The organism is Streptomyces sp. AC555_RSS877 (assembly GCF_019049245.1).
Taxonomy (GTDB): Bacteria; Actinomycetota; Actinomycetes; order Streptomycetales; family Streptomycetaceae; genus Streptomyces.
This window is the reverse complement of record NZ_JAGMUK010000059.1, coordinates 127,819-183,559: the sequence shown is the minus strand read 5'-3', so window position 1 is coordinate 183,559 and position 55,741 is coordinate 127,819. Positions and strand designations below refer to the sequence as shown.

General features: G+C 70.7%; 56 protein-coding genes (2 of these 56 running past the window's edge). 29 read left to right on the top strand and 27 right to left on the bottom strand.

The features are described 5' to 3' along the window. Positions 1-13: the 3' portion of a carbohydrate ABC transporter permease gene (locus tag KUM49_RS26410; RefSeq protein WP_217239438.1), read on the top strand. It extends 830 nt beyond the left edge of the window; the window shows 13 of its 843 coding nt (coding positions 831-843); its start codon lies off the left edge, out of view; it ends in the stop codon at positions 11-13. Between the two features lie 7 nt (positions 14-20). Continuing rightward, complete coding sequence (locus tag KUM49_RS26405; RefSeq protein WP_217239437.1) at positions 21-1,541, top strand: glycoside hydrolase family 3 protein; 1,521 nt, start codon at positions 21-23, stop codon at positions 1,539-1,541. 382 nt (positions 1,542-1,923) lie between these two features. On the opposite strand, the gene nagB is transcribed toward KUM49_RS26405, so the two are convergent. Next, positions 1,924-2,709, bottom strand: a complete 786-nt coding sequence (nagB, locus tag KUM49_RS26400; RefSeq protein ID WP_217239436.1) for a glucosamine-6-phosphate deaminase — start codon at positions 2,707-2,709, stop codon at positions 1,924-1,926. A 182-nt stretch (positions 2,710-2,891) separates the two neighbouring features. Beyond that, positions 2,892-3,644: an SDR family oxidoreductase gene (locus KUM49_RS26395; RefSeq protein WP_217239435.1), complete on the bottom strand. Its 753-nt coding sequence runs from the start codon at positions 3,642-3,644 to the stop codon at positions 2,892-2,894. 96 nt (positions 3,645-3,740) lie between these two features. Here KUM49_RS26395 and KUM49_RS26390 point away from each other — a divergent pair, with 96 nt between their 5' ends. Both KUM49_RS26390 and KUM49_RS26385 read left to right on the top strand, forming a co-directional pair. Then, positions 3,741-4,373, top strand: a complete 633-nt coding sequence (locus KUM49_RS26390; RefSeq protein ID WP_217239434.1) for a TetR/AcrR family transcriptional regulator — start codon at positions 3,741-3,743, stop codon at positions 4,371-4,373. 375 nt (positions 4,374-4,748) lie between these two features. After that, positions 4,749-6,224: a sensor histidine kinase gene (locus tag KUM49_RS26385; RefSeq protein WP_217239433.1), complete on the top strand. Its 1,476-nt coding sequence runs from the start codon at positions 4,749-4,751 to the stop codon at positions 6,222-6,224. Positions 6,225-6,398: 174 nt separating this feature from the next. Here KUM49_RS26385 and KUM49_RS26380 read toward each other — a convergent pair whose 3' ends face one another. Together KUM49_RS26380 and KUM49_RS26375 are read right to left on the bottom strand one after the other, a co-directional pair. Next, positions 6,399-6,656, bottom strand: a complete 258-nt coding sequence (locus tag KUM49_RS26380) for a WhiB family transcriptional regulator (RefSeq protein WP_016639615.1) — start codon at positions 6,654-6,656, stop codon at positions 6,399-6,401. Positions 6,657-6,974: 318 nt separating this feature from the next. After that, positions 6,975-7,943, bottom strand: a complete 969-nt coding sequence (locus KUM49_RS26375) for a diacylglycerol kinase family protein (RefSeq protein ID WP_217239432.1) — start codon at positions 7,941-7,943, stop codon at positions 6,975-6,977. A 116-nt stretch (positions 7,944-8,059) separates the two neighbouring features. Between KUM49_RS26375 and KUM49_RS26370 the strand changes: the two genes are divergently transcribed. Next, the gene (locus tag KUM49_RS26370; protein WP_217239431.1) at positions 8,060-8,515 is read left to right on the top strand and encodes a hypothetical protein; all 456 of its coding nucleotides are present in this window, start codon (positions 8,060-8,062) and stop codon (positions 8,513-8,515) included. 39 nt (positions 8,516-8,554) lie between these two features. On the opposite strand, the gene KUM49_RS26365 is transcribed toward KUM49_RS26370, so the two are convergent. The 3 genes from KUM49_RS26365 to KUM49_RS26355 form a co-directional block, all read right to left on the bottom strand. Next, complete coding sequence (locus KUM49_RS26365; protein WP_217239430.1) at positions 8,555-9,664, bottom strand: RNA polymerase sigma factor SigF; 1,110 nt, start codon at positions 9,662-9,664, stop codon at positions 8,555-8,557. Continuing rightward, positions 9,661-10,074 carry an anti-sigma regulatory factor gene (locus KUM49_RS26360; RefSeq protein WP_019058277.1) on the bottom strand — a complete coding sequence of 138 codons (414 nt, stop codon included), beginning with the start codon at positions 10,072-10,074 and terminating at the stop codon, positions 9,661-9,663. The genes KUM49_RS26365 and KUM49_RS26360 overlap by 4 nt, the downstream gene beginning before the upstream one ends. A 251-nt stretch (positions 10,075-10,325) precedes the next feature. Beyond that, positions 10,326-10,586 carry a UBP-type zinc finger domain-containing protein gene (locus KUM49_RS26355; protein ID WP_217239429.1) on the bottom strand — a complete coding sequence of 87 codons (261 nt, stop codon included), beginning with the start codon at positions 10,584-10,586 and terminating at the stop codon, positions 10,326-10,328. An 86-nt stretch (positions 10,587-10,672) separates the two neighbouring features. Between KUM49_RS26355 and KUM49_RS26350 the strand changes: the two genes are divergently transcribed. Continuing rightward, positions 10,673-12,268, top strand: a complete 1,596-nt coding sequence (locus KUM49_RS26350) for a Na+/H+ antiporter (protein WP_217239428.1) — start codon at positions 10,673-10,675, stop codon at positions 12,266-12,268. 31 nt (positions 12,269-12,299) lie between these two features. On the opposite strand, the gene KUM49_RS26345 is transcribed toward KUM49_RS26350, so the two are convergent. Continuing rightward, positions 12,300-13,211, bottom strand: coding sequence for a 1-aminocyclopropane-1-carboxylate deaminase/D-cysteine desulfhydrase (locus KUM49_RS26345; protein WP_217239427.1), 912 nt, complete (start codon positions 13,209-13,211; stop codon positions 12,300-12,302). Between the two features lie 43 nt (positions 13,212-13,254). After that, the gene (locus tag KUM49_RS26340; RefSeq protein WP_217239426.1) at positions 13,255-13,845 is read right to left on the bottom strand and encodes an N-acetylmuramoyl-L-alanine amidase; all 591 of its coding nucleotides are present in this window, start codon (positions 13,843-13,845) and stop codon (positions 13,255-13,257) included. Positions 13,846-14,159: 314 nt separating this feature from the next. Here KUM49_RS26340 and KUM49_RS26335 point away from each other — a divergent pair, with 314 nt between their 5' ends. The 3 genes from KUM49_RS26335 (at position 14,160) to KUM49_RS26325 (ending at position 17,619) form a co-directional block, all read left to right on the top strand. Further along, positions 14,160-15,566, top strand: coding sequence for a family 2B encapsulin nanocompartment shell protein (locus KUM49_RS26335; RefSeq protein WP_217239425.1), 1,407 nt, complete (start codon positions 14,160-14,162; stop codon positions 15,564-15,566). A 105-nt stretch (positions 15,567-15,671) separates the two neighbouring features. Continuing rightward, positions 15,672-16,760, top strand: coding sequence for a family 2 encapsulin nanocompartment cargo protein polyprenyl transferase (locus KUM49_RS26330; RefSeq protein ID WP_217239424.1), 1,089 nt, complete (start codon positions 15,672-15,674; stop codon positions 16,758-16,760). Positions 16,761-17,013: 253 nt separating this feature from the next. After that, positions 17,014-17,619, top strand: a complete 606-nt coding sequence (locus tag KUM49_RS26325) for an N-acetyltransferase (protein WP_217239423.1) — start codon at positions 17,014-17,016, stop codon at positions 17,617-17,619. 218 nt (positions 17,620-17,837) lie between these two features. On the opposite strand, the gene KUM49_RS26320 is transcribed toward KUM49_RS26325, so the two are convergent. Beyond that, the gene (locus KUM49_RS26320; RefSeq protein ID WP_217239422.1) at positions 17,838-18,428 is read right to left on the bottom strand and encodes a TetR/AcrR family transcriptional regulator; all 591 of its coding nucleotides are present in this window, start codon (positions 18,426-18,428) and stop codon (positions 17,838-17,840) included. 123 nt (positions 18,429-18,551) lie between these two features. On the opposite strand from KUM49_RS26320, the gene KUM49_RS26315 reads away from it, so the two are divergent. From KUM49_RS26315 to KUM49_RS48615, 5 genes are all read left to right on the top strand, one after another. Further along, positions 18,552-19,136, top strand: coding sequence for a dihydrofolate reductase family protein (locus tag KUM49_RS26315; protein WP_217239421.1), 585 nt, complete (start codon positions 18,552-18,554; stop codon positions 19,134-19,136). A gap of 26 nt (positions 19,137-19,162) precedes the next feature. Next, positions 19,163-19,381, top strand: a complete 219-nt coding sequence (locus KUM49_RS26310; RefSeq protein WP_217239420.1) for a hypothetical protein — start codon at positions 19,163-19,165, stop codon at positions 19,379-19,381. 133 nt (positions 19,382-19,514) lie between these two features. Then, positions 19,515-19,931, top strand: coding sequence for a YciI family protein (locus tag KUM49_RS26305; RefSeq protein ID WP_217239419.1), 417 nt, complete (start codon positions 19,515-19,517; stop codon positions 19,929-19,931). Between the two features lie 7 nt (positions 19,932-19,938). Then, positions 19,939-21,165 carry a sigma-70 family RNA polymerase sigma factor gene (locus KUM49_RS26300; RefSeq protein ID WP_308406752.1) on the top strand — a complete coding sequence of 409 codons (1,227 nt, stop codon included), beginning with the start codon at positions 19,939-19,941 and terminating at the stop codon, positions 21,163-21,165. A gap of 9 nt (positions 21,166-21,174) precedes the next feature. Beyond that, positions 21,175-21,513, top strand: a complete 339-nt coding sequence (locus KUM49_RS48615; RefSeq protein ID WP_254401788.1) for a DUF952 domain-containing protein — start codon at positions 21,175-21,177, stop codon at positions 21,511-21,513. Here KUM49_RS48615 and KUM49_RS26295 read toward each other — a convergent pair. Then, positions 21,510-22,253, bottom strand: coding sequence for a VOC family protein (locus KUM49_RS26295; RefSeq protein ID WP_217239418.1), 744 nt, complete (start codon positions 22,251-22,253; stop codon positions 21,510-21,512). The two genes, KUM49_RS48615 and KUM49_RS26295, sit on opposite strands and share 4 nt — an antisense overlap. Positions 22,254-22,566: 313 nt before the next feature. Between KUM49_RS26295 and KUM49_RS26290 the strand changes: the two genes are divergently transcribed. Beyond that, positions 22,567-22,725 carry a hypothetical protein gene (locus KUM49_RS26290; RefSeq protein ID WP_217239417.1) on the top strand — a complete coding sequence of 53 codons (159 nt, stop codon included), beginning with the start codon at positions 22,567-22,569 and terminating at the stop codon, positions 22,723-22,725. A 181-nt stretch (positions 22,726-22,906) separates the two neighbouring features. Here KUM49_RS26290 and sodN read toward each other — a convergent pair whose 3' ends face one another. Then, complete coding sequence (gene sodN / locus KUM49_RS26285; protein ID WP_003992892.1) at positions 22,907-23,302, bottom strand: superoxide dismutase, Ni; 396 nt, start codon at positions 23,300-23,302, stop codon at positions 22,907-22,909. Between the two features lie 144 nt (positions 23,303-23,446). On the opposite strand from sodN, the gene sodX reads away from it, so the two are divergent. Beyond that, entirely contained in the window at positions 23,447-23,881 is a 435-nt protein-coding gene (gene sodX / locus KUM49_RS26280) for a nickel-type superoxide dismutase maturation protease (protein WP_217239513.1), read from the top strand. Here the strand turns inward: sodX and KUM49_RS26275 are convergent. Beyond that, the gene (locus KUM49_RS26275; protein ID WP_217239416.1) at positions 23,785-24,414 is read right to left on the bottom strand and encodes an ABATE domain-containing protein; all 630 of its coding nucleotides are present in this window, start codon (positions 24,412-24,414) and stop codon (positions 23,785-23,787) included. The genes sodX and KUM49_RS26275 overlap by 97 nt on opposite strands. A gap of 99 nt (positions 24,415-24,513) precedes the next feature. On the opposite strand from KUM49_RS26275, the gene KUM49_RS26270 reads away from it, so the two are divergent. Continuing rightward, entirely contained in the window at positions 24,514-25,284 is a 771-nt protein-coding gene (locus KUM49_RS26270; protein ID WP_217239415.1) for a trans-aconitate 2-methyltransferase, read from the top strand. A gap of 78 nt (positions 25,285-25,362) precedes the next feature. Here the strand turns inward: KUM49_RS26270 and KUM49_RS26265 are convergent, their stop codons facing one another. The 3 genes from KUM49_RS26265 to KUM49_RS26255 are packed head-to-tail and all read right to left on the bottom strand — an operon-like array spanning position 25,363 to position 28,065. After that, a complete protein-coding gene (locus KUM49_RS26265; RefSeq protein ID WP_302185481.1) occupies positions 25,363-26,124 on the bottom strand; it encodes an amino acid ABC transporter ATP-binding protein in 762 nt (253 codons plus the stop codon). Then, entirely contained in the window at positions 26,121-27,068 is a 948-nt protein-coding gene (locus tag KUM49_RS26260) for an amino acid ABC transporter permease (protein ID WP_217239414.1), read from the bottom strand. The genes KUM49_RS26265 and KUM49_RS26260 overlap by 4 nt, the downstream gene beginning before the upstream one ends. A gap of 34 nt (positions 27,069-27,102) precedes the next feature. Continuing rightward, on the bottom strand, positions 27,103-28,065 hold the full coding sequence (locus KUM49_RS26255) for an ABC transporter substrate-binding protein (RefSeq protein WP_217239413.1): 963 nt from the start codon (positions 28,063-28,065) through the stop codon (positions 27,103-27,105). 639 nt (positions 28,066-28,704) lie between these two features. Here KUM49_RS26255 and KUM49_RS26250 point away from each other — a divergent pair. From KUM49_RS26250 to KUM49_RS26235, 4 genes are all read left to right on the top strand, one after another. Continuing rightward, positions 28,705-29,928, top strand: coding sequence for an NADP-dependent malic enzyme (locus KUM49_RS26250; protein WP_217239412.1), 1,224 nt, complete (start codon positions 28,705-28,707; stop codon positions 29,926-29,928). A gap of 462 nt (positions 29,929-30,390) precedes the next feature. Continuing rightward, a complete protein-coding gene (locus KUM49_RS26245) occupies positions 30,391-31,356 on the top strand; it encodes a zinc-binding dehydrogenase (RefSeq protein ID WP_217239411.1) in 966 nt (321 codons plus the stop codon). 109 nt (positions 31,357-31,465) lie between these two features. After that, positions 31,466-31,675: a helix-turn-helix domain-containing protein gene (locus KUM49_RS26240; RefSeq protein ID WP_016437953.1), complete on the top strand. Its 210-nt coding sequence runs from the start codon at positions 31,466-31,468 to the stop codon at positions 31,673-31,675. Further along, positions 31,675-32,244 (top strand): Clp protease N-terminal domain-containing protein, encoded by a 570-nt coding sequence (locus tag KUM49_RS26235; RefSeq protein WP_217239410.1) that lies wholly within the window; start codon positions 31,675-31,677, stop codon positions 32,242-32,244. The genes KUM49_RS26240 and KUM49_RS26235 overlap by 1 nt, the downstream gene beginning before the upstream one ends. Before the next feature lie 47 nt (positions 32,245-32,291). On the opposite strand, the gene KUM49_RS26230 is transcribed toward KUM49_RS26235, so the two are convergent. The 7 genes from KUM49_RS26230 to KUM49_RS26200 all read right to left on the bottom strand — a co-directional run bounded on the left by KUM49_RS26230 (position 32,292) and on the right by KUM49_RS26200 (position 42,018). Continuing rightward, a complete protein-coding gene (locus KUM49_RS26230; protein ID WP_217239409.1) occupies positions 32,292-33,341 on the bottom strand; it encodes a helix-turn-helix transcriptional regulator in 1,050 nt (349 codons plus the stop codon). A 1-nt stretch (position 33,342) separates the two neighbouring features. Further along, a complete protein-coding gene (locus KUM49_RS26225; RefSeq protein WP_217239408.1) occupies positions 33,343-34,299 on the bottom strand; it encodes a DUF4097 family beta strand repeat-containing protein in 957 nt (318 codons plus the stop codon). 720 nt (positions 34,300-35,019) lie between these two features. Further along, positions 35,020-35,205, bottom strand: coding sequence for a DUF6104 family protein (locus KUM49_RS26220; protein WP_007266501.1), 186 nt, complete (start codon positions 35,203-35,205; stop codon positions 35,020-35,022). 85 nt (positions 35,206-35,290) lie between these two features. After that, positions 35,291-39,094, bottom strand: coding sequence for a multifunctional oxoglutarate decarboxylase/oxoglutarate dehydrogenase thiamine pyrophosphate-binding subunit/dihydrolipoyllysine-residue succinyltransferase subunit (locus KUM49_RS26215; protein ID WP_217239407.1), 3,804 nt, complete (start codon positions 39,092-39,094; stop codon positions 35,291-35,293). Positions 39,095-39,375: 281 nt separating this feature from the next. Then, positions 39,376-40,482 carry an ATP-binding protein gene (locus KUM49_RS26210; RefSeq protein WP_217239406.1) on the bottom strand — a complete coding sequence of 369 codons (1,107 nt, stop codon included), beginning with the start codon at positions 40,480-40,482 and terminating at the stop codon, positions 39,376-39,378. After that, positions 40,479-41,216, bottom strand: coding sequence for a response regulator transcription factor (locus KUM49_RS26205; RefSeq protein ID WP_217239405.1), 738 nt, complete (start codon positions 41,214-41,216; stop codon positions 40,479-40,481). Before KUM49_RS26205 ends, KUM49_RS26210 begins: the two co-directional genes overlap by 4 nt. 124 nt (positions 41,217-41,340) lie before the next feature. Next, complete coding sequence (locus KUM49_RS26200; protein ID WP_217239404.1) at positions 41,341-42,018, bottom strand: spermidine synthase; 678 nt, start codon at positions 42,016-42,018, stop codon at positions 41,341-41,343. Between the two features lie 379 nt (positions 42,019-42,397). On the opposite strand from KUM49_RS26200, the gene KUM49_RS26195 reads away from it, so the two are divergent. Beyond that, entirely contained in the window at positions 42,398-43,240 is an 843-nt protein-coding gene (locus KUM49_RS26195; protein WP_254401787.1) for a rhomboid-like protein, read from the top strand. A gap of 121 nt (positions 43,241-43,361) precedes the next feature. On the opposite strand, the gene KUM49_RS26190 is transcribed toward KUM49_RS26195, so the two are convergent. Next, positions 43,362-44,114: a GNAT family N-acetyltransferase gene (locus KUM49_RS26190; protein ID WP_217239510.1), complete on the bottom strand. Its 753-nt coding sequence runs from the start codon at positions 44,112-44,114 to the stop codon at positions 43,362-43,364. Between the two features lie 584 nt (positions 44,115-44,698). On the opposite strand from KUM49_RS26190, the gene lon reads away from it, so the two are divergent. Continuing rightward, positions 44,699-47,122: an endopeptidase La gene (gene lon, locus KUM49_RS26185; protein WP_217239403.1), complete on the top strand. Its 2,424-nt coding sequence runs from the start codon at positions 44,699-44,701 to the stop codon at positions 47,120-47,122. A 75-nt stretch (positions 47,123-47,197) separates the two neighbouring features. On the opposite strand, the gene KUM49_RS26180 is transcribed toward lon, so the two are convergent. Next, a complete protein-coding gene (locus KUM49_RS26180) occupies positions 47,198-48,019 on the bottom strand; it encodes a lysozyme (RefSeq protein WP_308406758.1) in 822 nt (273 codons plus the stop codon). A 293-nt stretch (positions 48,020-48,312) separates the two neighbouring features. Between KUM49_RS26180 and KUM49_RS26175 the strand changes: the two genes are divergently transcribed. Then, positions 48,313-48,822 carry a MarR family transcriptional regulator gene (locus KUM49_RS26175; RefSeq protein ID WP_217239401.1) on the top strand — a complete coding sequence of 170 codons (510 nt, stop codon included), beginning with the start codon at positions 48,313-48,315 and terminating at the stop codon, positions 48,820-48,822. Positions 48,823-48,850: 28 nt separating this feature from the next. On the opposite strand, the gene KUM49_RS26170 is transcribed toward KUM49_RS26175, so the two are convergent. Next, positions 48,851-49,639, bottom strand: a complete 789-nt coding sequence (locus KUM49_RS26170) for a protein phosphatase 2C domain-containing protein (protein WP_217239400.1) — start codon at positions 49,637-49,639, stop codon at positions 48,851-48,853. 378 nt (positions 49,640-50,017) lie between these two features. Between KUM49_RS26170 and KUM49_RS26165 the strand changes: the two genes are divergently transcribed. From KUM49_RS26165 to KUM49_RS26145, 5 genes are read left to right on the top strand one after another with little or no spacing between them, the layout of a single operon-like run. Then, positions 50,018-52,843 carry a nitrate- and nitrite sensing domain-containing protein gene (locus KUM49_RS26165; protein ID WP_308406750.1) on the top strand — a complete coding sequence of 942 codons (2,826 nt, stop codon included), beginning with the start codon at positions 50,018-50,020 and terminating at the stop codon, positions 52,841-52,843. Next, positions 52,840-53,349: a roadblock/LC7 domain-containing protein gene (locus tag KUM49_RS26160; RefSeq protein ID WP_217239398.1), complete on the top strand. Its 510-nt coding sequence runs from the start codon at positions 52,840-52,842 to the stop codon at positions 53,347-53,349. Before KUM49_RS26165 ends, KUM49_RS26160 begins: the two co-directional genes overlap by 4 nt. Beyond that, a complete protein-coding gene (locus KUM49_RS26155; RefSeq protein ID WP_217239397.1) occupies positions 53,346-53,765 on the top strand; it encodes a DUF742 domain-containing protein in 420 nt (139 codons plus the stop codon). Before KUM49_RS26160 ends, KUM49_RS26155 begins: the two co-directional genes overlap by 4 nt. Continuing rightward, a complete protein-coding gene (locus KUM49_RS26150) occupies positions 53,746-54,381 on the top strand; it encodes an ATP/GTP-binding protein (protein ID WP_217239396.1) in 636 nt (211 codons plus the stop codon). Before KUM49_RS26155 ends, KUM49_RS26150 begins: the two co-directional genes overlap by 20 nt. Before the next feature lie 14 nt (positions 54,382-54,395). Then, the gene (locus tag KUM49_RS26145) at positions 54,396-55,658 is read left to right on the top strand and encodes a styrene monooxygenase/indole monooxygenase family protein (protein ID WP_217239395.1); all 1,263 of its coding nucleotides are present in this window, start codon (positions 54,396-54,398) and stop codon (positions 55,656-55,658) included. On the opposite strand, the gene KUM49_RS26140 is transcribed toward KUM49_RS26145, so the two are convergent. After that, positions 55,622-55,741, bottom strand: partial view of a C40 family peptidase gene (locus KUM49_RS26140; protein WP_217239394.1) — the end only. 1,026 nt of this gene lie beyond the right edge of the window; the window shows 120 of its 1,146 coding nt (coding positions 1,027-1,146); its start codon lies beyond the right edge, outside the window — the gene reads right to left on this strand; the stop codon is at positions 55,622-55,624. The genes KUM49_RS26145 and KUM49_RS26140 overlap by 37 nt on opposite strands.

Here is a 55,741-nt window from a genome sequence, read left to right as displayed (position 1 = left end):
CGTGAAGGGATAACCCCCCGATGACGACATTCGCCAGCGGTACAGACACCCTGACCCGCGACGCCCTCACCGTCCTCCAGCCCGGCTTCACGGGCACCACCGCCCCCGACTGGCTGCTGCGCCGCCTGGGCGAGGGACTCGCGTCCGTCGGCCTGTTCGGCCGCAACATCGCCTCTCCCGACCAACTGTCCGCTTTGACCGCCCAGTTGCGCGCCGAACGCGACGACGTCCTGGTCGCGATCGACGAGGAGGGCGGAGACGTGACGCGCCTGGAGGTGCGGACGGGCTCCAGCTTCCCCGGCAACCACGCCCTGGGCGCGGTCGACGACGTCTCGCTCACCCAGGAGGTGGCCTTCGAACTCGGCCGCCGCCTCGCCGCCTGCGGCGTGAACTTCAACTGGGCGCCGTCGGCCGACGTGAACTCGAACCCGTCGAACCCCGTCATCGGCGTACGGTCCTTCGGCGCCGACCCCGGCCTCGTCGCCCGGCACACCGCGGCCTACGTCACCGGCCTCCAGTCGGCCGGCGTCGCCGCCTGCACCAAGCACTTCCCGGGCCACGGCGACACCGCGATCGACTCCCACCACGCGCTCCCGCGCATCGACGCGGACCCCGCCGTGCTCGACGGCCGCGAACTGGCCCCCTTCAGCGCGGCGATCGCCGCCGGCACGCGGGCCGTGATGACCGCGCACATCCTGGTCCCGGCCCTGGACCCCCACCGCCCGGCCACGCTGTCCCGCCGGATCCTGACCGATCTGCTGCGCGGTGAACTCGGCTACGACGGCCTCATCGTCACCGACGGCATGGAAATGCAGGCCATCGCCGGCACCTACGGCATCGAGCGCGGCAGCGTCCTCGCCCTCGCCGCCGGCGCCGACGCGATCTGCGTGGGCGGCGGCCTGTCCGACGACGCGACGGTACGCCGCCTGCGCGACGCCCTGACCACCGCGGTGCACACCGGCGAACTCCCCGAGGAACGTCTGGCGGAGGCGGCGGAACGGGTGCGGGGGTTGGCTCGGTGGACGGCGTCACCGGGTGCCGGGTCGGCATCGGCGTCCGAGGCTGAGGGTGCCTCTTCCGCTCGGGAGGCCGTCGGAGGGGATGTCGGTCTGCGTGCGGCCCGACGTGCCCTTCGGCTGACCCGGGCCGAGGACTTCACCCCGCTCACCGAGCCGCCGTACGTCGCCGCACTCACCCCCGTCGCGAACTTCGCAGTCGGCGACGAGACCCCGTGGGGCGTCGCCGCGGAACTCTCCCGCCTGCTGCCCGGCACGGAGACCGGCAGCTACGCGGGGGAGGAGGCAGGGGCTTCGGCCCTGGCGTCGGCCGGCCCGCGCCGCATCGTCGCCGTCGTCCGCGACGAACACCGCCACCCCTGGATGGCCGCGGCCCTCGACACCCTCCTGGCCTCGCGCCCGGACACGATCGTCGTCGAAATGGGCCTCCCCCAGGCCACCCCCCGAGGCACCCTCCACATCGCCACCCACGGCGCCGCCCGCGTCTGCGGCCGAGCAGCGGCGGAGATCATCGCGGGGGCGTAACCACACGGCCAGCGGGGGAACGGCTCGGCGCCAGCCGCTTTGCGGCCGGCCTCCACAGCCGCGCCGACGGGGCCTACCCGGCACTGGGGCGGGGCGGGCACATGCGCCGACAACCCTCGGCGCGGGCGGGCCCGCCCTACACAGACGGGCCCCGTCGCGCCCGGGGCGGAGGGCTCCCGTGCCCACGGGTCTCCGCCCCGCGCGGCCGGGCGTGCTCCCAACGGCCGGCGAGCTCTCGCACGGCCGGCGAGCTCTCGCACGGCCGGGCGCGCTCCGAAGCGTGGGTGAGCCTCCCCCGAGCCCGCATGCGCCGCCCGCCCCACAAAGGTGCCGGTCAGAGCCCTCCCCGGGGCAGCCCGCCCCGCCCTCGCCCCCGCCCTCGCTAGATCCCCTGCCACTCCGGCTTGTTGGCGTACGTGTGGCGGAAGTAGTCCGCCAGCTTCAGCTTGGACGCGGCGGCATCGTCGATGACGACCGTCGCATGCGGATGGAGCTGGAGTGCCGAGGCCGGGCACACCGCGGCGATGGGTCCCTCGACGGTCGCGGCGACCGCGTCCGCCTTGCCCTCGCCCGTCGCCAGCAACACCAGGTGCCGCGCCTCCAGGATGGTTCCGATGCCCTGCGTGATGACGTGGTGCGGCACCTGTTCTATGTCGCCGTCGAAGAAGCGCGCGTTGTCGATCCGCGTCTGCTCGGTCAGCGTCTTGATCCGCGTGCGCGAGGCCAGCGAGGAGCAGGGCTCGTTGAAGCCGATGTGTCCGTCGGTCCCGATCCCCAGCAGCTGCAGATCCACCCCGCCGGCCTCGGCCAACGCCCCGTCGTACGCCTCGCAGGCCCCCTGGACGTCCTCGGCGGTGCCGTCCGGCCCCATGAACGCGTCCATCCCGATGCCGAGCGGCTCCAGCACCTCGCGCCTGAGCACCGAGCGGTACGACTCCGGATGCTCGGCGGGCAGCCCCACGTACTCGTCGAGCTGAGCGATCCGGACCCGCGAGGCGTCGACGGCGCCGGAACGCACCTTCGCCGCCAGCGCCTCGTAGACGGGCAGCGGCGTCGAGCCGGTGGCCACGCCGAGCAGGGCCCCGGGCTTGCGTCGGAGCAGCTGTGCCATGGCCTCGGCGATGAGTTCGCCGCCCGACTTGGCGTCCGGAACGATGACAACTTCCACGCTGGGCCTGCCGATCTGAAGAGGGGGACTCGACTCTGAAGAGGGGACCTCGACTGTGACCCGATAGGGCCTATGTGGTTTAGACCAATCTAACAGAGGCTGGTCTCACGGCCCAGATGGCAGAAGGCGTACAGGCCGACGGCCGCCGGAGCCGAGACGCTCGCCCCGGCGCCCCCGCCCGGCTACCTAAGCGAGCCCCCCGTCGCGTCCACCCAGCTCCCTGTGACCCATCCGCCGGCCTCCGACGCCAAGAACGCCACCACGTCCGCGACGTCGCCCGGCGTCCCGACCCGCCCCAGCGCCGACATGGCCGCCGCGCCCGCCCAGGCCGCGTCGTCGGCCCGCAGCCAGTCGGCGTTGACGTCGGTGTCGACTATCCCGGGGGCCACGGTGTTCACGGTGATGCCCCGAGGTCCCAGCACCTTGGACAGATCGCGGGTGAAGACGTCGAGGGCTGCCTTCGACATCGCGTACGCCATCTTGTCCGGCATTGCGGCGTTGCGCGCGAGGCCCGAGGAGATGTTGACGACCCGCCCGCCGTCCCGCAGCCGTGACGCGCCCTGCTGCGTGATGAAGTGCGGCGCCTTCACGTTCACCGCGAAGACCCGGTCGTACTCCTTCTCGTCGATCTCCTCGAACGGCCGCGACGTCCCGATTCCCGCGTTGTTCACCAGGATGTCCAGCCCGTCCGCGTGCCGGTCGAACTCCTCCCACAAGGCCTCGGCGTCACCGGGGCGCCCCAGCTCGACGCCGACCGCGAATGCCGAGCCGCCCGCCTCCTCGATCGCGGCGACCGTGTCCTTCGCGGCCGCCTCGTTCCTGCCGTAGTGCACCGCGACCCGCGCGCCGTCACGTCCCAGCCGCTCGGCGATCCCTCGCCCGATCCCCCTGCTCGCTCCCGTGACGAGTGCTGTCCTGCCGGTGAACACGCCCATGTCGGCGCCCCCTTCGCATTATCTAGCGGTCGCTACAGAAAAACCGTACAACATCCCGCCCGACACTTCTCTAGCACCCGCTATAAAATGCACTCCATGGTGAGCACCGAGGACACTCAGGTGAAGTCCGGACCGGCGTCCAGGCCGCGCGGCCGTCCGCGCTCCTTCGACCGTTCGACCGCCCTGGAGAGGGCGGTCATGGCCTTCTGGGAGCACGGCTACGAGGCGACCTCGGTCTCCGACCTCACGAGGACCATGGGTATAGGCGCCCCGAGTCTGTATGCGGCCTTCGGCGACAAGCGGTCACTGTTCGAGGAAGTCGTCCGCGTGTACGGCGGGACGTACGGCTCCTTCGCTCAGCGCGCCCTGGAGGAGGAACCGACCGCACGCGCCGCGGTCCAGCGACTGCTGCGCGAGGCCGCGGTGGAGTTCACCGATCCCGCCCACCCGTACGGATGCCTGGTGATCCACGCGGCCACCAACTGCACGACACCCGAGGTGGAGGGCGCCCTGCGCCTGCAGCGCAACGCCAACATCGCCGCCATGGAGAATCGCATCAGGACGGACATCGCCACCGGCGAGCTGCCACCGGACACCGATGCCGCCGCGCTCGCACGTCACGCGGCCGCCGTCTTCCAGGGCATGTCCCAACAGGCGCGCGACGGCGCGAACCGGGGGGAGTTGGAGGCGCTCGCGGAAATTGCCATGGCCATCTGGCCCCGCACATGAACCCACACGGGTTAGGCTGCGTGAAGGATGCCAGGGCGTCCGAACCCTGGGGACCAGCGGTTGCGCCGCACGAAAAAGTCCCAACAACAAACAGGCTTCAACGCATGGACACATGTAGTGGTCTAGTCCACAATGCGTAGGGACAAGAGAATACGAGCACGCTTCCGCCTTCCCCGCACAGGAAGGCGGACCGAGGAACCGGAGCTCTCTGCCCTGACTGCCCCGGCTCCTCATCCTTCGGCCGACCGGGACCGCACACCCCACGGCCGATGTTGCTCCGGGCTGCGGTGCCGGGAGGGTTGAGGGTCCCTCCCAGGCGCCGCGGCCCGCGGGTGTTCTACGGGCCCGTCCATCTGCCCAGGTACGCTCGCATACGTGCCCTCCATGAACGAACTCGTACACCAGCACACGGCTCTCGACGACTCCGATCTCGAGTGGCTGCACCTGCTGGTCTCGGAGTGGCAGCTGCTCTCCGACCTCTCCTTCGCCGACCTCGTGCTGTGGGTACCCACCCGCGACGGCACCCGCTATGTCTCCGTCGCCCAGATGCGGCCCAACACCGGCCCCACCTCGTACCAGGACGACATGGTCGGCCATCTCGTCCCGCGCGGCCGCCGCCCCCTGCTGGACGCCGCCCACGACGAGGGCCGGATCGTGCGCGAGGGCGACCCCGAGTGGCGCGAGGAGGTCCCGGTCCGCGTCGAGTCGATTCCCGTACGACGGGAAGGGCGCGTTCTCGGCGTCATCGCGCGCAACACCAACCTCCTCACGGTGCGCACCCCGAGCCGCCTGGAGCTGACGTACCTCCAAAGCGCCTCGGACCTCGCGCAGATGATCGCGGCCGGTTCCTTCCCGTTCGCGAACCAGCAGGTCGACATGGACGCCTCGCCCCGCGTCGGCGACGGCCTGATCCGCCTCGACGCGGACGGCATCGTCCAGTACGCCTCGCCGAACGCGCTGTCCGCCTACCACCGCATGGGCCTGGCCGCCGACCTCGTCGGCCACCACCTGGGCGAGACCACCGCGGAACTGGCCCCGAGCCACGGGCCGGTGGACGAAGCGCTCGCCAAGGTCGCCAGCGGCTGGGCGCCGCGTGAGTTCGAGATCGAGTCCCGCGACGGGGTGATCCAGTTCAGGGCGATCCCGCTCAAGCCCAAGGGCACCCGCATCGGTTCGCTGGTGCTGCTCCGCGACGTCACCGAACTGCGCCGCCGTGAGCGCGAGTTGATCACCAAGGACGCCACCATCCGGGAGATCCACCACCGCGTCAAGAACAACCTCCAGACGGTGGCGGCCCTGCTGAGGCTCCAGGCCCGGCGCATCGAGTCCGACCGCGGCCGGGAAGCGCTCGAAGAGGCCGTACGGCGGGTCGGATCGATCGCGATCGTGCACGAGACGCTGTCCCAGAACCTGGACGAGCGCGTGGAGTTCGACGAGATCGCCGACCGCGTCCTCGCGATGGTCGCTGAGATCTCGCCGGGCAAGGTCACCGGCCGGCGCAGCGGCCGCTTCGGCATCCTGGACGCGGAGGTCGCCACACCCCTGTCCATGGTCCTGACCGAGATCCTCCAGAACGCCCTGGAGCACGGCTTCCGTGAGGGCGAGACCGGCACCGTCGAGGTCACCGCGGTCCGCGGCGGCACCACCAAGGAGGCCCGCCTCCTCGTCACCGTCCAGGACGACGGCGTCGGCCTCCCCGCGGGCTTCGACCCGCACACCGCCGGCAACCTCGGCCTGCAGATCGTACGAACCTTGGTCGAGGGCGAGTTGGGCGGCACGTTCGACATGGTCCCGGCGCCGGAGCGAGGGACCCAGGTGATCCTGGACCTCCCGGTGCGGCCGAACAAGTAGGGCAGAACAACCAGCGCACAGCAAAGAGCCCCGGACCGTTCAGGGTCCGGGGCTCAACATGCTCGTTGCCAGCTTTTGCTGCGCATCGGGGGTACTGCGCGCTGCGGCTCGGGGGCGGGAGATGCGTACGCGCTGTACGCGCCGCCAAGCTGAGGCTGTTGTGGGGCGGGTATGTCAGGCGGAGGCCTGACGGGCCCGGTTGCGGGCGGCGCGGCGCTTCATGGCGCGGCGCTCGTCCTCGCTGAGACCACCCCAGACGCCGGAGTCCTGGCCGGACTCGAGCGCCCACTGCAGACACTGCTCCATGACGGGGCAGCGACGGCAGACGGCCTTGGCTTCCTCGATCTGCAGCAGCGCAGGACCGGTGTTGCCGATGGGGAAGAAGAGCTCGGGGTCTTCCTCGCGGCAAACGGCGTTGTGACGCCAGTCCATGGCTGCTACCTCTCCTTGGTATTACATGCAAGTTGCTTGTGAATGTGAACGCTTTCACGAATCCCTCAACAAGTGAAGGGCCGACCGCCAGGTTTCCTGGTGTGGTCCTGTGTGTGTTGAGGGGTTCTGGTGATCAGTGGAGGCCGGTGTTGCGGGCCGTCTCGATCGCCACGTAGAGACTCGCAAACCTCAGCGGCGGATACAACCCCTACCGGAAAGTTTTTTTTGATTCCTCGGTGTCGACTAGGTCACAGCCGTACTTCCATGGGGTGGACCCTGGTCTAAACGTTCGAGTGAAAGGACTTTGGCCTTTTCTGCTCACACAATCACACGCAGTGCACGGCGTACGCCTGTGAACGTCACGCTCGTTCGCAGTCCGAGGTGGTCGCCGTCCATCTGGAGGGGCAGCGGCACCTTCGAATGCAAGGTGAACTGGTCCGCGTCGTGCAGGGAGAAGGCGTGCTTGCCGTGCGGTCCGCGCTCGGGGGACGAAGTGAGCAACTGAGTGCCATACCGGGCTACAGCGGTCGGCGTCATGCGGCTGAGACCGAGTACGTCGAGGCCTTTATCGAACGAGGCCTTAGGTGACGCGTACATCGGGTGATTGCCCAGGAAGGTCCACGGAGAGGTGTTCGAGACTATGGACAGCACCAGATCGGTCACCGGCTCCGCGTCCGGCCGCTCCAGCGTGATCGTCCCGTGCCGGCGGTGCGCCTCGCCGAAGAACTGGCGCAGCGCCTGGCGTACGTAGAGCGCGTGGGTGGACTTCCTGCCGCGCTCGCGCTGCTGCTCGACCCGCCCGACCACGCCGGCGTCGAAGCCGAGGCCCGCGTTGAAGGTGAACCAGCGGGACGGCACGGCCTCGTCGTCCGAGCCGGGTGTGCCGGAGGTCAGGCCCAGGCCGACCGTGCGTTCGCTGCCCTCGCGCAGGGCGTCCAGCAGGGCGCCGGTGGCCTCCACGGCGTCGTTGGGCAGGCCCAGAGCGCGGGCGAAGACGTTCGTCGAGCCGCCGGGGACCACCGCGAGGCCGGGCAGGCGCTCCGGATCGGGGCCGGAGTGCAGGAGGCCGTTGACCACCTCGTTGACCGTGCCGTCGCCGCCGAGCGCCACCACCAGGTCGATGTCCGAGCTCTCCGCGGCCTGACGGCCCAGGTCGCGCGCGTGGCCGCGGTACTCGGTGGTGACCACCTCGAGCTTCATCTCGCTGGCCAGCGCGTGGATCAGGACATCGCGCGTACGTGCGCTTGTGGTGGTTGCCGCCGGATTGACCACGAGAAGTGCACGCATGGGTTGCAGCGTACCTACTGGGTGGTACCGGGCACAGGGCGAGGTAGTGATCAAGTAAGACTTCCGGGCGTGAACCTCGCCACGGGGGCATACGGCCCGAGGGCTACCCTTCTGGGGTGAGCGCTGAGCAGAACCCCGCCCCCGAAGCCGCGGAAGCCGCCCGGGACACGGAGCCCCGTCCGGCCCGGCTGACCGCCGCGGCGGCGCTGGCCGCAATGGAGGGGCTCGCCCTGGCAGTCGGCGGCGGATGGATGCTGGTGGAGGGCTTCGCGGGGGACGCGGACGACGGGCAGTCGGCCGTCACCGGGGGTATCACCCTGGTCGTGCTCGCACTGCTGCCGCTGCTCGCCGCACGAGGGCTGCTCGCCCGGCGCAGCTGGAGCCGGGGGCCGGCCGTCATCACGCAGATCATGGCACTGCCGGTGGCCTACAACCTGCTGCAGGCCGACAGCCTGGCGATTCCGGCGGGGATCGCGCTCGCGGTGGTGGCCGTGACCGCGCTGGTCCTGCTCGTCAACGCGGAGACGACCCGGGCCCTCGGGATCCGGGGGCCCGGCAACGTACAGAAGTAACTGCCACAGGCGTTACCTCTGACGCGTACGCCTGAGGCGTTACTCCTCCACCAGCAGCTTCTCCCGCAGCTGGGCCAAGGTCCGGGCCAGCAGCCGGGAGACGTGCATCTGTGAGATGCCGACCTCCTGCGCGATCTGCGACTGGGTCATGTTGCCGAAGAACCGCAGCAACAGGATCCGCTTCTCGCGCGGGGGCAGGTCCTCGAGGAGCGGCTTGAGCGACTCCCGGTACTCGACGCCCTCCAGTGCCTCGTCCTCCGCGCCCAGCGTGTCCGCGACCGCGGGGGACTCGTCGTCGGTGTCGGGGACGTCCAGGGACAGCGTGGAGTACGCGTTGGCGGACTCCAGGCCCTCCAGGACCTCCTCCTCCGAGATGGCCAGCTTCTCGGCCAGCTCGTGCACCGTCGGGGAGCGGCCGTGCTGCTGGGAGAGTTCGGCGGTGGCCGTGGTCAGCGCCAGCCGCAGCTCCTGGAGCCTGCGCGGGACGCGCACCGCCCAGCCCTTGTCACGGAAGTGCCGCTTGATCTCGCCGACGACCGTAGGAGTCGCGTACGTCGAGAACTCCACGCCGCGGTCCGGGTCGAAACGGTCGACCGACTTGATCAGGCCGATGGTGGCGACCTGGGTGAGGTCGTCCAGCGGCTCGCCGCGGTTGCGGAAGCGGCGCGCGAGGTGCTCGACGAGCGGCAGGTGCATACGGACCAGCCGGTTGCGCAGCTCCGCGTACTCCGGGCTGCCGTCCGGCAGGGTGCGCAGCTCCAGGAACAGGGCCCGCGCCCCGCTGCGGTCCTGTGGGTCGTGCCGTGTGGCCTGCACGCGCTGCGGGGCCTTCTCGTCGTCTCGCTCGTGCTCGCTCATCGTCCCGCCCGTAGCCCTTCCCCGAGCCCTCGCCTGCGCTCGGACAGGGGACACCCCGATCCGTCCGTCCAGAGGCGTGCTCTGTACGGCACCTTCCCGATCACGCTGCCCGTCGCCCGGGAAGCCGGTCTCCGAGGAGCCGTCCTCCGGGTGCGGCCGGGCCTGCTCGGGGATGCCGTCGATGCCGTCCGCCATGCGTCGGGATGTGCTCGGGCCGCCCGTGCTTTCGGCGGTCGGCAGCTCCCGTGTGCCGCGCTCTTCGTCCCGCACCGGCCCGTCCCCGTCCCTCACGCCGGCCCGGGTCCCGCGCCGCGTTGTTTGTAGAGGCTGATCGAAACGGTCTTGTCCTCGTCGACGGCCGAGGAGACCTTGCCCGCCAGGGCCGACAACACGGTCCACGCGAAGGTGTCCCGCGCCGGAGCGTGACCGTCCGTGGTCGGCGCCGAGACGGTGACCTCCAGCGAGTCGTCGACGAGCCGGAAGACGCAACTGAGTACGGAGCCTGGCACGGCCTGCTGCAGCAGGATCGCGCAGGCCTCGTCCACCGCGATGCGCAGATCCTCGATCTCGTCGAGGGTGAAGTCCAAACGGGCCGCGAGGCCGGCCGTGGCCGTACGCAGCACCGACAGGTAGGCACCCGCAGCCGGCAGCCGGACTTCCACGAAGTCCTGGGTCGCGGGCTCGCCTGCGATCTGGGACACCCTCACCTCCAAGGTGGTACAAGCATTTCGGGGCCGAGGGTCGCCCCCCGGGGGTAACGCGATACGTGGTTCAGCGGTGACGCTACCGCGCTCTCAGCTTTCCTGTCCCCGGGACCCCAACCCCTTGCTGTCACTCATAGTAAACACACGAACACGCTCCGTGGCTAGGGGGTTCGCGGGCCCAATTGGGAAGAGGGCGCGCCGGGTTGACGTACCCAGACGTCAGACGGTCGAACCGTCCGGATCCCGGGTCAAACGAGCACGTGGTCGACGAAGCACCAGCGCCATGCCTCTCCGGGCTCGAAGGTCCGCATGATGGGGTGTCCCGAGTCCTTGTAATGCTCCGTCGCGTGGCGTTTTGGTGAGGAGTCGCAGCAGCCGACGTGGCCGCAGGTCAGGCACAGCCGAAGCTGTACCGGATGGGTGCCGGTCGCCAGACACTCCAGGCAGGTGTCGCTCAGCGGCCCGGGCTCGGGGAGCGGCAGCGCGTCGGCGTGCGTGCACTGTTTCATGATTGCCAGGTTACGACGGGCGCGCGGATGAACGCGCGGAAAACCGAGGGTGGGCGAACGACGATGGACAAGAGTGGGCGAGGGCCATGGACGTGATGCCCCTGCTGTTGCTGGTGGCGGGCAGCGCCATGATCGCCGCGGCCGCCAGGCGGACCCCCGTGCCGGCACCCCTGCTGCTGGTCGCCGCCGGGCTCGTGATCTCCTACGTCCCAGGGGTCCCGGAGTACACCCTCGACCCGCATGTCGTCCTGCCGCTCATCCTGCCCCCGCTGCTGTACACGGCCGCCACCGACAGTTCGTACCTGGATCTGCGCGCGCAACTGAGGCCCGTGGCGCTGCTGTCGGTCGGGTATGTCCTGTTCGCGACCTTCGCCGTGGGCTGGGCCGCCTACCTGATCGTGCCGGACCTGCCGCTGACCGCGGCACTGGTACTGGGCGCGGTGGTGGCGCCGCCGGACGCGGTCGCCGCCACCGCGGTGGCACGCCGGGTCGGGCTGCCCTCCCGGATCACGACGATCCTCCAGGGCGAGTCCCTGGTGAACGACGCCACCGCGATCACCGCCTACCGGGTGGCCCTCGCGGCGGCGGTCGGCGAGGGCGCCACCTGGGCCGGCGGGATCGGCGAGTTCCTGCTGGCGGCGGTCGGCGGCGTCGGCTTCGGCCTGGTGCTCATGGTGCCGCTCCACTGGCTGCGCACCCACCTCAAGGAGGCGCTGCTGCAGAACACGCTCTCCCTGCTGATCCCGTTCGTCGCGTACGCGGCCGCCGAACAGGTGCACGCCTCCGGTGTCCTCGCGGTCGTGACCGTCGCGCTCTACCTGGGACACCGCGCGTGGCAGGTCGACTTCGCGACCCGTCTGCAGGAGGAGGCCGTCTGGAAGATGGTCGCGTTCGTCCTGGAGTCCGCCGTGTTCGCCCTGATCGGACTGCAACTGCCGGTGGTCCTCAAAGGCCTCGGGGAGTACGAGGGCGTCCGCGCCGCCTGGTACGCGGTCCTCCTCTTCCTCGTCGTCGTCGTGTCCCGGTTCGTGTGGGTGTACCCGGCGACCTTCCTGCCCCGCCGACTGTCCGCGCGCATCAGGGAACGCGAGCCGAATCCCACCTGGAAGGGGCCATTCGTCATCGCCTGGGCCGGCATGAGAGGCGTGGTCTCCCTGGCCATCGCCTTCTCCATCCCGATGACCATGCACGGCGGCGAACCCTTCCCCGAGCGCAACCTCGTCCTGTTCCTCACCTTCACCACGGTCATCGGCACGCTGGTCCTCCAGGGCCTCACCCTGCCCACGCTGGTCCGCCTCCTGAAGCTGCCCGGCCGGGACACCCAGGCCGAGACGCTCGCGGAGGCGAACGCCCAGGCGCAGGCCTCCCGGGCCGCCGAGCGCCGCCTGGAAGAACTCCTCTCCGACGAGCGCAACGCGCTCCCAGCACCCCTCGCCGAGCGCCTCCGTAGCGTCCTGGAGCGCCGCCGCAACGCCGTGTGGGAACGGCTCGGCCAGGTCAACCCCCTCACCGGCGAAACCGCCGACGACACCTACCGCCGCCTGTCCCGGGAGATGATCAGCGCGGAGCGCGCGATCTTCGTCAGGCTGCGCGACGCCCGCCACATCGACGACGAGATGCTGCGGACGCTGCTGCGCAGGCTGGACCTCGAAGAGGCCGCCGCCTTTCGCGAGGCGGCGTGATGATTTCCGTACCGTGCCGGAAGACCGCAGGTCACCCGGCGAACGGGGCCCCGGTCACCACCGCGGCCACCGCGGAGCCCTCCTCGAACGCCCCCTCCTCCACCAGCACGACAAGCCCATACAGCAACTTGGCGACATAGAGACGCTCGACCGCCACCCCGTGCCGCCCCTCGAAGTCCTCGGTGAAGGCATCGAGTGCCGACGAGGCCCGGCCGTAACCCCCGAAGGAGAAACGGTCGTCGAGGGTCCAGTCGCCGCGTCGCCCGCCGAAGGCCTGCTTCTGGAGGGCCACTGTGTCGGCGGTCAGGAAGCCGCCCTTCAGCACGGGAATTCCCAGCGCCCGCTGTCCGGGCTCCAGTCCCGCCGCGACACCCGCCAGCGTGCCGCCGGTGCCGCAGGCGAGCGCGACCACGTCCGCCTGCCCCCGCAGCTCCTCGCCGAGGGCCCGACACCCCCGTACGGCAAGCGCGTTGCTGCCACCCTCCGGCACGACGTACGCGTCTTCGGCGCCGGCCGCCTGCGTCAGCTCCGCCAGGACCTCCGGGTCGCCCTTGCATCGATATGTCGCTCTGTCGACGAAATGGAGCCGCATGCCGTCTGCGGCGCACCGGGCCAGGGAGGGGTTGAGGGGGCGGTCGGCCAGTTCCTGGCCGCGCACGATGCCGATCGTGGGCAGGCCGAGGAGGCGGCCCGCGGCGGCCGTGGCGCGTAGGTGGTTGGAGTACGCGCCGCCGAAGGTGACGACCGTGCGGCCGGCCGCGGCGGTGAGGTTGGGGACCAGTTTGCGCCACTTGTTACCGACGAGTTCCGGGTGGATCAGGTCGTCGCGCTTGAGCAGCAGACGGACGCCGCGGCGGGTGAAACGGTCGTCGGTGACCTCCTGCAACGGCGACGGGAGCCGGGGGCGGAGGGCGGCGAGGTCGGGGGTGTCCGGGCTGGTCACCGCACTATTGTCACCATCCGGCGATGCCGCCCGGCACGGCGGGTCACTTCAGGCGGTCCCGGATCCGCTTGCGCATCGACGCCATCGTGAAGCCCCGCGGATCGACCTTCCCCGGCTGCCACTCCAGGTGGCCGATGACCGATCGTTCCGTCCAGCCGTGGTGGCGGCAGATCGCGGCGGCCGCTCTCTCGATCGCGTCGAGCTGGGCCTCGGGCCACGGGTCCCGTCCATCGCCCAGGTTCTCGCACTCGAAGCCGTAGAAGTGGCGGTTTCCGTCGGTGTTGGCCTCGTTGTCGTGAGGGAGTGCCTTCTCGGCGATCACCGCGCGCAGGACGTCGTCGTCGCCGAGGCCGGCGTGGTTGGCGCGGCCGTAGCCGACGAGGTGGACGGTGCCGTCCTTGGTGATGACGCCGTGGCACAGCGGGCCGGGAAGGTCCGCGTAGCCGTCGCGGCACAGGCGTACCGTGCGCTCGCTGCCCTTGGTCACGGTGTGGTGGATCATCACCCCGTGGACCGGGCCCCAGGGGCCCTTGTGGTTGCGATTGTGGTGCTCCCAGTCGCCGACCTCGACGACGGTGAGACCCTCCGCCCTCAGACCGGCCAGGAAACCGCCCGCGGACATGGGTGAGGCCATGACCGCCTCCTTCGCGCTCGCGCGTCGGCCGCCGTGCGCGGCCGACTCGTACCGCTTGCTTGTACCGGAAGCGGAGTGGCCGGACTACTCGCTCGCACAGCGTGCGAGCCGATCCGGACAACTTCCTTCCGCTGGCGTGAAACGGCCGTCGAAGCGAGGCACTGGACAGGATCCCCCCATGTGCCCAGTGGATCGGTGATCCATTCCCGCTCTTTCGTGTAATAGCACCGGCACGATCCGTGGTGGAAGGCTTGTGCGTGCAGATCGATGCGGGGCGCAGATCAGCGCCGCGCAAACCGGGAGGGCAATTCCTTATGTCGGTAGGCGAAGAGGTCCGCACCGAGCAGGACAGGCCGCAGCAGAGCCTCGGCACGGCGGCCGCGCGGAACCTGGCCACCACCACCAAGTCCGCACCACAAATGCAGGAGATCAGCTCCCGCTGGCTGCTGCGCACTCTGCCCTGGGTCAATGTGCAGGGCGGAACATACCGGGTGAACCGGCGACTGACCTACGCCGTGGGGGACGGCCGGGTCACGTTCGTGAAGACCGGGGACCGCGTCGAGGTGATCCCCGACGAGTTTCGCGAACTGCCCGCACTGCGGTCGTACGAGGACGAGGACGTGCTCACCGAGCTCGCCCGGCGCTGCGAGCAGCGCGAGTTCAACCCCGGGGATGTGATCGCCGAGTTCGGAAGCCAGGCGGACGAGGTCTTCCTGCTGGCGCACGGCAGGGTGGAGAAGGTCGGCACCGGCCCGTACGGCGACGACGCGGTCCTCGGAGTCCTCGCCGACGGCGCCTACTTCGGCGACCAGGGACTCCTCGACCCGGACTCCATCTGGGAGTACACGGCCCGGGCGGTCACCGCCTGCACGGTGCTCGTGCTGCCCCGTCAGCATGTCGAGCAGGTCGCGGAGCGCTCCGAGTCCCTGAGCGGACACCTCCAGGAGCAGCGGGCGATCCCCTCGCAGCGCACCAACAAGTTCGGCGAGAAGGAGATCGACCTCGCGGCGGGTCACGACGGCGAGCCGGACATCCCGCACACCTTCGTCGACTACGAGGCCAGGCCCCGCGAGTACGAACTGAGCATCGCCCAGACCGTCCTGCGCATCCACTCGCGCGTGGCCGACCTCTACAACCAGCCGATGAACCAGACCGAGCAGCAGATCCGGCTGACGGTCGAGGCGTTGAAGGAACGCCAGGAGCACGAGCTCGTCAACAACCGCCAGTTCGGGCTGCTGCACAACTGCGAGTACGACCAGCGCCTCCAGCCGCACGACGGCGTGCCCAGCCCCGACGACCTGGACGAGCTGCTCAGCAGGCGGCGCGGCACCAAGCTGCTGCTCGCCCACCCGCGCGCGATCGCGGCGATCGGGCGTGAGCTCAACAAGCGCGGACTGGTCCCGGAGACCATCGAGGTGGCCGGCAACCGGATCCCCACCTGGCGCGGGGTGCCGATCTACCCGTGCAACAAGATCCCGGTCACCGAGGCCCGTACGACCTCGATCATCGCCATGCGTACCGGCGAGGCCGAGCAGGGCGTCATCGGCCTCCAGCAGGCCGGCATCCCGGACGAGATCGAGCCCAGCCTGTCCGTGCGCTTCATGGGCATCAATGAGCAGGCGATCATCAAGTACCTGGTGACGGCCTACTACTCGGCCGCGGTCCTGGTGCCGGACGCGCTCGGCGTCCTGGAGAACGTCGAGATCGGCCGCTGGAGTTGACGTCCGCGCACCTGAACGCCGTGTCCCCGCCCTTCGGGGCGGGTACACCCCGGTCGTATGCGCCCAGCCACAGCGGAAGCGCCACCGCTCTCCGAGGGGGACCCCATGGCCGAGTTCATGACGGACACCAAGCAGAGCGCCGGCCCACACCCCACCGGGGCCCGTCCGCTCGACGGGCAGGAGGCGGGGGCGATCCTGGAGCGGGCCCGGACCTCGGTCGACCCCGCGCTGCGGGCCGCCCTTGAGTCGCTGCCCGGCTCCATGCGCCGCGTCGCGCTCTACCACTTCGGCTGGGAGCACGCGGACGGCACTCCGGCGGCGGGCAATGCCGGCAAGGCGATACGTCCCGCACTCGTCCTCACCGCGGCCGCCGCGCTCGGCGGACCGGGGGCGCGGACGGCGGCCGTGCGGGCGGCCGCCGCGGTGGAACTGGTCCACAACTTCACACTGCTGCACGACGACGTGATGGACCGGGACGCCACCCGGCGGCACCGGCCCACCGCGTGGACCGTGTTCGGCGACGCCGACGCGATCCTCGCCGGGGACACTCTCCAGGCACTCGCCCTGCGGCTGCTGGCAGAAGATCCGCATCCGGCGTCCGCGCGGGCCGCCGCCCGACTCGCGGACTGCGTCGTCGAGCTGTGCGCCGGGCAGCACGCGGACACGGCCATGGAGCTGCGAGGGCCGGGCGAGGTCACCCTCGACGAAGTGCTCGCCATGGCCGAGGCCAAGACGGGCGCGCTGCTCGGGTGCGCCTGCGCGTTGGGCGCGCTGTACGCGGGTGCGGCGGAGGAGGACGTCGAGGCGCTGGACGCGTTCGGCCGTGAGGCGGGGCTCGCCTTCCAGCTCATCGACGACGTGATCGGCATATGGGGCGACCCGCGCAGCACCGGCAAGCCGGCCGGCGCGGACCTCGTCGCCCGTAAGAAGTCGCTGCCGGTGGTCGCCGCGCTCACCTCGGGCACACCGGCGGCCGGAGAACTGGCCGAGCTGTACGGCGTTCCGTTCCAGGAAGGCGACCTGGAGCGGACGGTTCTCGCCGTGGAGCGGGCGGGCGGGCGTGACTGGGCGCAGGTCCAGGCCGCCGACCGGATGGCCCGTGCCATGCAGGAGCTGGCCCGCGCGGTGTCCGACCCGGAGGCGGCGGGCGGGTTGCTGGCGCTGGCGGAGTTCGTGACGCGGCGCAGCAACTGAGGTCGTCGGGACCGCGTCACCAGACCCGTCGACCGGCATCGAACGCCGTCGCACCGTCACCAGGACCCCGGAGCCGCCGGGGCCGCGCGGTCCTGACCCCGCGCGGCTGCCGGCGGCTCCGGTCGGTCGGGTCCCGCACATCCCCACGGTGTGCGGGCCTCGCCGGTTCGTACGTGCCGATGGCGCGTTCATGCCCACCCGCCCAGCGCAACGGCCTTACGATCAAGGTCCGTTGACGCGAAGGGGCGGGGACATGGGCATGGAGATCCGGACGGCGAGCGCAGGCGACCGTGAGCTGGTCGTCCGGCTGCTGGACGCGGCCTTCCAGGACGATCCGGTCAGCCGCTGGGTGTTCCCCGGTGACGAGTACCGCCGTACGACGCACCACAGGTTGATGGCCGCGTTCACCGACATCGTGTTCGGCGAGGGGCGCGTCGACATCACCGAGGACGGCGCGGCCTGCGCGCTGTGGCTGTCCGTACCGGCGGCGGACAGCCACGGTCAGGACACCGGTGAGGACGACGGCCCGGCCCAAGTGCGCGCCGCCGTCGACCCCGGGAACGAACGCGTCGAACTCATCGGCCGGCTCACCGCCGACATCCACCCCTCGGACCGTGCCCACGCCTACCTGTGGATGATCGGCGTGGCTCCCGAGCGCCAGGGCGAGGGCCTCGGCACGGCGCTCATCGCCCCGGTTCTCGACAGCTGCGACCGCGACGGTCTGCCCGCCTACCTGGAGGCAAGCAGCGTCCGCAGCCGCAAGCTGTACGAGCGCCTCGGCTTCGAACTCGCCGACCGCCCCCTCGACCTGCCGGAAGGCCCGCAGATGTGGCCGATGTGGCGCGAGCCGCGCACCTGACCGCGGCCGCTGCCCACCCGCCTCGGTCCGCTGTCCGCGCTTCCCGCCCACCCGCTCCGGCCCGCCGACTCACCCCTCGGCCCGTCGGCCTGCCTCTGTTCGACAGCCGTCCCACCCCTCGTGGCCTGCCCTCGCTGGTCCGCTGGCCGCTCCCCGGGCTTCCAGCCAGCCCGGCCTGCCCCCTCCCACCCCCTGACCCGCCTTCCAAGCCCGCCGGTCTACCCCTCCGGCACCACCGTCGCCACGATCCGCTCGACCAGGCCCTCCGGCACGCTCGCGCCGGGCAGTACGCCGTCCAGGACGTCCGGCAGGGTGAGGTGCTCCAGGAGCAGTCCGAGCATCGCGAGGTAGAGCACGGCGACGGTCTCGTCGTCGCCGGGGAGCCCGGCCTCGCGGTGGAACCGCATGCCGTACTCCAGGTCGCCGCGCACCGACTCGGTGAAGGATGCGCGCAGTTCGGGACGGCGGGTGGCTTCGAGACGCATCTCCAGGAGGGCCAGATAGCCGGTGCGGTCACGGGTCGCGCGGGTCATCAGGTCGTGCATGAAGGCGGCGACCAGCAGGCGGTCCTTCGGTCGCGTCATCAGGTCGGCGAGTTTCTCGGGGTCGGGCGCGAGCCGCTCGTGCAACCGGACGTCGATCTGCCGCAGCAGGTCGTCGCGTCCGGTGAAGTAGTTGGAGGCCGTGCCCACCGGCACGGCGGCCTCCGTGTCCACCGCGCGGAACGTCAGCCCGCGCGCCCCCTCGCGTGCGAGCACCTCGACACCCGCGTCCACGAGCGCGGCCCGGCGCTCCGGGTTACTGGCCATACGGAATGCCCTCTCCCACTTGATCTCGTACGCGAAATCCGCTTGCAACCACTACAAGAGAAGTACTACAACTGAAGTACTTCAAATGAAGTGGTTCACGGCAGCCTACGAAAAGAGACCGGCTTGCGAAAGCTCACGTACTACATCGCCTGCTCCGTCGACGGGTTCATCGGAGACCCGGGCGGCGACGCGACGACCATGTACCGCTTCGCGGACGAGGAGTTCGTCGAGTTCGTCAGCGCCGAGTATCCGGAGACCGTCCCGACCCCCATCCGCCGGGCCATCGGCATCGACGACCGGCCGAACCAGAAGTTCGACACGATCATCCAGGGCCGTGCCAGCTACGACATCGCGCTGAAGGACGGCCTCACCAGCCCGTACGCCCACCTGCGCGAGTACGTCGCCTCGCGCACCCTGAAGGAGTCGCCAGACCCGCACGTCGAGATCGTCGCGGAGGACCTGGTCGCCAAGGTGCGCGAACTCAAGGCGGAGGACGGCAGACTTGGCATCTACCTGTGCGGCGGCTCGGTGCTCGCGGGCGAACTGCTCGACGAGATCGACGAACTGGTCATCAAGACGTACCCGGTCGTCCTGGGCGCCGGGATGCCGATGTTCGGGTCCGGCGTCACGGTCACCGACTTCGAGCTCGACGCGGTGCGCACCTTCAAGAACGGGGCGCTCGTGCGGACGTACAACAGGAAGCGCTGACGCCTCGCTCGCCCTACTCTGAGGGCATGGACAGCGACGCACATGCCTGTCCCGCCTGCGGACAGCCCGTCGATACAGTCGTCCGGCGCCACAAGACGCTGGGCGCGTGGGTTCCGGTATGGGTTCCCGGCCCGTGCCGCAACCCGAAGTGCGAGGCGTACGTCGACAAGGCCACGGACGCCGCCGACGAGAAGCACAAGCCCCGCATCCCCGCCACGGACACCGTCATCACGAAGAAGCCCTGAGCCGAGCCGGCCGGAGAAGGAAAAGTCGAGCCGAGTTGTCGAGAACCCCCGACCGGCTCCGACGTCCCCTGTGAGAGCCGCCCACCACGGGTGGCCCGAGGCGCAGACGCCGAAGACGTGAAGGAGTGGACTCATGAAGTACCTGGTCATGGTGCAGGGCACGCAGGCGGACTACGAGGCGATGAGCGGCAAGGGATCCCCGGAGTCCCCGGCCTGGAACGCGCAGCAGCTCGAGGCGATGTACGCCTACATGGCCGCGATCAACGACGACCTCTCCGAGACCGGCGAGCTCGTCGACGGACAGGGCCTGGCCGAGCCCGCGCGGGCCCGCACGGTCACACTCGGCGACGACGGCAAGGCCGTGATCACCGACGGCCCGTACAGCGAGACCAAGGAGCTGATGGCCGGCTACTGGGTCCTGGAGTGCGCGAGCCTGGAGCGGGTCACGGAGATCGCCGACCGCGTCACCCGCTGCCCCCAGCCCGACGGGGCACCGAACTACCCGGTGGTGATCCGGCCCATCATGGACGGCGCCGGGGACCTCTGCTGACCCGCCCGTGCGAGCCGACCGCGAGACCGAGGACCTGCTGCGCCGCCACGCGCCGCAGGTCCTCGGCGCGCTGGTCAGGCGGTACGGCCATTTCGACGCCGCCGAGGACGCTGTACAGGAGGCGCTTTTCGCGGCGGCCGGGCAGTGGCCCGCGGAGGGAGTGCCGGACAACCCGCGCGGATGGCTCATCAAGGTGGCCTCGCGGCGGCTGACCGACGCCCTGCGGGCGGAGCAGGCGCGGCGGGCACGGGAGGAACGGGCGGCGGCGCTGGCCCCCCGCGACGCGTTCGTCACCGGGGACGGGGACCGGGACCGGGCGCCCCGGGAGGACGACACCCTCTCCCTTCTCTTCCTGTGCTGCCACCCGGATCTGCCGCCGCCCGCGCAGATCGCGCTGACCCTGCGCGCGGTCGGCGGCCTCACGACGGCCGAGATCGCCCGCGCGTACCTGGTCCCGGAGGCCACCATGGCCCAGCGCATCAGCCGCGCCAAGCTGAAGGTGCGAGGCGTGCGCTTCGGGCGGCCGGACAACTGGGTCGAGCGGCTGCCCGCGGTCCTGCAGACCCTCTACCTGATCTTCAACGAGGGTTATACGGCGACCTCCGGGCCCGCCCTTCAGCGGCGCGACCTCGCCGCCGAGGCGATCCGCCTGACCCGCACGGTCCACCGCCTGCTCCCCGACGACGGCGAGACGGCCGGTCTGCTGGCCCTGATGCTGCTCACCGACGCCCGCCGTGACGCCCGCACCGGGCCGCACGGCGAGCTGGTCCCCCTCGACGAACAGGACCGTGACCGCTGGGACAAGGCCGCGATCGAGGAGGGCGTCGCCCTGGTCACCCACGCGCTGAGCCGCGGCCCCGCCGGGCCCTACCAGGTCCGGGCCGCCATCGCCGCGGTGCACGACGAGGCGCCGACCGCTCAGGCGACCGACTGGCGGGAGATTCTGGGCCTCTACGACGTCCTCGTGCGCCTCGTCCCCGGTCCCGTCGAACGGCTGGGCCGTGCGATCGCCGTCGCCATGGTCCGGGGCGCGCATGCCGGACTCGCCGAACTGGACGCACTGGAGGACGAGTTGCGCACGGGTCATCGTCTGGACGCGGTCCGGGGCCACCTTCTCGAGCGCGCCGGCTCGTACGACGACGCCCGCGCCGCCTACGAGTCGGCCGCCGCCAAGACCCTGAGCCTGCCGGAGCAGCGCTATCTGCGGGCTCGGGCGGCCCGTCTGAGGCCGTAACGTCGTTCCATGACCACCTCGACGCCCGTCCTTCACCTCACCGAGCGCTCCCTGTGGGAAGCGGCCCGCGCGCGGGGCACGTACGAGCTCTCGACCCGCGGCCGCACCCTCCGGGAGGAGGGCTTCATCCACTGCTCGACGCGTGCCCAACTCCCGCGGGTGGCCGCTCTTCTGTACGGCACCTACGACGGCCCCGACGACCTGGTGGTCCTCGTCGTCGACCCCGAGCGGCTCGACGCGGAGCTGAAGTACGAGGCACCGGAGCCCGGCGCCGAGGAGTTCCCGCACGTGTACGGGCCCATCCCGGTGGAGGCCGTGGTCGACGTGGAGGTGTGGCGCAACAGCTAGGGCCGCGCCGCCAGTCCGCCCGTCTCCGGATCGCGGCCCGTCAGGCAGTACGTGCCGCCCGCCGGGTCGCGCATGACCGTCCAGTGGCGGCCGCGAAAGGCGGGTTTCGCCCCGAGCCGCTCGTGCTCGGCAGCCGTCGCCGCGATGTCCGCGCAGGCCAGGTCCAGGTGGGCGGTCAGGGGCCGCTCCTCGTCGAGGCGCTGGAGCAGGACGCGGACCGGCTGCCCGGGCGGCGGCTCGACCACGTGGAACTCGGGGAGCGAGCCGGGCCGGGACTGCCAGTCCGGCAGCAGCGCGCCCCAGAAGGCGACCTCGGCGTCGTACGCGGACGGCGGGACGTCGACACACACCTGGTCGAGCCGGCTGCCCCGCACCACCGGCGGCCGCACCGACTCCCCGTGCCACGCGACGGCACAGAACAGCTGCCCCGCGGGCGACCGCAGTACGGCCCACCCCTCGTGCCCGGCCGCCACGGCCGCCCCGCATCCCATCGCCGACTCCACGAACCCGGCCACGTCGTCCACGGCGAAGTCGAGATGCGCGCCGCCGGCGCCCTCCGCGACGCCCTGGATCTTCACGCAGGCGTCGGCCCTGCCCGTCGGCACGAGAGTCGCGAACTCGCCCTGCTCACCCCGGGGTTCGGACAGCCGCGTGTCGGTGACGGCCGTCCAGAACTCCTGGGCCCGGTCGAGGCCCTGGGCGGGCCGGTCGATGAAGGCGTACGTCCAGCGGATGCTCATGCGGCGATCGTAGGCGGGGGAGACCCGGCGCCCGACCGAAAATTTCGGGAGGGAGACAACGCGGCGGCGGGATCCGTCAACTGGGCTTACGGTAGGGCGGGTTGTGGTGGAGTGCGTGCGCTCGTGTGCGCCTCTGTGTCGATGTGACCACGGTCACTTCGTGGGGGATCACAACCTGACGATGGGTCAGTATGATCAAAATGTGGCAAAACCTTACAAAAGAGAGCAGAACCCCGTTGTATCGGGTGGGCTCGGAGTTGCCCGGCTGGGAGTCAGAGCCGTCCTGTGGGGCGTCGCCCTCATCCTGGCGGCCGTGACCGCCTGGATCGTCCGGGTGGTGGTGATGTCGGGCGGCGGCATCACCCTCGCGCTCTGCGCCCTGGCCTTCGCCGCCCCGTGGCCGCTGTTCCACCTCGCCGCCTCCCGACGGACCCGGTCCTCACGCACCGGCCGCACCACGGGCATTTCCTGAAACAGTTCGTCGTCGGCCCGCAACTGCCGTTGCCGGAAGGGCGGGTGGAGCTGCGCCCGCCGGGCAAAAGAAGACCGCACCCGGCCCGTCAGAGACGCCGTTGTCGGCGGTCTGCGGACCGGGTGCGGACAGGAAGACCAGGCGATCGAAGAAACCGCAGGTCAGTCAGCATGATCAAAGATCAGGCCTTCTTGGTCTCCCAGAAGATCTTGTCGATCTGGGCGATGTAGTCCAGGGCCTTCTGGCCCGTCGCCGGGTCGGTCGAACCCTTGGCGGCCGAGAGGGCCTTCAGGGTGTCGTTGACCAGCTGGTGCAGCTCCGGGTACTTCTCGAAGTGCGGGGGCTTGAAGTAGTCGCTCCACAGCACGGAGACGTGGTGCTTCGCGAGCTCGGCTCGCTGCTCCTTGATGACGGTGGCGCGGGCCTGGAAGTGCGGGTCGTCGTTGCCGGCCATCTTTTCCTGGACAGCCTTGACCGACTCCGCCTCGATGCGGGCCTGGGCCGGGTCGTACACGCCGCAGGGCAGGTCGCAGTGGGCGCTGACCTTGACCTTGGGGGCAAACAGGCGGGAAAGCATGCGCATTCCTTCCTCGTGATCGTCTTCTCAGGTGCGACATTACTCCCCGAGAGAACCGATTTCGCGAGTGCCCCCATGGGCTTAGGACAAAAGTCCGGGGTCAGACTGAGACTGGTGGAGGAACGGACCGGGGAGGTGCCGGGGATGCCGGAGCTGTCGCAGGAGACCGAACGCGGGGGTGCCGTACTGCCGTTTGGGCTGGCCGAGGTGACCGGGCCGTCCATGGTGCCCACGCTCAGCCACGGGGATCAGCTCGTCGTCCAGTGGGGTGCCCGGATCAGGCCGGGCGACGTGGTCGTCCTGCGTCATCCGTTCCAGCAGGACCTGCTCGTCGTCAAGCGGGCCGCGCAGCGGCGTGAGGGCGGCTGGTGGGTGCTCGGCGACAACGCGTACGCCGGCGGCGACAGCACCGACTACGGGACCGTCCCCGACGAGCTGGTGCTCGGCAAGGTCCGTTTCCGCTACCGGCCGCGCAAGCCGGATCAGCGTTCGCCGTTCGCCGCGGTGCGCTGGGCGCTCTCAGCCGCGAGGCCCGTCTTCTCCGACCGGTCGGCCTCCAGGCGCTTGCGGGCGCGGTAGGCCGCCACGTTGGCGCGGGTCGCGCAGCGGTCGGAGCAGTAGCGCCGAGAACGGTTCGTGGACGTGTCGAGATAGGCGTTGCGGCAGGGGGTCGCCTCGCACAGGCCGAGGCGGTCGACGCCGTACTCGGTGAGATGGAAGGCGAGGCCCATCGCGGCGATGGCCGCGTAGCCGGCGGTCGCGTTCGACGGGTGGTCCGCCAGGTGCATGTGCCACAGCGGGCGGCCCTCGTCGTCCCGGTAGTCGTGGCCGGAGATCTGCGGGCTCACCGGGAACTCCAGCAGCAGCGAGTTCAGCAGGTCCACCGCCAGGGTCTCGTTGCCCGTGTCCGCAGCCTCGAAGACCGCCCGGAGCCGTGCCCGTACGCCCCGGAAACGGGTGACGTCCGCGTCCGTGGCACGCCGGGCCACCCCCTCGTTGCCGCCGAAGAGGCCGTGGATTGCCTCGACCGAGGTCAGCGCGTCCTTGCCCCGGGCCGGTTCCTCGCTGTTGACGAGGCGTACGGCGTAATCCGAGTAATAGGCCAGTTCCACTTGTAGTCCTTACGGAGGCGTTCTATGGTCGTGGTGCGGTCGGGTAACAGCCGGTCGTGCATCCAGGGTATTACGTCACGTACGCGACGGAGGGGCTCGATGGCGGACACGGACACCACCACTGCCGGTACCGACTGGCAGGCCTGGCAGCAGAGCTGGGACCGACAGCAGGAGTGGTACATGCCCGACCGGGAGGAACGCTTCCGGATCATGCTCGACATGGTCGAGGCCCTCGTCGGCCCCGCCCCGCGCGTCCTGGACCTCGCGTGCGGCACGGGAAGTATCACGGCCAGGCTCCTCGCCCGGTTCCCACAGGCCACCAGCACCGGCGTCGACCTCGACCCCGCGCTCCTCGCCATCGCCGAGGGCACCTTCGCGGACGACGAGCGGGTCACCTTCGTCACCGCCGACCTCAAGGACCCCGACTGGCCCGCCAGGCTGCCGTACGACGCGTACGACGCCGTCCTGACCGCCACGGCCCTGCACTGGCTGCACAGCGACCCCCTCGCGGCCCTCTACGGTCAGGTCGCGGAACTCGTCCGCGACGGCGGTGTCTTCATGAACGCGGACCACATGATCGACGACACGACGCCCCGGATCAACGCGGCCGAGCGCGCGCAGCGGCACACGGCCATGGAACAGGCCAGGACCGACGGCGCCCTCGACTGGTCCGAGTGGTGGCAGCTCGCCGCCAAGGACCCCGTTCTCGCCGGTCCCACCGCCCGGCGCTTCGAGATCTACGGCGACCACGCCGACGGCGACATGCCGTCCGCCGCATGGCACGCGCGCGTGCTGCGGGAGAAGGGCTTCGGGGAGGCGCGTCCGGTGTGGTGCTCACCGTCGGACACGCTGCTGCTCGCGTTGAGGTAACGGACCTCGGCGTAGCGCCGGAGCATACGGAAAGGGGCGGTACGGAGATCTCCGTACCGCCCCTCTTGTTTCCGGCCGCTACAGCACCTTGGACAGGAACGACTGCGTCCGCTCGTGCTGCGGGTTCGCCAGGACGTCCCGCGGGTTGCCGGACTCGACCACCACGCCGTCGTCCATGAAGACCAGGCTGTCGCCGACCTCCCGGGCGAAGCCCATCTCGTGGGTGACGACGATCATCGTCATGCCGGACTCGGCGAGGTCGCGCATGACGTCGAGGACGTCACCGACCAGCTCCGGGTCCAGGGCCGAGGTCGGCTCGTCGAAGAGCATCAGCTTCGGGTCCATCGCCAGCGCACGGGCGATCGCCACGCGCTGCTGCTGGCCGCCGGAGAGCTGCGAGGGGTAGCTGCCGGCCTTGTCGGCCAGACCGACACGGTCCAGCAGCTGCTGCGCGCGCTCCCGGGCCTGGGCCCGGCTCACGCCCCTGACCTGGACCGGCGCCTCCATGATGTTCTCGACGGCCGTCATGTGCGGGAACAGGTTGAAGCGCTGGAAGACCATGCCGATGTCCCGGCGCTTGACCGCGACCTCGCTGTCCTTCAGCTCGTACAGCTTGTCGCCCTTCTGGCGGTAGCCGACCAGGTCGCCGTCGACGTACAGGCGACCGGCGTTGATCTTCTCCAGGTGGTTGATGCACCTGAGGAAGGTCGACTTGCCGGATCCGGAGGGGCCGATGAGGCAGAAGACCTCGCCGGACCTCACTTCCAGGTCGATGCCCTTGAGGACCTCGACCAGACCGAAGGACTTGTGGACGCCCTCGGCCTTCACCATGGCGGTCATGCGGTACCTCCCGCCGACTTCGAACGGCTCGACAGGGAGAGCAGGTTCGCCCTGATCTTCTGGAACGGCGTGGCCGGCAGGCTGCGGCTGGAACCGCGGGCGTAGTACCGCTCCAGGTAGTACTGGCCGACGCTGAAGATCGACGTCAGCACCAGGTACCAGGCCGCGGCGAGGAACAGCATCTCGGCCGGGGCGCCGGAGGTCTGGCCGATGTCCTGGGCGACGCGGAGCAGCTCCGAGTACTGGACCACGGACACCAGCGAGGTCGTCTTCAGCATGTTGATGACCTCGTTGCCCGTGGGCGGCACGATCACGCGCATCGCCTGCGGGACGACGATCCGGCGCAGCGTCTTGCCGTGGCTCATGCCCAGCGCGTGCGACGCCTCGGTCTGGCCCTCGTCGACCGAGAGCAGACCGGCACGGCAGATCTCCGCCATGTACGCCGCCTCGTTGAGGCCGAGGCCCAGCAGCGCCGTCAGGAACGGGGTCATGAAGTCCGACCACTCGTTCTTGTAGAACGGCCCGAGGTTGATGTACTCGAAGACCAGGCCCAGGTTGAACCAGACGATCAGCTGGACCAGGACCGGGGTGCCGCGGAAGAACCAGATGTAGAACCACGCGATGGACGAGGTGACCGGGTTCTTCGACAGGCGCATCACCGCCAGCAGGATGCCGCCGACGACGCCGATCAGCATGCACAGCACCGTGAGCAGGAGCGTCTTGCCCACGCCGCCGAGGATGCGGTCGTTGAAGAAGTAGTCCGGGATCGCGCCCCAGTTGATCCTGCCCTGGGAGAACGCGTAGACGATGCCGGCCAGCACGGCGAGGGCGACCACGGCGGACACGTACCGCCCGTAGTGCCGGACCGGGATGGCCTTGATGGCCTGCGGGCCGGCCGGCGGGGTGTCCGCCGGCCCGCTCGTCTTGTCGATGTCAACAGTCACGGGTGTTGCCTTTCAGTGGCCGCAGACCGCGCGGTCACTTGCCGCCGTTGATGGTGGCTTCCTTGACGGCGCCGTCGGCGACGCCCCACTTCGTGATGATCTTCTCGTACTCGCCGTTCGCGATGATCGCGTCCAGCGCGGCCTTCAGGGCGTCCCGCAGCTGGGTGTTGCCCTTGTCGACCGCGATGCCGTACGGGGCGGCCTCGACCTGCTCGCCGACCAGCTGGAAGTCGTTGCCGCCACCGGAGGTCTTCACGGCGTACGCGGCGACGGGGAAGTCGGAGGAACCGGCGTCGGCGCCGCCCGCGCGCAGGCGGGTCTGGGCCTGCTGGTCGTTGTCGAAGGCCTGGATGGAGATCGTCTTGCCGCCGGTGCACTTCTTCGCCTCGGCCTTGGCGAGGTCCTCGGAGACCGTGCCGCGCTGCACCACGATCTTCTTGCCGCACAGGTCGGACCAGGTCTTGATGCCCTGGTCGTCGCCCTTCTTGGTGTAGATCGACACACCGGCCGTGAAGTAGTCCACGAAGTCGACGCCCTCGCCGACCTTCTTGCCGGTGTCCGAGTCGACACCCTCCTGGCGGTCCTTGGTGTCGGTCATCGCGGACATGGCGATGTCGTAGCGGTCGGAGCGCAGACCCGTGATCAGCGTGTCGAACGTGCCGTTCTCGAACGCGAACGTCACGCCGAGCTGCTTGCCCATGGCGGCGGCCAGGTCGGGGTCGATGCCGACGGTCTTGCCGGCGCTGTCCTTGAACTCGACCGGCGCGTAGGCGATGTCGGAACCGACCTTGATGACGCCCGCGTCACGGATCGCCTTCGGGAGCTTGTCGGCCAGCGGGGCCGCGCTCGCCGAGGTGGTGTCGGTGCTGTCCGAGCCGCTGTTTTCGGTCTGGTCACCGCAGCCGGTGAGCAGCAGAGCGCCTGCGACCGCGATCGCACCGACCGCTGCTAGCCGGGAGTGCGCGGCGGTCGTACGACGGGTGGAGCGTGCGGTCATTTTGGGTTCCTCCGGCGGATGGGTGGAGTTGCCGTTGGGGCGGACAACTGCTGATGGGTTCGGCAGATGCCATTGGTCCTGGGTCGACGAGAGCACACGTCTTCGAGTGTCGCGACCTCGTGTGATGACGGCATCTTGCCATTCGGACGGAGGCAATCAGGGGCGCACCCATGTCAAAATCGGATAACGGGCGACCCCCGAATCACACCAGGTCAGTACATCCCGCCGCACCATCTACGGGAATGAACCCCTCCGGCCGCAGGATCTTTGGCACATCTCGGGATGCGGACATCGGTCCGATGCAGGTCGGCGGGGGTCGAGCGCCGCTCGAGCGCCCGTCAAGCCGATCTTGAGACCTTGGGCCGGTATGTCCCATGATTCATGTCACCGGCAACGGGATGATCTCGTTCTGCCATGTGACCTTGCACGTATTGGACTCGTCGGCGGGCGGCCCGTCCGGTAAGAAGGTTCTTTACACCCCTCATCCGGGGCTCAGGGCGCGTGTGCGGCGCGCCCGTCGCGCATGGCCCGTACGTACCCCGTGCGGGCGCAGACCATCAGGGCCGTGCGCGGTGCCCGCCCACTTCTCAACCAGGAGTGGCCACCCTCAAACCATGAAGACCTAAGGGGTAAGACAAAGTGGCAGCGGAGATCGTCAATCCTCGCAGCGACAGCAGTACGGACCAGGAAGGCGGGGCCGAGCCCCTCGATTCCTTCGATCCGGCGTTCGCGCTGCACCGCGGCGGCAAGATGGCCGTGCAGGCCACCGTGCCGGTCCGCGACAAGGACGACCTGTCCCTCGCGTACACGCCCGGCGTCGCGAAAGTGTGCAGCGCGATCGCCGAGCAGCCCGATCTCGTCCATGACTACACGTGGAAGTCGTCTGTCGTCGCCGTTGTGACGGACGGTACGGCGGTGCTCGGACTCGGTGACATCGGTCCCGAGGCCTCCCTCCCGGTGATGGAGGGCAAGGCGATCCTGTTCAAGCAGTTCGGCGGTGTGGACGCGGTGCCGATCGCTCTGAACTGCACGGGCGTGGACGAGATCGTCGAGACCGTGGTCCGGCTCTCGCCGTCGTTCGGCGGGATCAACCTGGAGGACATCTCGGCGCCGCGGTGCTTCGAGATCGAGCGCAAGCTCCAGGAGCAGCTGGACATCCCGGTGTTCCACGACGACCAGCACGGTACGGCGGTCGTGACGCTGGCGGCGCTCAGGAACGCGGCGAAGCTGACCGGTCGTGGGATCGGCGAGCTGCGGGCCGTCATCTCGGGGGCCGGCGCGGCCGGTGTCGCCATCGCGAAGATGCTGGTCGAGGCCGGTATCGGGGACGTGGCGGTCGCGGACCGCAAGGGGATCGTGTCGGGTGACCGTGACGATCTGACCTCGGTCAAGCGGGAGCTCGCCGGCTTCACGAACAAGGCGGGCATCAGCGGGTCGCTGGAGGCCGCGCTGGAAGGCGCCGACGTCTTCATCGGGGTTTCCGGCGGTACGGTGCCGGAGCCGGCGGTGGCTTCCATGGCCGAGGGTGCTTTTGTCTTCGCCATGGCCAACCCGAACCCGGAGGTCCACCCCGACGTCGCGCACAAGTACGCGGCCGTCGTGGCCACCGGGCGGTCGGACTTCCCGAACCAGATCAACAACGTGCTGGCGTTCCCCGGGATCTTCGCGGGGGCGCTGCAGGTGCGGGCGTCCCGGATCACCGAGGGGATGAAGATCGCGGCCGCTGAGGCGCTGGCCTCGGTGGTCGGTGACGACCTTGCCGCGGACTACGTGATCCCGTCGCCGTTCGACGAGCGGGTGGCGCCTGCGGTGACGGCCGCGGTGGCGGCGGCGGCGCGGGCGGAGGGTGTGGCTCGGCGCTGAGGCTTGTGATGGCCCCGCCCGTTTGGGCGGGGTCATTTTTTTACCCGGGCGCCCGGCTGTTCGGGTGGCTTCGGGGTGGTGGGGTGCGCCTTGCGCCTTGCGCCTTGTGTTTCGTGGGGGTCGGGGCCGTGTCGGGGGGTGTCCGTCCTCGGAACGGCGCGGAATCGGTTGGCCATCGAGGTGCCGGCGTTGACGCGCCAACCGCTGCGGGCGGACACCCCCCGACACGGCCCCTTGCCGCCGTACGCGGGTGCGGGAGCGCGCGCCTTGCTAGGGCGGTGACGGCCGGGCGAGGCCCGCCTCTCGGCCGACCGACCGAGTCGGGTGGCGGGTGGGCATCGGTCCGTGTCTGGGGGCGTCGCCCTCGGGGCGTCCGCAGGGGGTTGGGGGGTTGACAAGAGGGTGTGTGTCACAGGGCTGAACGGTTCCGTGGGACCAGTCTCCGCACCTATCGTCAAGGTCATGTTCGCTGTCTACGCCGCCCGAATCGACCGCGACCAGCCGCTCTCCGGCCTGGAGTCGGGGGAGCGCCCGGCCCCCGACCCACGTGCCGGCTGGAGCGTCGTCGACGTCAGGGCCGCCTCCCTCAACCATCACGACCTCTGGTCCCTGCGCGGCGTGGGCCTCGCGGAGGACAAGCTGCCGATGATCCTCGGCTGTGACGCCGCCGGTGTCGACCAGGACGGCAACGAGGTCGTCCTGCACTCCGTCATCGGCCAGACCGGCCACGGCGTCGGCCCGAAGGAGCCCCGCTCCATCCTCACCGAGCGCTACCAGGGCACCTTCGCCGAGCAGGTCGCCGTACCGACGTGGAACCTGCTGCCCAAGCCCAAGGAGCTCTCCTTCGAGGAGGCCGCCTGTCTGCCCACGGCATGGCTGACGGCGTACCGGATGCTGTTCACGAACGCCGGTGTGCGTCCCGGTGACTCCGTCCTCGTGCAGGGTGCCGGCGGCGGTGTCGCCACGGCCGCGATCGTGCTCGGGAAGGCCGCGGGGCTTCGGGTTTTCGCGACCAGCCGGGACGAGGCGAAGCGGAAGCGGGCCGTCGAGCTCGGGGCCGTGGAGGCGGTGGAGCCGGGTGCGCGGCTGCCGCAGCGGGTCGACGCCGTGATCGAGACCGTCGGCGCGGCCACCTGGTCGCACTCGGTGAAGTCCCTGCGGCCCGGTGGAACGCTCGTGATCTCCGGTGCGACGAGCGGCGACCGTCCCTCGCACGCCGAGCTGACCCGGATCTTCTTCCTGGAGCTCAAGGTCGTCGGCTCCACGATGGGCACCAAGGACGAACTGGAGGACCTGCTCTCCTTCTGCGCCGCCACCGGCGTACGTCCCGTCATCGACGAGACGTTCCCGCTCGACCGGGCCCGCGAGGGCTTCGAGCGGCTGGCGTCCGGGGACCAGTTCGGAAAGATCGTCCTCACGAACGGCTAGCGGTCTCTCGTTTTCTGGCGGCCGGTCCGGGTTCCGGGCCGGCCGCCGTCGTGTCTCATGCGTCAACTGTGGTTGACAGGCGAGCGTCTGTCAATCTAAGTTGACAGCTATGACCGAAGCAACGGATCTCGCCGAGCGCGCGGGCGACCGGGACCCCCGGGTCGGCCTCAGGGCCGTCGCCGCGCTGCGCAGGCTCTTGGAGCAGCTGGAGGCCGTACAGGTCCGCAGCGCGCGCAATCAGGGCTGGTCGTGGCAGGAGATCGCCGCGGAACTCGGTGTGAGCAGGCAGGCCGTGCACAAGAAGTACGGGAGGCATTGATGTTGGAGCGGTTCACGAAGGACGCCCGGGACGTGGTGCGAGGGGCGGTCGAGCACGCGGAGGGGGCGGGCGTGGGGTCCGTGGGGGCGGAGCATGTGCTGCTCGCGCTGCTGGACCGGGAGGCCTCCCGCGCCTCCTTCGGGCTCGCCGCACTCGGGCTCGCCGAGCGCAAGGAGTCCGTGCGGCGGGCCCTGACCGAGGCGCGGCGGCGTGCGGGCCTCACCCAGGCCGAGACCGATGCCCTGGCGGGACTGGGCATCGACGTCTCGGAGATCGTCGCCCGGGTGGAGGAGGTGCACGGCGTCGGCGCGATGTCCGGCGACCGCAAGGACAAGGGCTGGTGGTCGGGGCGCCGGACCTTCGGGCGGGATGCCAAGGAGGTCCTTGAGAGGTCTCTCCGCATCGCCGTCGCCCGCCGGGACCGCCACGTCGGCGACGAACACATCCTGCTGGCCCTGACCGCCCGCCCCGGAGTACCCGCGGAGGTCCTCGCCGATCACGGTGTGACGTACGAGGCGCTGACGCGGGTGCTGTACGGGGGCGGGGGCGGGGAGGCGAAGGCGGGCTGAGGGGGCCGGTCGGGCACGGCTGCCTCCGGGCAGTGCCCGCCCCGCCGTCACGCCCTCGGTGTCCGCAGCAGCGATCCGATGTGTGCCGCCGCCGCCGAGAGGTGGCGGCGGGCGTCACGGAGCTGGTCCGGTGTGACTCCGTGGTCCCGGGCGGTGTCGCGGATGTCGTCCCGGAAGCGGTCGAGGAGGCGGTCCAGGTCGCGGGCCGGGTCGCCGGTGGGGTCCTCGTGGGCCCACGCCGGTTCGTAGTCGGCCGGGAAGTCCTTCGGGGTGTGCGCGTACTCGGGGGCCGGCGCCGCCTTCTCCGCACTGCCGTTGCCCCGTCCGAAACCGAAGTCCTTGCCGTACTCCTTCCCGAACTCGCCGAACTCCTTGGCCAGTTCGGTCAGGCCCTCGCGTACTCCCGTCGGCCAGTCGCCCCGGGTGAAGTGGTCCTGCACCTGTTCCTGGACCCGGCGGGCGATGCGCTGCACCTCTTCCTGCGCCTGCTCCCGGGCCCGGTCCTGCGCCTCCTTGGCCTGACGGCGGGCGCGCTGGGCCTCCTCGCGGGCTCGCCGGCTCTCGTCCTTGGCGCGGCGGGCCTGCTCCTTCCACTCCTGCTTGACGCGGCGCATCTCCTCCTTGGCCGCGCGCCACGCCTCGTTGTCGGTGTGCCCGCCGAAGTCCCCGGAGGAGCCTTCCTGTTCACCGCCGTCGGCTCCCGTGCCCCGGCGGGCCTCGGAGGCCGCCGCCCGCATCTCGCGCCGCAGGTCTCCCGCCGCGCCGCGCACGTCGGCCCGGATCTCGGCGGCGAGTTCCGCGACCGAATCGCGGATCTCCACCTCCAGGTCGGCCAGTTCACCGCTGCGGTCGGCCAGCTCGGCGCGGCCCGCGTCGGTGATGGCGTACACCTTGCGGCCGCCCTCGGTGGTGTGGGTGACCAGGCCCTCGGTCTCCAGCTTGGCCAGGCGCGGGTACACGGTGCCCGCAGACGGCGCGTAGAGCCCCTGGAAGCGCTCCTCCAGGAGACGGATCACCTCGTAGCCGTGGCGTGGGGCCTCGTCCAGCAGCTTGAGCAGGTAGAGACGGAGGCGGCCGTGGGCGAAGACGGGGGGCATGTCAGAGCACCTTCTTGTCGGTCGTACCGTCGGCCGGGGCGCTGGTCGAGCCGTCGCCCGGGCCGGAAACGGAATTGTCCCCCTGCTCGCTCCGAGGGCCGTCCGCCGGGTGGTCGGCACCCGGGTCCATGACGTCGTCCCACGGCTCGTCCTCGCGGGGCGGCCTGCGCAGGAGCGCGATCGAGCCGGAGACGGTCGTGGCGCGCAACTTGCCGTTCCCCGCGCCGAGACGGCCGGTGATCTTGTGGGCGCCCCACTGGCCGTGTACCCGGAGGCCGTCGAAGGCGTTGGAGATCGTGCCGCTCGCCGTGTTGGCCTCGACCTCGGCGTCCGCGGGCTGGGGCAGCCGGATGGCGATCTCGCCCGAGACGCTGGTCAGCCGGACGTCGGTGGGGCCGTCCGGGTCGAGGTCGACGATCATGGAGCCGCTGACCGAGTCGGCCCGCACGGAGGAGCCCGAGCCGTCGACGACGGTGAGGTCGCCGGAGACGGAGTTGAAACGGAGGTCGCCGGTGACGGACTGGGCCTCCAGGTTCCCGGAGACCGTGTCGGCCCGGACCGGGCCCGAGAGCCCGACGAGTGTCGTGTCACCGGTGACGCCCTTGACCACGGACGGCCCGCGCATCCCGGAGACCACGGCCCCGGCGCTCACCACGCCCACCTCGACCTGCGTCCCGGCCGGCACGGCGAGGGAGACGACGGCACTGCGGCGCCACCCCTTGCGGTCGAGCCACTTGAGGAAGCCCTTCCAGGGCAGGTCGTCGTACGCCACGGTGAGCGTGCCGCCCTCATGGGTCACGGCCAGGGGTGGTCCCTCGATCTGGGAGACCTCCAGGCGGGCGGAACCTTCGTCGGTGCCCACCACGTTCACTGTTCCGTCGACGATGCGGACGCGGAGGGTGGTGACGGGATCGTCGAAGGTGAGTTTCCTCGGTTCTGTGACGGACCACTCGGGCATCGGTGCAGACCTCCGCGTAGCAACGCGCCATATCGCGTCTCCTGTCATCACGATATATCGCGGAAACGGAAAGTCAAGACATATCTCTGGGAGCTGATGGGAGCTGATGGGGGCTGATGGGGGCTGCTTGGGGTTGTGCGTGTCGACGGAAGCTTCCCGCCCGGTCCGCCGGTCCCGGCGCCCTGCGCGCGGGTGACGGCCGGAGCGGAGCGTCCTCTTCCTCGAGGGCACTTCCCTGGCACTCGGCGCCTCCTGGCCCGTACTCGCCCTGTGGCGGGGCCTAGACCGGGCCGGCTGCACCTCGCCAGGCCATGAACACCTTCGCCGCCCGTCTGGGCCCCGACGCGGTCCTCCACGTGCAGACCCTCGACCCGCTCACCGAACCGGCCTCCGCGACCGCGACACGCGCGGCCGCCTGCGCGCCCTCCTCGCCGTCCTCACGCGCGCGGGAGACCGCCTCCGTGAGGCCGCCCGCGCCCAGCCCGACGTCGTCCCGGTCGAGTGGCCCAGCCTGCGCGCCTCCGTCCGCCCGGAGAGCGACGCCGTGGCCCACCCCCGCCTCGGCCCCTGGCCGCCCTGGTGGCCCTGGTCGCGAGACCTCGGAGCCCGCCTGCCGGCAACCGCCCTGATCGCGGCCGGCCTCCCGCCCACCGCGTGGGGAGAGCACGGAATGAGAGCACGAAAAAGGGGGCGCCACCTGGGCGCCCCACCGAAACGGTCCTACTCGTCGTCCTCGTCCTCGTCGTCCAGCCGCGCCAGCCACGTCGCCAGCCGCTCCACCGGCACCTCGAAGTCCGGGTTCAGATCGACGAAGGTCCGCAGCTGCTCGGCGAGCCACTCGAAGGTGACCTCCTCCTCGCCCCGCCGTTTCTCCAGCTCTTCGATGCCACGGTCCGTGAAGTACATGCCTCAAGGATAAGTGGGCGGAAACGGCCGGGCCGCACCCCCGGAAAGGGGGTGCGGCCCGGTCACGTACGGCCTGCGAGAGCGGTTACGCCTCGAACACCTCACGCACCAGCTGCTCCTGCTCGGCCTGGTGCCGCTTCGCGGAACCCACCGCCGGCGAGGAGCCGTGCGGGCGGGAGATGCGGCGCAGGCGCTCCCCGTGGGGGACGTCCGCGCCGACCGCCAGGTCGAGGTGGTCGATGAGGTTGAGGGCGATGAACGGCCACGCGCCCTGGTTGGCCGGCTCCTCCTGGGTCCAGAGGTACTTCTCGGCGTTCGGGTACTTGGCGATCTCGGCCTGGACCTCGGCACCCGGGAGGGGGTACAGACGCTCGAGGCGGATGATCGCCGTGTCCTTGACACCGCGCTTCTGACGCTCGGCCTCGAGGTCGTAGTAGACCTTGCCGGCGCAGAAGACGACCTTCTTGACCGCGGCCGGGTCGACCGACGCGTCGCCGATGACCGGGCGGAACTGGCCCGTCGTGAACTCCTCCGCCTTCGAGGCCGCGGCCTTCAGGCGCAGCATCGACTTCGGGGTGAAGACGACCAGCGGCTTGTGGTGCGGGTTGTGCACCTGCCACCGCAGGAGGTGGAAGTAGTTCGACGGGAGCGTGGGCATCGCGACCGTCATGTTGTTCTGCGCGCACATCTGGAGGAAGCGCTCCGGGCGGGCGGACGAGTGGTCCGGGCCCTGGCCCTCGTAGCCGTGCGGGAGCAGCAGCGTGACGCCGGAGGTCTGGCCCCACTTCTGCTCCGCCGACGAGATGAACTCGTCCACGACCGTCTGCGCGCCGTTGACGAAGTCGCCGAACTGCGCCTCCCACAGCACGAGCGCGTCGGGGCGGGCCAGCGAGTAGCCGTACTCGAAGCCCATCGCCGCGTACTCGCTGAGCAGCGAGTTGTAGACGTTGTAGCGGGCCTGGTCCTCGGCGAGGTACATCAGCGGCGTGAACTCGTCGCCCGTGGCCCGGTCGATCAGCACCGCGTGGCGCTGGCCGAAGGTGCCGCGCTGCGAGTCCTGGCCGGCCAGGCGGACCGGGACGCCCTCGAGGAGGAGCGAGCCGACCGCCAGGGTCTCGCCCATGCCCCAGTCGATGGTGCCCTCCTCGACCATCGTCGCCCGGCGCTGCAGCTGCGGCAGCAGACGCGGGTGGACGGTGATGTGGTCGGGGACGCTGACCTGGGACTCGGCGATCCGCTTGACGACCTCCGTGGAGATCGCGGTGTTCACGGAGACCGGGAACTCCGCCTGCGGGTCCGAGGACTCGGCGGACAGCGGCTGCGAGGTGGCCTCACGGACCTCCGTGAAGACCTTCTCCAGCTGGCCCTGGTAGTCCTGCAGGGCCTGCTCGGCCTCTTCCAGGGTGATGTCGCCGCGACCGATCAGGGACTCGGTGTACAGCTTGCGCACCGAGCGCTTCTTGTCGATCAGGTCGTACATCAGCGGCTGGGTGAAGGCCGGGTTGTCCGACTCGTTGTGACCGCGGCGGCGGTAGCAGATGAGGTCGATCACGACGTCCTTGTTGAACGCCTGGCGGAACTCGAAGGCCAGGCGGGCCACGCGGACCACGGCCTCCGGGTCGTCGCCGTTCACGTGGAAGATCGGCGCCTCGATCATGCGGGCCACGTCGGTGGCGTACATGGAGGAGCGGGCCGACTCCGGCGCGGCGGTGAAGCCGACCTGGTTGTTGATGACGATGTGGACCGTGCCGCCGGTGCGGTATCCGCGCAGCTGCGACATGTTCAGGGTCTCCGCGACCACGCCCTGGCCCGCGAAGGCCGCGTCGCCGTGGAGGGCCACCGGCAGGACGGTGAAGTCCGTGCCGCCCTTGTTGATGATGTCCTGCTTGGCGCGGGCGATGCCCTCCAGGACCGGGTCGACCGCCTCCAGGTGGGAGGGGTTGGCGGCCAGCGAGACCTTGATCTGCTCGCCGTCGAGACCGGTGAAGGTGCCCTCCGCGCCCAGGTGGTACTTCACGTCGCCGGAGCCGTGCATCGACTTCGGGTCGAGGTTGCCCTCGAACTCGCGGAAGATCTGCGCGTACGACTTGCCGACGATGTTGGCGAGGACGTTCAGGCGGCCGCGGTGGGCCATGCCGATGACGACCTCGTCGAGGCGGGACTCGGCGGCCGAGTCCAGCACCGCGTCGAGCAGCGGGATGACGGACTCGCCGCCCTCCAGGGAGAAGCGCTTCTGGCCGACGTACTTCGTCTGCAGGAAGGTCTCGAAGGCCTCCGCCGCGTTCAGGCGGCGCAGGATGCGCAGCTGCTCCTCGCGCTCCGGCTTGCTGTGCGGGCGCTCGATGCGGTCCTGGATCCACTTGCGCTGCTTCGGGTCCTGGATGTGCATGAACTCGACGCCGGTGGTGCGGCAGTACGAGTCCCGCAGCACACCGAGGATGTCGCGCAGCTTCATCATCGACTTGCCGGAGAAGCCGCCGACCGCGAACTCGCGCTCCAGGTCCCACAGGGTGAGCCCGTGCTCGGTGATGTCCAGGTCGGGGTGCTTGCGCTGGCGGTACTCCAGCGGGTCGGTGTCGGCCATGACGTGGCCGCGGACCCGGTAGGAGTGGATCAGCTCGAAGACGCGGGCGGCCTTGGTGACGTCGTCGTCGTGCGAGGCGTCGATGTCCTTGAGCCAGCGGACAGGCTCGTAGGGGATGCGCAGCGCCTCGAAGATCTCGTCGTAGAAGCCGTTCTCGCCGAGCAGGTAGTTCGCCACGACGCGCAGGAACTCGCCGGACGCGGCGCCCTGGATCACCCGGTGGTCGTAGGTCGACGTGAGCGTCATGACCTTCGCGATGCCGAGCTTGTTCAGGGTGTCCTGGGAGGTGCCCTGGAACTCCGCCGGGTAGTCCATCGAGCCGACGCCCATGATGACCGACTGGCCGGGCATCAGGCGCGGGACCGAGTGGACGGTGCCGAGGCCGCCGGGGTTGGTCAGGGAGACCGTGACACCGGTGAAGTCGTCCATCGTCAGCTTGCCGTCGCGGGCGCGGCGGACGATGTCCTCGTAGGCCTGCCAGAACTCGAAGAAGTTCAGGGTCTCGGCCTTCTTGATGCCGGCGACGACGAGCTGGCGGTCGCCGTTGGGCTTCACCAGGTCGATGGCCAGGCCGAAGTTGACGTGCGCGGGCTTGACGAGGGTGGGCTTCCCGTCCTTCTCCGCGAAGTGCCAGTTCATCGACGGCATGGCCTTGATGGCCTGCACCATCGCGAAGCCGATCAGGTGCGTGAAGGAGATCTTCCCGCCCCGGGCCCGCTTGAGGTGGTTGTTGATGACGATGCGGTTGTCGAACAGCAGCTTCACCGGGACGGCGCGCACGGACGTGGCCGTGGGCAGTTCCAGCGAGGCGTTCATGTTCTTGGCGACCGCGGCGGCGGGGCCGCGCAGCGTCACGAACTCCGGACCGTCCGAGGACGCGGCGGGAGCCGCGGCCTTCGGCGCGGCGGCAGCGGCCGGCTTCGCGGCCGGAGCCGGAGCCTTCGCCGGTGCGGCGGCCTGAGCGGGCGCCGGAGCGGCGGCCGCCGGCTTCGGGGCCGCGGGGGCCGGAGCGGCCGGAGCCTGGGCCTGTGCCGGTGGGGCGGCCTGCGCGGGTGGGGCCGTGGGGGTGGTCTCTGCGGCCCCCGCGGCCGCAGTACCCGCCGGAGCCGAGGCGGCGGCCGCACCCGGCTTGTAGTCGGCGAAGAAGTCCCACCAGGCGCGGTCTACCGAATTCGGGTCCTGGAGGTACTGCTGATAGATCTCGTCGACGAGCCACTCGTTCGGACCGAAGGCCGCTGCGGGGTTCTTCCCCGCTTGGTCTGCGTCGGTGGAGATGCTCGAGTTACTGGGGGACTGTGGCGACACGGCGGCAACCGCCCTCTTCCGCTTCACAAGGTGATGGACAGCGGGAATAAAGGCTACGCCCCCAAGACCGAGAAGGTCAGGCCGGGTCCGTCCATCGTCGTGTAAGTCACATCGAACAGCGTGTTTCACGCGTGGAAATGGCGGGAAACAAGCGAGGTTCCGCTTCATCCGGGATGGGCTGAACGGGCCCAGGCGCGACAACGGCGCGGGCCTCTGCCTGATCACACGTGTCCGTCAGCACGGACGCCCGTGGATCTTGTGGCTCCGCTTCGAACTTTACGTCAACTTGGCAAAGATGGAAGTCCCGGAAGGGTGACAAGAATCCGGCAACCCCGCTCGGATTCGGCCACTCCGATCAGACCGCCGTGCAGATCGACCGCCCAGCGGGCGATCGCCAGACCGAGGCCCGTGCCGCCGTCGCTGCCCGGACCGTGCGGACGGTTGACGCTGCCGCGGTTGAACCGCTCGAAGACCCGGTGCCACTCCGACCGCGGAATGCCGGGGCCCTCGTCGAGGACCTCCAGCTCAAGCGACTCGGGAGCGGCCCCGCGCCGCGCCTTGACCGTGACCCGGCCGTGCGGCGGGCTGTGCTTGACCGCGTTGTCGATGAGATTCGCCACCACCTGGTGGATCCGCTCCGGGTCCGCGTGCGCGGTCAGCTCCGGAGGGGACACGTCGAGGTGCAGATGGACGTCCGTACGCGTGTGGCTGCCGGACCCGGAAGCGATGCCCGCGCGCGCCGAGGCGACCATGTTGGCCTCCTTCAGCACACCCGACAGGTACGGCCACACCTCGAACCGCCTCCTGCGCAGCGGTACGACGCCGTTGTCCAGCCGGGACAGGTCGAGGAGCGTCTCCACGAGACGGCCCAGCCGCTCGGTCTGCTTCAGGGCGGTCCGCATCGTCTCGGGGTCGGCCTCCGTGAAGCCGTCGACGATGTTCTCCAGAACGGCGCGCAGGCCCGCGATGGGCGTGCGCAGCTCGTGCGACACATTGGCCACGAGCTCCTTGCGCTGCCGCTCCTGGGCCTCCAGGTCGTCCGCCATGCGATTGATCGTCTGGGCCAGGTCGCCCAGCTCGTCCCGTCGGTTCTCCCGCACCCGGCGGCTGTAGTCGCCGTGGGAGATCGAGCGGGCCACCGCGTTCATCTCGTCCAGCGGTGAGGTGAGCGAGTGCGCCACGAACTGCGTAATGAGGAGTGTGGCAATCATCGAGAAGACCGTGATGAAGCGCAGCTCCGTCTTGGTCTGCACCGCGATCATCAGCAGACCCGTGGTGATCAGCACCGAGATGACGACCAGAGCGCCCAGCTTGGTCTTGATCGAGAACGGGCGTACGCCGCCCCAGGACTCCCCGGGGCGTCTTGGTGCGGCCGGCCCGTCGCTCATGGCGTCGGCGTCTCCAGGGCGTAGCCCACGCCGTGCACCGTGCGGATCCGCTCGGCACCGATCTTCCGCCGCAGCGCCTTGATGTGGCTGTCGACGGTCCGGGTGCCGGAGGCGTCCGCCCAGTCCCAGACCTCCGCCAGCAGCTGCTCACGGGAGAGGACCGCGCGCGGGGTGTTGGCCAGGCAGACCAGGAGGTCGAACTCCGTGGGCGTCAGGTGGACGTCCTCGGAGCGCACCCGCACCCGGCGCTGCGCGTGGTCGATCTCCAGTTCGCCGAGCCGGAGGATCCCGCTGCGCGGGGTCGACGCCGCGATCGCGGCCCGCTCCACGCGGCGCAGCAGGACGTGCACGCGCGCGGCCAGCTCCCGCATGGAGAACGGCTTGGTCATGTAGTCGTCGGCGCCGACGCCGAGTCCGACCAGCATGTCGGTCTCGTCGTCCCGCGCGGTGAGCATCATCACCGGCACCGGCCGGGAGGCCTGCACGCGACGGCAGACCTCCAGACCGTCGAAGCCGGGCAGCATGATGTCGAGGATCAGCAGGTCGGGCTGCCAGGCCTCGGCGGTGTCGACCGCGGACGGACCGTCGCCCGCTGTTTGCACGAGGAATCCCTCGGCGCGCAGGCGGGTAGCGATGGCGTCCACGATCGTCGGATCGTCTTCGACGACAAGCACCCGTCGCTGCGCGCCCGGGGTCGTCGCCGTGCCGTTGTGGGAGGTGTGTGTCTGCTCCATCGCCCGCCCCTGAGGTGTGCAATTCCGGAACCAGTGGGGTGATCCCTTGTCTGCGCATGACTGCGCTTGACGCTTGAATGATCGGCGTCAGGGAAGCAGAGTACGGGGAGTCACCTCGGCTTTGCTATCCAGGTCGGACGGCAACGTGCACGACGTCCGGAACGCCCCGGGCAACCGGGATCTCTTCGGTACGCACCTGCCGGAACCCGGCATTCCGTAGGGTTCCTTCAAATTCCGGAGAGGGCTGGGCAGACCATACCGCCAGCACCCCTCCTGGCCTCAACACCCTTGTGCAGCTTGCCAATCCGGCCGCGGAGTACAGCCCGTCGTTGCCCTCGGTGACCGTCCAGCCGGGCCCGTTGTCGATGTCCAGGCACAGCGCGTCGAACGTGTCGCATGTCTCATTGACGAAAGCGACAAGATCCGTTTCCACAATGTAGGTGCGCGGGTCGGCGAGGGCCCGTGCCGAGAGCGTGGAAAGCGGCCCGGCGCGGTGCCAGTCGATGACGGCGCGTTCCCGCTCGACCACGGTGATCCGGCCCCAGCGGGGATCGGCCGCGGCGTGTGCGAGCGAGAAGCCGACGCCGAGGCCGCCGATGAGCACGCTCGGCTCCGTGCGCTCGCCTAACGCGTCCAGCGCCGCGTCCATGAGCCGCCGTTCCGAGCGGCCGTCGGAAGTGTCCATCAGGAAGCAGCCGTTGGCGATGATCTGCAGCAACTCGCCGTGCCGTCGCAGCACGATCTCGCCGTGCGGACCCTCGCGCCGGTCCAGGACCTGGGGGATGTCGTACGAGGTGGGCATCGGCCCATCATGGCGGGTGGGAGGGGCTGGGTTGAGGGAATTTCCGCTGCGCGGACCGCGTCGGACGGTGACCTCGTGGCCTGACGAAAATCCAGCAGGCGCAGGATCAACGACTCGATGGCGCCAGGCCGTTGCTCTTACGGCGTCCGCAGGCGCGCAGGACGGCCTCCAACTTTCGAGAAGTGGCTGTGAATCGGCGTCAGGGTGGCGCCGGTCACAGACAGCGGTCCTGCGGGGCGCGGAACGTGGGGCGGGACGGAAGGAGCGCCTCGCCGTGGAACGGAAGACGACGGTGGGTACGACGGGTTCGTCGGCGCCCGCGGAGGGGTCTCCGCCTCCGCCTCCGGAAGCGCCCTCTCCTCCGCGCCACGGCGCCTGCATGCCCGACCTGTCCGGGTCTCTGGACGGAATGCCGTGCCAGCGGGGGTCGTCGGCGAAGGTGCCGGACGCACCGGACGCACCGGACGCGGCGGACGCACCGGATGCACCGGACGCGGCGGACGCACCGGATGCACCGGATGCACCGGACGCGGCGGATGCACCGACTGTGCCGGTCGCGCCGGTCGAGGCCCCCGCTGTCGAGCCCTCGGAAAGCCGCCGCCGCCTCCGCCCGTGGCGCCTGCTGCCCACGCCCACGGGGACACCGTTCACCTTCGGCTACGCCGCGGTCCTCACCGTCACCTCACTCATCACGGCGTACGCCGATCCCGCCCTCGTGCACGCCCTCCACCAGGGCTCCAGCACGGACGTGGCGCACCTGGTGCAGACGCCCGCACTCGTCCTGACGGCCAGCGCGCTGTGGATCGCGGGCGGGATCCTCTCGCCGTACGCGGTCGGCTTCCTGGTCGTGCTTACCGCGCTGGAGCGCCGCACGGGCGGGCTGTGCACGGCCGGTGTCTTCATCCTCGGGCACGTCCTGGCCACCCTTGCGACCGAGGTCCCGGTGGGCCTCGCGGTGCTCGCCGGCCACCTGCCCGACAGCTCGCTGCACCGCCTCGACTACGGCGTCAGCTTCGGAGTCGCCGCCGGGCTGGGCGCCCTGGCCGGACTCCTGACCCCGTGGCTGCGCCGGCCCCTGCTCGCCCTGTTCGGCGGGGTACTGGTCCTGGACCTGCTCGCGTTCACCGACCCGCTGACCAACTGGGGCCACCTGATCGCACTGGCGACCGGCATCGCGACCTGGCCGGTGGTACGGGGCCGGCACCGGGCGCGGGCCGCGTAGGGCGGCGACCCCGTCGCCACCACGGCGGCCACCCGCCGAGCACCGCACGCCGTTGCCGCCCTGCCTGGGTCGGCCCGGCCGTCCTTCGGTCGTCCCGCTTCCGCAGTTCCATGACTGTGGGTCAGCCGGCGGGCGGTGACCAGACGTACGGCGTAGTCGTGGTGACCGCGTGGAAGCCCAGGCGCCGGAGGATGGGCGCGCTGTCGTCAGAGGCGTCGACGTGCAGGTAGGTCACGTCCCGGGCGGCGGCGAGCCGGGCCCGCTCGGCCACCAGGGCGCGGTAGATGCCCTTCCTCCGCCAAGCGGCGAGCGTGGAGCCGCCCCACAGGCTCGCGAACCCCGTGCCCGCGCGGAAGGCGAGCCAGGCGGCGCAGACCACCTCCCCGTCGGCCTCGGCGACGTACACGGCGATCTCGTCCGGAGCGGCGGCGACCCGTCCGATCAGGTCCTCGGCGAGCCAGTTCCAGTCGTCCTCCCACACGGCCGACTCCATGGCGGCGATCCGCCGCATGTCCGCGTCTGCCGTGACCCGGCGCAGCGTGACACCGTCCGGGAGGGCCGGTGCGTGTCCGGCCATGTCGGCGGCGCGTCCGACGAGCACCGTCTCCCGCTCCTCGGGCACGAACCCGGCCGCCCGCAGCCGGTCGGTGAGGTCAGCCGGGATGTCGTGCGCCCGAGTCTTCCACTCCACGGCCTCGCCGCGCCCAGCGAAGAAGTCCCGCTGCCGCGCGATCAGCCGGTCCAGCGCGTCGCCGTCCACACCGAGGTCACGCGGCCCGCTGACGAACCCGCGGAACTGCCCGACGATCCGCAGCAGCGGACCGTCCTGTTCGTACGTCACTCCCGCGGGCGGGGCAGGGGGAGCGCCTCGCATCTCGTCGTCGTAGGCGGCGAGGAGGGTGTGTGCGGCTGTCTCTGTCACCGGATGACGTTCGGGGCAGGGGGCGGGTGTCGGCAACCGGTTTTCCGGGATGTCGTGGGCCGCGGCCGCCCGCGTTACTCGCCCCACCCCATCGCACGCGCGAGTGCAGGTGCCGGTCGTGCCAACCGTTCGCGAGCAACAGGGCGCCGCGCATGGCCCCTCCAGGGCGAACCCTGCCTTCGCGGCGTCCACCGGCTGAGCTCAGCGTGACCTCGACGGCGATGCCGTCGCCGCGTCCGGCGGCAGCAACCCGTACACGGTCTCGGCACAGCGCCCAGGCGATGCCCGTCCGTCCAGTCAGCACAGACGGAGTTCCCGACCGGTGCCGGGAAGGTCGAGGGTGGGTCTGGTGTTGGGGGAGATGTGGCCGACGGGGGACCGCCGGAGGTGTCGGGGCGGTCGTCTGCGCGTCAGGACATGCCTGGTCAGAGGCAGGTTGGCCAGTGATCGCTCAGAGCGAACGCGGCCCAGGGAACAATCCGGGGCCCACGTGCATTGAGTCGGCATAGCTCAACTTGACTGCCGAAGGGGAGATCATGGCTGCTGAGTCCACGGCGTTCACACCGCTCGCCCTGCCCGTGCTGCCGCTCGACGACGAGGTCGTGCTGCCCGGGATGGTGGTTCCGCTGGATTTGAACGACGCCGATGTGCGCGCCGCGGTGGAGGCCGCCCAGGCCGCCGCACGCTCGGAACCCGGTAAGCCCAGGGTTCTGCTGGTGCCACGGATCGACGGGACGTACGCGAGCACCGGAGTGCTCGGCACCGTCGAGCAGGTCGGCCGGCTGGCCGACGGCGACCCGGGTGCGCTGATCCGCGGACGCGACCGCGTGAGGATCGGCGCCGGGACCACGGGGCCGGGTGCGGCGCTGTGGGTCGAGGGGACGAGGGTCGACGAAAGCGTGCCCGACCCGCTGCCCGGTCACGTCACCGAACTGGTCAAGGAGTACAAGGCCCTTGCCACGGCCTGGCTGCGCAAGCGCGCCGCCTGGCAGGTCGTCGACCGGGTGCAGGCCATCGACGACGTGTCCGCGCTCGCCGACAACTCCGGTTACTCGCCCTTCCTGACCACCGAACAGAAGGTGGAGCTCCTGGAGACGGCCGACCCGGTCGCCCGCCTGAAGCTCGCAACCCAGCACCTGCGCGACCACCTCGCCGAGCAGGACGTCGCCGAGACCATCGCCAAGGACGTCCAGGAGGGTGTCGACAAGCAGCAGCGCGAGTTCCTGCTGCGGCGCCAGCTGGAAGCCGTCCGCAAGGAACTGCGCGAGCTCAACGGCGAGCAGGAGGGCGAGGAGTCCGACGACTACCGTGCCCGCGTCGAGGCCGCCGACCTGCCCGAGAAGGTCCGCGAGGCAGCCCTCAAGGAGGTCGACAAGCTGGAGCGCTCGAGCGACCAGTCGCCCGAGGGATCCTGGATCAGGACCTGGCTCGACACCGTCCTCGAACTGCCGTGGAACGAGCGGACCGAGGACCAGTACGACATCCAGGGTGCCAAGACGATCCTGGACGCCGAGCACGCCGGACTGCAGGACGTGAAGGAGCGGATCACCGAGTACCTGGCGGTGCGCAAGCGCCGTACCGACCGGGGGCTGGGTGTGATCGGCGGCCGCCGTGGTGGTGCCGTCCTCGCGCTGGTCGGCCCGCCCGGCGTCGGCAAGACCTCGCTCGGCGAGTCCGTCGCGCACGCGATGGGACGGAAGTTCGTGCGGGTCGCCCTCGGTGGCGTCCGGGACGAGGCCGAGATCCGCGGTCACCGCCGTACGTACGTCGGCGCGCTGCCCGGCCGGATCGTCCGGGCCGTCAAGGAGGCCGGGTCGATGAACCCGGTCGTGCTCCTCGACGAGATCGACAAGGTGGGGTCCGACTTCCGGGGCGACCCGGCCGCCGCTCTCCTGGAGGTCCTGGACCCCGCGCAGAACCACACCTTCCGGGACCACTACCTGGAGGTGGAGCTGGACCTGTCGGACGTCGTCTTCCTGGCCACCGCGAACGTGCTGGAGGCCATCCCGGAGGCGCTGCTCGACCGTATGGAGCTGGTCCGCCTCGACGGCTACACCGAGGACGAGAAGATCGTCATCGCGCGCGACCACCTGCTGCCGCGTCAGCTGGAGCGGGCGGGGCTGGAGAAGGCCGAGGTCACGCTCGACGAGAGCGCGCTGCGCAAGCTCGCCGGCGAGTACACGCGTGAGGCGGGCGTCCGCAACCTGGAGCGGTCCGTCGCACGGCTGCTGCGCAAGATCGCGGCCCAGCACGAACTGGGCGAGCGGAAGCTGCCGTTCACGGTCAGGGACGAGGATCTGCGCGCCCTGATCGGCCGGCCGCACCACGTGCCCGAGTCCGCGCAGGACCCGGCGGAGCGCCGCACCGCGGTGCCGGGCGTGGCGACGGGCCTCGCGGTCACGGGAGCGGGTGGTGACGTCCTGTTCGTCGAGGCGTCACTGGCCGACCCGGAGACCGGCGCGGCGGGGCTGACCCTGACCGGCCAGCTGGGTGACGTGATGAAGGAGTCGGCGCAGATCGCGCTGAGCTTCCTGCGCTCGCACGGCGCCGAGCTCGAACTGCCGGTGGCCGACCTGAAGGACCGGGGCGTGCACATCCACTTCCCGGCGGGCGCGGTGCCCAAGGACGGCCCGAGCGCGGGCGTCACGATGACGACGGCGCTGGCGTCGCTGCTGTCGGGCCGGCTGGTCCGTACGGACGTGGCGATGACCGGTGAGGTCTCGCTGACCGGCCGGGTCCTGCCGATCGGCGGCGTGAAGCAGAAGCTGCTCGCCGCGCATCGGGCAGGGGTGACCACCGTCATCATCCCGAAGCGCAACGAGCCCGACCTGGACGACGTCCCGGCCGAGGTGCTGGACAAGCTCGACGTCCACGCCGTCACGGACGTCCGCCAGGTCCTGGAACTGGCGCTGTCCCCGGCGACGAACGGGGCCGCACCGGAGGTTCCGGTGGCGGCGTGACGGACGCCGCCGGATGAGGCAGGGCCCGGGTTCTCGTGAGGGAGGCCCGGGCCTTCGCCTGTCCGTTCCAGGGTGTCAGCCGTTGGCGAGGGCCACGACCCGGTCCAGTGCGCCGTTGAACTTGTCGTGGTCGCCGACGGTGGGGCCGGAGGACGTGTACTGCCACATGGTGTAGCTGCTCCAGCCGGTCGGCAGCGTCCCCGCCGTCGGGGCGTAGCGGGCGATCCACAGCGGATTGGCGGCGGCGAAGGCCGCGTGGTCACCGGTGCACTGCGTCCACCAGCTGGTGGCGGTGTAGATCACGGCGTTCCGGCCCGTGCGCGCCTTGTACTGGTTCAGGAAGTCACGGATCCAGCTGACCATCGCGCTCTGCGTCTTGCCGTAGCAGGCGTCGCCGTAAGGGTTCCACTCGATGTCGAGCACGCCGGGCAGCGTCCTGCCGTCCTGCGACCAGCCGCCGCCGTGGTCGACGAAGTAGTCGGCCTGGGTCGCGCCGGCCGCGGTGTCCGGGGTGGCGAAGTGGTACGCGCCGCGGATCATGCCGACGTCGTACGAGCCGTTGTACTGCTGGGCGTGGTACGGGTTCGTGTAGTACGTCCCCTCGGTCGCCTTCGCGTAGGCCCACCTGACCCCGCTGCCCCACAACGTCGGCCAGTCGACGTTGCCCTGATGGCTGGAGACGTCGACGCCCTCGGTGTGGGCGGCGCGGGTGTCGGCGGGGACGCCGCTCTGGCCGTCGTGGGTGAGGACGCCCATGCCCATGCGGGCGGTGCCGCGGGCGGGGCTGGGGGCGGTCTCCGCGGAGGCCGGGGTGGTGAGGGCGAGTGGCAGGGCGGCGATCAGGAGGCCGGCGAGGAAGTGGCGCCGGGGGTGGAGGGCGCGGAGGGCGCGGAGCACGTCGGGTCTGAGCACATGGGGTCTGAGCACGTACACAGCGTGCCTTCGATGGCTCGGTGGTGCTCGGTGGCAGGGGGAGGCGGGTGACAGGGCGCGACCCGTCGTCATCCTGTTGCTGGCGTGGGCATGCCAGTCAGGTCCGGTGAACCAGGCCGCGCACGCCGGAACACCGGGTCGGAGCAAGGTCCGGACGCTGCCGATGGTCCAGCCCTGCGAAATACTGGCGGAGCTGCGGCGATGACGGCCTTCGGCGGCGAACTTTCAGGACCGGGAAATCCGAGGCAGGGGCTGACGTGCACGACAACGGAAACGACGGACGTGGAGTCGCGTCCGGGGGTCCCCCCTCTGGGGGAGTGGCCGCGAGTGGTGTGGACCAGCCCGCGTTCCTGGCGCTGGAGCGCGAACTGACCGTCCTGCTGCGGCGTGCCCGGGCCAACCAGGGCGAGATGGCCCGCGAGGTCCACCCCGACCTGGAGTCGGCGGCCTACGGCCTCCTCATCCGCCTCGACGAGTGCGGCCGCCAGCGGGCCACGGAGCTCGCCGCGTACATCGGCGTCGGCAAGGCGACCATGTCCCGCCAACTGCGTGCCCTGGAGGAGCTCGGGCTGGTGGCCCGGGAACCCGACCCGGCCGACGGCCGGGCCTGGCTGGTCGCGCTCACCCAGGAGGGCCAGGACCGGGTACGGCGGGTGCGCGAGGCGCGCCGGGCGCGGTACGCCGGGCGGCTCGCCGACTGGGATCCGCGCGAGGTCGGGGAACTGGCGCGGCTGCTGCAGCAGTTGAACCGGGGGATGGAGAAGTAGGAGCGGGGCCTCGACGGGGGAGTCCGCGTCACAGCTCCACGTACACCACGCTCGCGTCGTCATGCGTCTTGCCGCGGCCGAGGAACTCCCGGCTCTCCGCATCCCCGCGCTCCAACTCGCGCACCCGCTCCACCAGGTCCCCCGCCCCCTCCTTGCGTACGAACGTGAAGCAGTCCCCCCAGTCCCCCTCCCGGAACCGCTCCACCCACCGCGTCGCCCCGTCCGTCAGGGCGGCCAGCGCGCGCACCTCCGAGCGCCGCAGCACGCCCGTCACCGCCCGCTCCGCCACCGACGGATCCGCCGCCGCCGTGAAGAAGCCGCCCTCCTTGTTGCGGACCGTGGAGTCGACCAGGGCGTCCGTCGCGAGGGCGGAGCGCGGGAGGCGGGAGAGGCGGTCGTCCAGCTGAGCGGTCACCGTGCCGTCGGGGGACTCGATCAGCAGTGCCGAGTCCGACAGGACCAGGTACTCCACCGACTCCGGCGACCAGCGGGCCACAACCACCGTTGCCTGAGGGGTGCGTGGGTGAGAAAGATCACAAGTGGTGTGATGGGCCTCGGCTGTTCGAAGAATGGCCCGTGAAAGGATGTCCGGCAGCGTCACATCTCGGCAGGAAAGGGCCAGTTCGGTCAGCGCCCCGCCGAGACGGGAGGTGAACCAGGGCACCGGATGCAGACAGCCCGTCGCGTCCCGCGGAGGTGTCACGCCGTCCAGGAGTACGAGCACGCCGCCCAGCCCGGAAGCCGGTAGGGCGACGCCGGCGAAGTCCTCGTTGGGGCGGGCCGGATCACCGGGCTCCGAAACAAGTTCCATGCGCATCCGGCCAGTCTGCACGAGCTCTTCACGAGGTGCGCAAAAGTCTGGCATCGGCCGCCGAATTGACGCAGTCGCGCAGGTCAGGCGCCTGGTTTGGGGTGGAATGGTTCGCTCCGGGCAGGCGTGGCGGCGAATCCTGCCACCGCCCGCCGCCGACGTCCAACCGGCCCACCGTGCAAGGGTGCCGCACGAGCCGGAGGAACTTGCCCGCCAACTCTCCTCCGAGGTTCACTCCTTCGGGTGGCGGGTCCAGCGATGCGCGGTCACCGCCCACCGGCACTGGGAGGGTCGGGGACCGTACCGGGCGTACGCAGAGTCGACACCCGGTGACGTTGCGTAACCCGGCCCATGGGTACTCACGAGTCAGGAATGCGAGCACCGGTGCAGAAGACGCGGCCTCGTCGTACAGGCAAGAAGGCGGCCTCCGAAAAAGGCGTGGAGAGCACGTCCGGCACCCCCGTCCCCGGTCCGTCCGGCACCTCCGGCGCCCCGAGCACCCCCGTCGGCAAGGGCCGGCCCACCCACGTCCGCACCCGGCTCATTCTCGCCGTCACCGTGGTGGCCGCCGCCATCGCCGGGGCCGGCGCGCCCTCCCTGGTCACCGCCTCCGGGGAGCTCAGCGACTCCCAGGACCTGGTGGTTCTCGCCGAGCAGACCCAGGACGCCCTCGCGCTCGCCCACTCGCTCTCCGACGAGCGCGACGAGGTGACGCCGTACATCGCGGCCGGCCGCCCCAAGTCCAAGGCGCCCAGCGAGCAGCGCAGCGCCCGGGTCGACCGGCAGGTGGAGGAGCTGCACGCCGACACCGACCTGCCCGCCGGGGTGCGCGGCGACCTCGACGGCATAGCGGCCGTCCGCCGGGCGGCGCTGAGCGGCAAGAGCAGTGCCCTCGAAGCCCACCAGGCGTACTCCGCCGCCATCACCGACCTGCACCGGCTCGCCGAAGACCTGGCCGAACAGCTGCCGCCCCGCGCGGGCTCCGGCGGGTACGCCCTCGCCGAGCTGGACTCCGCCGTCCAGCAGGCCGCCGCCACCCGCGGGCTGCTCCTGGCGGCCCTCGCCGTGCCGACGACGACGCAGACCGTGATCGACCCGGTCACCGGCCTGCCGTCCACCGAGACCACCTCCTCGAACGCCGACGCCAAGCAGCGCGACGCCCTCACCGCCGCCGCCCAGCAGGCCCGCCTGCGCTCCGACGCAGCCCTCGCCGACTTCGCCGAGACCGCGCCCGCCGACGCCAAGGCGCGCTACGACTCCACGGTGACCGGCCCCGAGGTCAACTCCGCCGACAAGTACCTCGCCACCCTCACCGACCAGCCGGCCCTGTCCGACGGTGAGCTCGCCACCACCGCCACCAAGGTCGACGCCGCCCTCTCCGCCCGCATCGACGCGATGCGCGGCGCGGAGGCCGCCCTCTACGACCGCCGGGTCAAGGACCTCGCCCAGCTGCGCGACGACGACGTCACCGCGCTGGAGATCCGCATCGCCGTCCTCGGCGCCCTGATGCTGCTGACCGTCGGCATCGCCACCGCCATGGCCCGTACGCTCACCCGGCCGCTGTCCGTGCTGCGCCGCGGCTCGGCCCGCCTCGCCGGAGCCGAGGACCCGACCGCCGAGGAACCGGTCGCCTTCACCGGCCGCAACGACGAGTTCGCCCAGGTCGTCCGCTCGGTCAACGCCCTGCACGCGCACGCGGCCGCCCTCGTCGAGCGGGTCTCCACCCTGGAGGCCGACCGCAAGCACCTGGTCGGCCAGCGGCAGAAGATGGCCGACGCCCGCGAGCAGCTCAAGACCGAACTCGCCGAGTCCGCCGCCCAGCTGGAGCGGCTGCGCACCAGCATCGGCGCCACCTTCGTCAGCCTCGCGCTGCGCACCCTGGGCCTCGTCGAGCGGCAACTCGCCGTCATCGAGGGCCTGGAGGAGCGCGAGCAGGACCCGGACCGGCTCGCCACGCTGTTCAAGCTCGACCACTTCGCCACCGTCATGCGCCGGCACAGCGAGAACCTCCTCGTCCTCGCCGGAACCGAACACGTCCAGCAGACCGCCGGCCCCGTCCCGCTCGTCGACGTCGTGCGCGCCGCGGTCAGCGAGATCGAGCGCTACGAGCGGGTCCGCATCGCCGCCCTGCCGCCGCACGCCCACATCGCCGGGTTCGCCGCGGACGACCTCTCCCACCTGCTGGCCGAACTCATGGAGAACGCCACCTCGTTCTCCCCGCCCGACCTGCCCGTCGAGGTCTCCGCCTGGCTCCTGGAGAGCGGCGAGGTCATGCTGTCCGTCCAGGACGAGGGCATCGGCATGACCGGCGACCGCCTCACCCAGCTCAACGCCCGCCTCGCCGACTTCGACCCCGAGACGACGTACGACTCCTACGACCAGGGCGACGAGGAAGGCCTCGGTCTCGGCCTGTACGTCGTCGCCCGCCTCGCCCACCGGCACGGCGTCCGCGTGCGGTTGCGCGAGCAGAAGCAGGGCGGCATCGCGGCCGTCGTCGTCCTGCCGAAGACCCTGCTGGCGCCCGCGCCGACCGCCGCCGTCCCCTCCGCGTCCTCGCACACGGTCGGCGGCGGCACCCACAGCTTCTCCCTGCCTGGCGCGGACGCGGAGGTCAACTCCAACGTCCTCCACGGCCGTTCGGAGGACGACGACCCACTGGTCGCGCTCGCGGAGACGGCCGTAAGGCAGCGGGAGGGGGAGGCCCCCGTCGAGACCACGATGGAACTCCTGATCCCCGAACCCGCCGCGGCCGGCGACGACAGCGCCACGGCCGGCGCGGGCGGGGCCGGACCTCTCGACGGCGGGACCGAATCCCTCGGCACCGAGGCCGGATCCCTCGGCACCGAGGCCGGATCCCTCGGCACCGAGGCCGGATCCCTCGACGCCGAGGCCGGATCCCTCGACGCCGAGGCCGAGACGGAACACGGGCGAGTCCCCGATGAACCGGAGGAGCTCGTCACAGACAAGGGTCTGCCCAAGCGCACCCCGAAGATCACCGCACTTGCCCCAGCGCAGCGGCAACGCGGTGGATCCGTGGACGCCGAAGCGCTCCGCCGCCGCCTGGGCGGCTTCCGCCGGGGGGCGGAGGCCGGCTACCGAGACGTAGAGACGGAGATCTCCGAACAGACGGGCCAGAACAAGGCGCCCGTCAGGGAATCCGCAGCATCCGAAGAAGCCACGGGGGGCACAGCCGAGGAGGCAAGCAGTTGACCGCGCCCAGTACCTTCGGACTGAGCCGTGAGGCCCGCAATCTTCATTTCCTGCTGACCAATCTCGTCGAGGAGGTGCCCGGCATCCGGTCGGTCGCCGTCGTCTCCTCCGACGGCCTGCTCCTGCTCTCCTCCGACCCCGGCCGCAACGCCGAGGCGCGAGAGCCCCGAGCGGACAAGCCCACCGGCCCGCGCGGCTCCTCCGCCGACCTGGCCACCATCGTGTCCGGCGTCGGCAGCCTCACCATCGGCGCCGCCAGGCTGATGGACTCCGGCCCGGTGAAGCACACCATGGTCGCGATGGACGAGGGCAGCCTGTTCGTCATGTCGATCAGCGACGGTTCGCTGCTCGGTGTGCACGGCGCCGCGGACTGCGACATGAGTGTCGTGGCGTACCACATGGCGTTGTTCGTGGGCCGGGCCGGCCACGTCCTGACGCCCGAACTCCGCAGCGAGCTGCGGCAGTCCCTGGAGCACGAGTCGACGCCGACGGGGAGTACCCGATGAGCAGTACGCCGAAGAGGCTCCCCGTGCGCGGTGTGGACCGCAAGCCGGCGCGCGTGCGCCCTTACTCGCTCACCGGCGGCCGTACCCGCTTCGGGCACGTTCTCCTCGTGGAGACGTTCGTGGCCACCACCGCCGCGATCGAGGCCGCCGAGGAGCGCAGGGAACTGACGAACGGTTCGCTCAACACCCGGGTCATGCCGGAGATGCGGGCCATCGTCGAACTGTGCCGCCGTATGCGCACGGTGGCGGAGATCGCCGCGCTGCTGAAGATGCCGCTCGGCGTGGTCCGGGTGCTCCTCAGCGACCTCGCGGACCAGGGAAGGATCCGGGTGTACGGAACAGGAACCGGTCACGGCACGGGGCGGCCGGACCGGGCTCTGCTGGAAAGGGTGCTGAGTGGACTCCGTCGTCTCTGACGCCGTTGGCGTCTCCCCGCTTCTCGAGGACGAGGGGCCCGTACAGCCCTGGCAGACGGATCGCACCCGCGCCCCGATCGCCACGAAGATAGTCGTGGCGGGAGGGTTCGGCGTCGGCAAGACCACGCTGGTCACCGCCGTGTCGGAGATCACGCCCCTGCAGACCGAGGCGTTGATGACCGAGGCGAGCGAGGAGCACGACGACCTCACCGCCACGCCCGGCAAGCTGACCACCACCGTGGCCATGGACTTCGGCCGCCTCACGCTCGACGACGACCTGGTGCTCTACCTGTTCGGCACGCCGGGCCAGCAGCGGTTCTGGTTCATGTGGGACGACCTCGTGCGCGGCGCGATCGGCGCCGTCGTCCTCGCGGACACGAGGCGCCTGAAGGACTGCTTCCCCGCGCTCGACTACTTCGAGAGCTGCGGGCTGCCGTACGTCGTGGCGGTCAACCACTTCGACGGCAGCGAGCGGTTCGAGCCCGAGGACGTGCGGGAGGCATTGACGATCCCCGCGCACATACCTGTAATGATCATGGATGCGCGCCGCCGGATTTCGGCCATCGAGACCCTCCTGGCTCTGGTGGGCCACGCGCTGGACGTCACACCCGAGTAGGAGAACAGTTCCGTATGCGGAAGATACTCGTCGTCGGAGCCGGTCAGTCCGGACTCCAGCTCGCCCTCGGCCTCCAGTCGCGGGGGTACGAGGTCACCCTGATGTCCAACCGGACCGCGGACGAGATCCGTACCGGCCGGGTCATGTCGACGCAGTGCATGTTCCACACGGCACTCCAGCACGAGCGCGATCTCCAGCTGAACTTCTGGGAGTCCCAGGCCCCGAAGATCCAAGGACTCGGCGTCTCGGTCGCCGCCCCGGGCTCGTGGGAAGAGGGCCCCGCGGCACGCGCGATCGACTGGGTGGGCACGCTCGACGGGTACGCGCAGTCGGTCGACCAGCGGGTGAAGATGGCCGGCTGGATGGAGACGTTCGCGCAGCGCGGCGGCCAGCTGGTCATCCATGGCGCGGCGGTCGGCGACCTCGACTACTTCTCCCGTACGTACGACCTGGTGCTGGTCTCGGCGGGCAAGGGCGAGCTGGTGTCGATGTTCGCCCGCGACCCCGAGCGGTCCCCCTACAGCGAGCCGCAGCGCGCCCTCGCCGTCGCCTACGTCCACGGTCTGGGCCCGCGCCCGGAGCACCCGGACATGGAGGCGGTCCGCTGCAACCTGGTCCCCGGGGTCGGCGAGATGTTCATCATGCCGACCCTCACCACCTCCGGCCGCGCCGACATCCTCTTCTGGGAGGGCATACCCGGCGGCCCGCTGGACGTCTTCAACGGCGTCAAGGACCCGGCGCAGCACCTCTCCCTGACCCTGGAACTCATGGAGCGGTACCTCCCCTGGGAGTACGCGCGCGCCACGAAGGCCGAGCTCACCGACGCGGGCGGCACCCTGGCGGGCCGTTACGCCCCGACCGTCCGCAACCCCGTCGGCCGTCTCCCCGGCGGCGGCCTGGTCCTCGGCGTCGCCGACGTGGTCGTCGCCAACGACCCGATCACCGGCCAGGGCTCCAACTCGGCGTCCAAGTGCGCGGCGGCGTACCTCGCGTCGATCGTCGAGCGCGGGGACGAGGAGTTCGACGAGGAGTGGATGCGGGCGACGTTCGACCGGTATTGGGACACCGCGCAGCACGTCACCAAGTGGACGAACGCGATGCTCGCCCCGCCGCCGGAGCACGTGCTGAACCTGATCGGGGCGGCGGGCCAGCTGCCGCTGGTGGCTGATCGTTTCGCCAACGCCTTCGACGACCCGGCCGACTTCGAGAACTTCTTCTACGACCCGAGGAAGACCGAGGGCTATCTGATGGAGGTCTCGGGGGCCGCGGGCGCGTAACCCTCGTCCGACCCCTCCAGGGCGTCCTCGGGGAGCTCCGGCGGCGTGTACCGCCGCAGGGGCTCCCCGCCCGGATCGGGCCG

Excerpts from the sequence above, each read along its gene's own strand:
- KUM49_RS26330 (WP_217239424.1), top strand. The coding sequence starts at position 15,672 with ATGGCCGAGTTCATGACGGACACCAAGCAGAGCGCCGGCCCACACCCC.
- KUM49_RS26240 (WP_016437953.1), top strand. The coding sequence starts at position 31,466 with ATGACCGAAGCAACGGATCTCGCCGAGCGCGCGGGCGACCGGGACCCC.
- KUM49_RS26375 (WP_217239432.1), bottom strand. The coding sequence starts at position 7,943 with ATGCGTGCACTTCTCGTGGTCAATCCGGCGGCAACCACCACAAGCGCA.
- KUM49_RS26320 (WP_217239422.1), bottom strand. The coding sequence starts at position 18,428 with ATGGCCAGTAACCCGGAGCGCCGGGCCGCGCTCGTGGACGCGGGTGTC.
- KUM49_RS26170 (WP_217239400.1), bottom strand. The coding sequence starts at position 49,639 with ATGCGCATGGAACTTGTTTCGGAGCCCGGTGATCCGGCCCGCCCCAAC.
- KUM49_RS26310 (WP_217239420.1), top strand. The coding sequence starts at position 19,163 with ATGGACAGCGACGCACATGCCTGTCCCGCCTGCGGACAGCCCGTCGAT.
- KUM49_RS26340 (WP_217239426.1), bottom strand. The coding sequence starts at position 13,845 with ATGGCCTCACCCATGTCCGCGGGCGGTTTCCTGGCCGGTCTGAGGGCG.
- KUM49_RS26205 (WP_217239405.1), bottom strand. The coding sequence starts at position 41,216 with ATGGAGCAGACACACACCTCCCACAACGGCACGGCGACGACCCCGGGC.
- KUM49_RS26245 (WP_217239411.1), top strand. The coding sequence starts at position 30,391 with ATGTTCGCTGTCTACGCCGCCCGAATCGACCGCGACCAGCCGCTCTCC.
- KUM49_RS26155 (WP_217239397.1), top strand. The coding sequence starts at position 53,346 with ATGAGCAGTACGCCGAAGAGGCTCCCCGTGCGCGGTGTGGACCGCAAG.
- KUM49_RS26305 (WP_217239419.1), top strand. The coding sequence starts at position 19,515 with ATGAAGTACCTGGTCATGGTGCAGGGCACGCAGGCGGACTACGAGGCG.
- KUM49_RS26210 (WP_217239406.1), bottom strand. The coding sequence starts at position 40,482 with ATGAGCGACGGGCCGGCCGCACCAAGACGCCCCGGGGAGTCCTGGGGC.
- KUM49_RS26220 (WP_007266501.1), bottom strand. The coding sequence starts at position 35,205 with ATGTACTTCACGGACCGTGGCATCGAAGAGCTGGAGAAACGGCGGGGC.
- KUM49_RS26255 (WP_217239413.1), bottom strand. The coding sequence starts at position 28,065 with ATGACCGCACGCTCCACCCGTCGTACGACCGCCGCGCACTCCCGGCTA.
- KUM49_RS26405 (WP_217239437.1), top strand. The coding sequence starts at position 21 with ATGACGACATTCGCCAGCGGTACAGACACCCTGACCCGCGACGCCCTC.
- KUM49_RS26190 (WP_217239510.1), bottom strand. The coding sequence starts at position 44,114 with ATGCGAGGCGCTCCCCCTGCCCCGCCCGCGGGAGTGACGTACGAACAG.
- KUM49_RS26235 (WP_217239410.1), top strand. The coding sequence starts at position 31,675 with ATGTTGGAGCGGTTCACGAAGGACGCCCGGGACGTGGTGCGAGGGGCG.
- KUM49_RS26390 (WP_217239434.1), top strand. The coding sequence starts at position 3,741 with ATGGTGAGCACCGAGGACACTCAGGTGAAGTCCGGACCGGCGTCCAGG.
- KUM49_RS26325 (WP_217239423.1), top strand. The coding sequence starts at position 17,014 with ATGGGCATGGAGATCCGGACGGCGAGCGCAGGCGACCGTGAGCTGGTC.
- KUM49_RS48615 (WP_254401788.1), top strand. The coding sequence starts at position 21,175 with ATGACCACCTCGACGCCCGTCCTTCACCTCACCGAGCGCTCCCTGTGG.
- KUM49_RS26195 (WP_254401787.1), top strand. The coding sequence starts at position 42,398 with ATGCCCGACCTGTCCGGGTCTCTGGACGGAATGCCGTGCCAGCGGGGG.
- KUM49_RS26270 (WP_217239415.1), top strand. The coding sequence starts at position 24,514 with ATGGCGGACACGGACACCACCACTGCCGGTACCGACTGGCAGGCCTGG.
- KUM49_RS26145 (WP_217239395.1), top strand. The coding sequence starts at position 54,396 with ATGCGGAAGATACTCGTCGTCGGAGCCGGTCAGTCCGGACTCCAGCTC.
- KUM49_RS26395 (WP_217239435.1), bottom strand. The coding sequence starts at position 3,644 with ATGGGCGTGTTCACCGGCAGGACAGCACTCGTCACGGGAGCGAGCAGG.
- KUM49_RS26350 (WP_217239428.1), top strand. The coding sequence starts at position 10,673 with ATGGACGTGATGCCCCTGCTGTTGCTGGTGGCGGGCAGCGCCATGATC.
- sodN (WP_003992892.1), bottom strand. The coding sequence starts at position 23,302 with ATGCTTTCCCGCCTGTTTGCCCCCAAGGTCAAGGTCAGCGCCCACTGC.
- KUM49_RS26230 (WP_217239409.1), bottom strand. The coding sequence starts at position 33,341 with ATGCCCCCCGTCTTCGCCCACGGCCGCCTCCGTCTCTACCTGCTCAAG.
- KUM49_RS26200 (WP_217239404.1), bottom strand. The coding sequence starts at position 42,018 with ATGCCCACCTCGTACGACATCCCCCAGGTCCTGGACCGGCGCGAGGGT.
- lon (WP_217239403.1), top strand. The coding sequence starts at position 44,699 with ATGGCTGCTGAGTCCACGGCGTTCACACCGCTCGCCCTGCCCGTGCTG.
- KUM49_RS26335 (WP_217239425.1), top strand. The coding sequence starts at position 14,160 with ATGTCGGTAGGCGAAGAGGTCCGCACCGAGCAGGACAGGCCGCAGCAG.
- sodX (WP_217239513.1), top strand. The coding sequence starts at position 23,447 with ATGCCGGAGCTGTCGCAGGAGACCGAACGCGGGGGTGCCGTACTGCCG.
- KUM49_RS26380 (WP_016639615.1), bottom strand. The coding sequence starts at position 6,656 with ATGGACTGGCGTCACAACGCCGTTTGCCGCGAGGAAGACCCCGAGCTC.
- KUM49_RS26225 (WP_217239408.1), bottom strand. The coding sequence starts at position 34,299 with ATGCCCGAGTGGTCCGTCACAGAACCGAGGAAACTCACCTTCGACGAT.
- KUM49_RS26295 (WP_217239418.1), bottom strand. The coding sequence starts at position 22,253 with ATGAGCATCCGCTGGACGTACGCCTTCATCGACCGGCCCGCCCAGGGC.
- KUM49_RS26355 (WP_217239429.1), bottom strand. The coding sequence starts at position 10,586 with ATGAAACAGTGCACGCACGCCGACGCGCTGCCGCTCCCCGAGCCCGGG.
- KUM49_RS26265 (WP_302185481.1), bottom strand. The coding sequence starts at position 26,124 with ATGACCGCCATGGTGAAGGCCGAGGGCGTCCACAAGTCCTTCGGTCTG.